The sequence below is a fragment of the Streptomyces sp. NPDC018029 genome (assembly GCF_044327655.1).
Classification (GTDB): domain Bacteria; phylum Actinomycetota; class Actinomycetes; order Streptomycetales; family Streptomycetaceae; genus Streptomyces.
In genome coordinates, this window is the sequence record NZ_JBIRFV010000011.1 from 282,720 (window position 1) to 340,390 (window position 57,671).

The window sequence follows — 57,671 nt, forward strand, 5'->3', positions numbered from 1 at the left end:
CCCTCCCTCCCGTGGCCACTACTTCGAGGGCTTCTCCGAGGGCTTCTCCGGTGCCTTCTCCGAAGCCTTCTCGGCCGCCGCCGTCTCCTCCGCCTTGGTCGCCACCGAGACCACCTCGATCGCCTCCTTGGCCGCCGAGAGGAGCACGGTGTCCTGCGGCGCCTGGTCCGCCGCGTTCTCCGGGTGGTGGCACGCCACCTGGTGCCCGGTGGCGAGCGCGGTCAGCGGCGGCTCCTTGGTCTTGCAGATCTCCGTCGCCTTCCAGCACCGCGTGTGGAAGCGGCAGCCGCTCGGCGGGTCGATCGGCGAGGGGACGTCGCCGCGGAGCAGGATCCGCTCGCTCTTGACGCCGCGCCGCTTGGGGTCGGGCACCGGCACCGCGGAGAGCAGCGCCTTCGTGTACGGGTGCATCGGCGTGGAGTAGAGGTCGTTGCGGTCGGCCAGCTCCACGATCTTGCCGAGGTACATCACCGCGATGCGGTCCGAGACGTGCCGGATGACCGACAGGTCGTGCGCGATGATCACGTACGTGAGGCCGAGCTCTTCCTGGAGGTCGTCCAGGAGGTTGACCACCTGGGCCTGGATGGAGACGTCCAGGGCGGAGACCGGCTCGTCCGCCACGACCAGCTTGGGCCGCAGGGCGAGGGCCCGCGCGATGCCGATGCGCTGGCGCTGGCCGCCGGAGAATTCGTGCGGGTAGCGGTTGTAGTGCTCCGGGCTGAGCCCGACCCGCTCCAGCATCTCCTGCACGGTCTTCTTCACGCCGCCCTCGGGCTTGACGCCCTGGAGCTTGAAGGGCGCGCCGACGATCGTGCCGATGGTGTGCCGCGGGTTCAGCGACGAGTACGGGTCCTGGAAGATCATCTGGACGTCGCGGCGGAGCGGGCGCATCCGCGCGGTGTTCAGATGCGTGATGTCCGTGCCCTCGAACTCGACGCGGCCGCCGGTCGGTTCGAGGAGCCGAGTGATCAGCCGGCCCATCGTCGACTTGCCGCAGCCGGACTCGCCGACCACGCCGAGCGTTTCACCGGGGCGTACGTCGAAGGAGAGGCCGTCGACCGCCTGCACCGCCGCCACCTGGCGCTGGAGCAGCCCCTTCTTGATCGGGAAGTGCTTCACCAGGCCGTCGACCTTGAGCAGCGGCTCGGACGAGCCCTTCGCCTGCGCCGGGATCGTCATCTCCTGGCCCTTCACGTCCTGGCCCTTCGCGGCCTGGCTCTTCGCGTCATCGTTCACAGCTTCGGCGCAATCTCTTCGGTCCAGATCCGGGTGCGCTCGTCCTGCGACATGTGGCAGGCGGAGTAGTGCCCGGCGGCCACCTCGCGCAGTTCGGGACGCTCGCGGCGGGTGATCTGATCCTTGGGGATGTCCGCGTAGGGGCAGCGCGGGTTGAAGGCGCAGCCGCCCGGCAGGTTGATCAGGCTGGGCGGGGAGCCCTTGACCGGGATGAGCCGCTCGGTCTGCTCGCGGTCGATGCGGGGCATCGAGCCCAACAGGCCCCAGGTGTAGGGGTGCTGGGGTTCGTAGAAGACCTTCTCCGCGGTGCCGCGCTCGACGCACCGGCCGCCGTACATGACCAGGAGCTCGTCCGCCATCTCGGCGACCACGCCCAGGTCGTGCGTGATCATGATGACGGCGGAGCCGAACTCCTTCTGCAGATCCCTGATGAGGTCGAGGATCTGCGCCTGGACGGTCACGTCGAGGGCGGTGGTCGGCTCGTCGGCGATGAGCAGCTCGGGGTTGTTGACCAGCGCCATCGCGATCATCGCGCGCTGGCGCATGCCGCCGGAGAACTCGTGCGGATAGGAGTCGACGCGCTTGTCCGGCTGCGGGATCCCGACCCGGTCGAGCATCTCGATCGCCCGCTTGCGGGCGGTCTTCTTGTCGACGTCGTTGTGGACCCGGTACGCCTCGGTGATCTGCTTGCCGATGGAGTAGTACGGGTGCAGCGCGGAGAGCGGGTCCTGGAAGATCATCGCCATCTCGCGGCCGCGCAGCTTGCGCACCTCGTCCGGCGGGGCGGACAGCAGCTCCTTGCCGTCCAGCCAGATCTCGCCGGAGATCTGCGCCCGGCGGGCGCCGTACTGGCCCGCGGTGTGCAGGCCGAGGATGCCGAGCGAGGTGACCGACTTGCCGGAGCCGGACTCGCCCACGATGCCGAGGGTCTTGCCCTTCTCCAGCTGGAAGCTGAGCCCGTCGACGGACCTGACCAGGCCGTCGTCGGTCGGGAAGTGCACCTTGAGGTCGCGCACCTCGAGGAAGGCGGAGGGAGCGGGCGAGCCGGTGACGGGCTCACCCACCGCGGCTCCGCTCTTGGACAGTTCGGTCATCCCAGCCTCACTCGCGGGTCGATGACGGCGTACAGAAGGTCGACGACGAGGTTGGCCACGGCGATCGCGAGCGCCGCGCACAGGGTGACGCCCAGGATGACGGGCAGGTCCTTGCTGCTGATGGCCTTGACCGCTTCGAGGCCGAGCCCCGGCAGGTTGAACGTGGACTCGGTGAGCACCGCGCCGCCCATCAGGACGCCGAGGTCGAGTCCGAAGACGGTGAGGATCGGGGTCATCGCGGAGCGCAGCGCGTGCTTGCGGATGACGGTGGGTTCGCCGAGGCCCTTGGCGCGGGCGGTGCGGATGTAGTCCTCGCCGAGCACTTCGAGCATCGTGGCGCGGGTGAGGCGGGCGTACATCGCGGCGTTGAGGAAGGCGAGCACGATCCACGGCAGGATCATCGTCTGGAGCCAGACGTCGATCGAGTCGTCGGTGCTGAGACTGTCCGCGATCTTCACCCAGCCGAGTTCGTGGACGAAGATGCCCATCGCGATCATGCCGGTGAAGAAGACGGGGAGCGAGACGCCGCCGAGGGCGGTGGTCATCGCGGCGCGGTCCCAGATGGTGCCCCGGCGCAGCGCGGAGATCACGCCGGTGATGACGCCGCCGGCCAGCCACAGCACACAGGCGCCCGCGGCGAGCGCACCGGTGACGGGCAGGGCGTCCTTGAGGGTCTCCCACACCGGCGCCTCGGTGCGGAAGGAGTAGCCGAAGCAGGGGGCCGGGCAGTGTGTGACGTCACTGCCGTTGACGTAGTCGCGGCCCATCGGGATGCCCTTGATGAAGTCCCAGAACTGGACCAGCAAGGGATCGTTGAGGCCCAGTTTGACGCGGATGCCTTCGAGCTGCTCGGCACCCGACGCCTTGCCGGCGAAGAGGACGGCGATGTCCTGTCCCGCCCACTTGGGCAGCATGAAGAAGATGGTGAAGGTCGCGAGCAGTACGACCAGCACCATGATGATGACGGCGATCAGGCGCCGGATGAGATAAGCAAGCACTGTGCGCGGCCCGGCGGTGGCCGGGACCCCCTCGTGAGGGGTCCCGGCCACCGCCCGGGGCCATCACCTGCCCTTCGGACTGGCGGGATTCGGCGGCGGTGGAACGGTCAACTGCGGTTCGTGCGGCGCCTGTTACTTGACGACGCCGAGCGAGACGTAGTCGTACCGGCCGTTGTAGGCGTCGGACATGTAGGCGTTGGTCAGCCGCGATCCGCGCCAGGTGATGTTCTTCTCGTAGAGGAAGGGCATCCAGTCGGCCTGGTCGAGGATCCGCTTGTCGAGCTGCTTGTAGATCTCGCCGGCCTTGGCCGGGTCGGTCTCCGCGATCGCCTTGTCGAAGAGCGCGTCGATCTTCTTGTCCTTGATCTGCGACTCGTTGTAGTTGCCGTTCTCGATCAGGAAGCGGCTGTCGAACAGCGGCTGCGCGTAGCCCTGGCCGGACGGGAAGTCCGGGCCCCAGCCGCTCATCTGCATGCTGTAGCCGCGCTTCTTCACGACGGACGGCGAGCCGGTGATGCTGGCGGAGTCGGCGCCGTCGAGGGACTCGACGCTGACGTCGATGCCGACCTTCTTCAGCTGGGCCTGGAGCGCCTCGGCGGCGTCGACCTCACCCGGGTTGTTGTTGCGGGCGGTGAGCTTGGCCTTGAAGCCGTTCGGCTCGCCGCACTTCTTCAGCTCTTCCTTGGCCTTGGCCGCGTCCGGCTTGCCCTTGCGCGCGAGGACGCCGTACGGGTCGTAGTCGCTGTGACCGGGGATCGCCTTGGGGAACGTGCTGTTGGCGATGTCACCGGCCGCGACCTTGCCGCCGCGGGTCTGCTGCAGGCTCGCGAAGTCCGTGCCGTAGAAGACGGCCTTGCGGCAGTGGACGTTGTCGAAGGGCTCGGCCGTGTGGATCAGCGCGACGTAGCGCACGAAGGACGTGTGCATGTTGTCGACGTTGTCGCGGTGGTCCGAGACGGCGGTGACGCGGCCGGACTGGGTCATGCCCGTGCCGTTGAGGTCGACGTCGTAGTCGCCCTCCATCAGCTTCTTGTCGTTCTCCTCCAGGTTGGCGGAGATCGTCACGTCGATCTTGTCGGGCAGCGCGGCGCGGATCGGGTCCGAGGACTTCTTCCAGGCCGTGTTGCGGACCAGCACGATCTTCTTGCCGGACTTGTACGTCTCGAACTTGTACGGGCCCGAGGAGAACGGGCGCGCGGTGTACTTCGCCTTGGTGTCCTTGGACTCCTTCACCGGCGAACCGGTGGGCATGGCGAGGAACTGCTCGAAGTCACCGTTGCGCTTGGGGAGCTTGAAGACGATGGTCTGGTCGTCGGGCGTCTCGATCGCCTTCAGACCGCCCTTGTCCTTGTAGGGGCCCTTGTACTTCTTGTCGGGGTCCAGCGCGTGCCGGATGTACCCCGGGCCACCGGTGATGGTGTCCGTCGCCCAGGAGCGCTCGATGCCGTACTTGACGTCCTTGGAGGTCAGCTTGGAGCCGTCCTCCCAGGTGACACCGTCACGCAGCTTGTACGTGTAGGTCTTGCCGTCGTCCGAGATCTTCGCGGTGGAGGTGGCGAGGTCCGGGACCAGCTTCGTGCCCGCCTTGCCCGGCTTGGTGTCGTAGGACACCAGCTGCCGGGTGTAGAAGCGCATGAAGTCCCACGACATGCCGTAGTAGGCGCGCTGGGGGTCGGCCGAGTCGAGGTCCTGCTTGCCGACCATCTTCAGCGTCCCCCCCTTCTTCTTGGACGGGTTGGCGACCTTGTCGAGCGCGGCGTTGTAGCCGGCACCCTTCGAGTCGCCGTCGCCACCGTCACCGCCGCCGCACGCCGTGGTGGTCACCAGCGCCGCGACGACGAGGGCCGCACCGCTGGTGAGCCGTCGTTTCGAGGAAACTGTGGGCATTTTCTCGTAACCTCCGAGATTCGCGGTCCCTGGCCATGTGCTGCCGGAGAACCATGGTTAGAGCCACCTGACATGCGGCAGGGGCAAGCCGGTTGGGCGCTGCTAGCGCGTCCCCTTCGGGTCGAGCGCGTCCCGCAGCCCGTCGCCGAAGAGGTTGAAGGCCAGCACGGTGATGAAGATCGTGACGCCCGGGAAGACCATGAACATCGGGTCGTGCTCGTACGTCTCGAGCGCGTCCCGCAGCATGCCGCCCCAGGAGGCCGTCGGCGGCTTCACACCGGCGCCGAGGAAGCTCAGGGCCGCCTCCGTGAGGATGTTGGTCGGGATCATCAGCGTCGCGTAGACGGTGATGGGGGCGACCAGGTTGGGCAGCAGTTCGCGGAACAGGATGTGGCGCCGTCCGCCGCCGAGGCTGCGGGCCGCCTCCACGTACTCGCGCTCACGGAGCGAGAGCGTCTGACCGCGCACGATCCGGCCGACGTAGGGCCAGCCGAAGAAGCCGATGACCAGCACGAGGATGCCGACGCGCACCCCGCTGCCGGTGAGACCGAGCAGGTCGTCCGGCAGGACCGAGACCAGCGAGATGATGAAGAGCAGCTGCGGGAACGAGAGCAGTACGTCCATCACGCGGCTGATCAGGGCGTCGACCCAGCCGCCGAAGTAGCCGGCGATGATGCCGAAGAGGGTGCCGAGGGCGACGGCGACCACGGCCGCCAGGAAGGCCACGAGCAGCGAGATGCGTGCTCCGTAGACGATCCGGCTGAAGATGTCGCGGCCCTTGTTGGGCTCGACGCCGAAGAGGAAGTCGCCGCTGACACCGCCGAGCGCGCCCTTGGGGAGGTTGGTCAGCTCGTCGAGCTCCTCCTGGTGGAAGTCGTTGGGCGGATGGCCCAGCAGGCTCACGATCAGGGGCGCGAAGATGGCGACGAGCACCAGGAACAGCACCGTGATGCCGCCGGCCAGGGCGACCTTGTCCCGCTTCAGGCGGTTCCAGGCGATCTGCTTGAGGGACCGACCCTCGACCTTTTTCACCCCTGCATCAACTGCGGGGGCGACGTCCTCGGTCGGGTCCGCGTCCGCAGGTGTGTCATGCAATGGTGCCGTCATCGTGGCAGGGACCCCTCTCAACCGGTGGTGACCGGCCCGCACTTGCCGCTGTAGCGACGTGATCAGTCCGTCGTACACAGGGGGCGAAGGCCCCTGGAGCGGGAGTCTTCATCCACGTCGCGATCTGTTACCAGACTTGACGGGGAAAGGATGCGCAACCGTGATGCTGATCGGGGTGTTCCGTTATCCGGACGCGGGTGAACGAGGGGCGAACACGGGGCAGTTGGGGTGCAAGGCACCACGGGAGCCCATAGGCTCCCACCGGCACCAGAACGGACATCGCGCCGGTCGTGGCTGCTCGGTGGCCGCGCCGGGACTGCTCAGGGGCCGCCCGGTGGCCGGTTCGCGCCGCTCAGTACTGCGCGGGGTAGCCGTAACCGCCGGCCTGGGCCGGGGCGGCCTGCGCCTCGCGGTCGTAGAACGGGCGGGCGTTGGCGCGCAGCCACATCGCGACCGGGTCGTAGTCGTCGGACATCGCGACGGTCGAGACGGGCAGTCCCTCGGGGACGGCGGGGATGGACTGCTGCATCATCGCCCGCACCGCGTCGACCGACGGCGGCGACGTGTCGTACACGTCCAGGCCGATGGCCAGATAAGGCGCCCCCAGCGCGGGCTGCACCCAGGCGCGGCGCAGCGAGCGCACCGCCGGGGTGCGGTGCGCGTTCTGCGTCAACAAAGCGTAGAACTGGGGGATCTCGATGCTCGGCTCGGTGAGCCGGAGCGGGCCCGCGGGCAGCAGGTCGAGCCCGGTGGCGATGCGGCGCAGGTCGAGCCAGGGGACGCCGACGCCGCCACCGGGCGCGTGCGGGTTGAGCCAGAGGCCGTAGTGGTCGGGATAGAGGGTGCGGGCGATGTCGGTGCCGCGCACCACTTCATAGCTGCGGTTCCAGCCACTGGCGGAGAGCTCCTGGGCGGAGGTCACACAGGGGGCGTAGCCGATCCCCTCGACCTCCATGTTCCCGTACTGGGCGTCGGGGGAGCCGGCCTGGCCGTGCCAGAGCAGCATCCACACCTGGTCGGCGGCGAGGGCGCGCAGCAGTGCCTCGTACGCGTCGTAACGCCCCGGCGTCACCTGGCGCAGCAACTGCTCCAACTGCCCGGCCGTGCCCGACGCACTCACCCGTAACCGCTCCTTCGTGACGAACTCGGTGGCCCCAAGGAAGAGCCGGGAAGACCCAGAGAATGCAACCAGCTTAAGCGGCGATGCGGTGGTAGAACGGCCGCACCTGCGCACGCAGCCAGTCGCCCACCGGGTCCTGCGCCACGTCGAGCAGCACGAGGTTCACCGGCCACGGGGCCGGCACCTGGCCGAGGGCGCGGCCGAGGGCCTCCATGGGGAGCTCGCGGGCGTTGCCGTCCCAGGTGGACAGCTCGACGCCGACGAAGAGGACCGGGGCGTCCGTCTCGATGTCGGCCAGGCAGCGGCGCGCGGTGAGCACCACGCCGGTCGCCTCGAACTCGCGGCCCGCCGCGGCGAGGAAGTCCACCGGGTCGTGCTGCCAGTCCGGTTCGTAGAGACGCACCCGGCCGCCGGTCGTGGGCCCGTCCAGCGGGGTGCGGCCGGCCCGGCAGAGCTCGGCCACGGCGGGCGGCGGCAGCGGGACGCCGACGGTGCCGTCCGGGTTCAGCGCGATGCCCAGCTGCGGCGGGAGGCCGCGGGCGAACTCCACGGCGGGTGCCACGGTGCGGCCCATCCGGTCGGCCGCGTCGCCGAGGGCCTGCCGGAACTGCTGTTCGGAGCTGAAGACGGGGACGTACGCCTGGCCGTCGATCTCCAGGGTCGGCAGGTCCAGGGTGCCGCTGTCGGGGCCCCCGCCGTTCGGCAGCGGGATCCAGATGTGGCTGCGGCCGAGCACCTCGACGATCCGGCCGCCCGCCGACGCGTCGGCGCCGAGGGAGGCGGCGAGGACCTCCTCCAGTTCGTTGCCCGGCCATCCGCCGTACGGATGGGCATGTGCCTGCGCCGGAAAGTCCATCTGTCCAACCCCTGCTCGCGACCGCTCTGCCTGCGGCTCGAACCCTAGCGCCGGTGGGCTCACCGGTCGAAGGCGATCGCCCGCAGCGCCTGCGCCGCATCCCGGTCGAGCAGCACCGCGGAGTGGCAGCCGCGCGGCAGGTCACCGCGCTCGGTGGCGCCGACGAGGCGGCCGACCGTCCTGCGGTGCCGCGTGAACGCGTACCGCGAGACGCCTCTGCCGCGCTCGCGCTGGCCCTGGAGCGCCGTGTCCACCGGGACGTCGAGCAGCAGCAGGTGCAGGGCGGAGCCGCGGCGGGCGGCCTCGCGGGCGAGCCAGCGGCGCACCCAGGCCTGGGTCCCGCAGTCGTGCACGACGACGCCGGCGCCGGTGCGCAGGGTGCGGCGCAGGCCCGCGTAGTGCGCGAGGCGGACCAGGGGGCGGTAGACCGCGTACGGCAGCAGGCGGGGCATGCGGCGGGCCCAGCGGTCGCGGGTGTCCTGGGAGTCGATGCGCGGGCCCGTGACGGCCTGCCGCATCAGCGTCGACTTTCCGCCACCGGGCAGGCCGGAGACGACGACGAGGTCGCCCTCGCCGAAGGTGAGGCGGCGGGGGCTGTGGCCGGCCCGCTGCCGCAGGTCCCGGACGACGGCCACGGGGAGCGGGCCGCAGCTCTCCGCGGCGGGGGTGGCGGCCTGCTTCGGCAGCGCCACTCCCGTGGTAGTGGCAAAGACACTGGTCCTGCTGCGCACCGTGATCGGCCTCCCCGTAGCGGTCACGTACTGCTTTCCCCAGCAAGTGTAAAGAGAAGGTAATGCGGCACAAGAGCATTCCGGGCAGTGCGATCCGTGTCCTGCCACGGCTCCCCGTGGCCGGGGTCGCGTGCAATGATGTGCCCGCCAACTCCATACCGGCCGTTTGAATCCGCGCGGGAGAGTTCCCGGAGCCAGCACGCACGCGTGCCCGGGGCGCCGAAGGAGCAAGTCCCTCCCTTGAATCTCTCAGGCCCCGTACCGCGCGGGCGAGGCACATCTGAAAAGCGGGCCGCCCCGGTGGCCCCACCCAAGGTGCAAGCCGGGCGTCTCACATATCGGGACACGCTCGGCGAACCTCTCAGGTTCCGATGACAGATGGGGAGGATCGACCTCGCCCGTCATGCCCTGGGAGTTCCCTTCATGAGCACTGCCCCCCGTCTCACCGCCCTCGATGCCGTGCATCGTGCGCTCGGCGCGACCATGACCGACTTCGCGGGCTGGGACATGCCGCTGCGGTACGCCAGCGAGCGCGACGAGCACAACGCCGTGCGCACCAAGGCCGGTCTCTTCGACCTCTCCCACATGGGTGAGATCACGGTCACAGGACCGGCGGCCGTGGACTTCCTGAACTTCGCGCTGGTCGGCAACATCGGCTCCGTCGGTGTCGGCCGTGCCCGCTACACGATGATCGTCGCCGAGGACGGCGGCATCCTGGACGACCTGATCGTCTACCGCCTCGGCGAGACCGAGTACATGGTCGTCGCCAACGCCTCCAACGCGCAGACCGTGCTCGACGCGCTGACCGCCCGCGCCGACGGCTTCGACGCCGAGGTACGCGACGACCGCGAGGCGTACGCGCTCCTCGCCGTCCAGGGTCCCGAGTCCCCCGGCATCCTGAAGTCACTCACGGATGCCGACCTGGACAACCTGAAGTACTACGCGGGTCTGCCGGGCACCGTCGCGGGCGTCTCCGCGCTGATCGCCCGCACGGGCTACACCGGTGAGGACGGCTTCGAGCTCTTCGTCTCCCCCGGTGACGCCGAGAAGCTGTGGAACGCGCTCATGGAGGCGGGCACGCCCGTCGGCATGGTCCCCGCCGGCCTCTCCTGCCGCGACACGCTGCGCCTGGAGGCGGGCATGCCGCTGTACGGGCACGAGCTGACGGCCGAGCTGACGCCGTTCGACGCCGGGCTCGGCCGGGTGGTCAAGTTCGAGAAGACGTCGCAGTCGGACTCCTTCGTGGGCCGCGCGGCCCTGGCCGCCGCCGCCGAGCGCGCCGAGACCGCCCCGCCGCGCAAGCTGGTCGGTCTGGTCGCCGAGGGCCGCCGGGTCCCGCGCGCCGGCTTCTCCGTCGTCGCCGACGGCAAGGTCATCGGCGAGGTCACCTCCGGCGCCCCGTCCCCGACGCTGGGCAAGCCGATCGCGATGGCGTACGTCGACGCCGAGCACGCGGCCCCGGGCACGCAGGGTGTCGGCGTCGACATCCGCGGTACGCATGAGCCGTACGAGGTCGTGGCCCTGCCGTTCTACAAGCGCCAGAAGTGACCCCCCGCACATCGTCCCCGTTCCGCAGCACCCACCCGCGTACAGGAGAATTCGACTCATGAGCAACCCCCAGCAGCTGCGTTACAGCAAGGAGCACGAGTGGCTGTCGGCCGCCGAGGACGGCGTGGCGACGGTCGGCATCACGGAGCACGCGGCGAACGCGCTCGGTGACGTCGTCTTCGCCCAGCTCCCCGCGGTCGGCGACACGGTGGTCGCGGGCGAGTCCTGCGGCGAGCTGGAGTCGACCAAGTCGGTCAGCGACCTCTACTCCCCGGTGAACGGCGAGGTCGTCGCCGCCAACCAGGACGTCGTCGACGACCCGTCGCTGGTCAACTCCGCCCCGTTCGAGGGCGGTTGGCTGTTCAAGGTGCGCATCACGGACGAGCCGGACGACCTGCTCTCCGCCGATGAGTACACCGCCTTCACCGCCGGCTGACCCATACCGATAGGGATCGTGTGATGTCGCTTCTGAACACCCCTCTCCACGAGCTGGACCCGGACGTCGCCGCCGCCGTCGACGCCGAGCTCCACCGCCAGCAGTCCACCCTGGAAATGATCGCCTCGGAGAACTTCGCTCCGGTCGCCGTCATGGAGGCCCAGGGCACCGTCCTCACCAACAAGTACGCCGAGGGCTACCCCGGCCGCCGCTACTACGGCGGCTGTGAGCACGTCGACGTCGCCGAGCAGATCGCGATCGACCGGCTCAAGGAGCTGTTCGGCGCCGAGTACGCCAACGTCCAGCCGCACTCCGGCGCCTCCGCGAACCAGGCCGCCCTCTTCGCGATCGCCCAGCCCGGCGACACGATCCTCGGCCTCGACCTGGCGCACGGCGGCCACCTCACCCACGGCATGCGCCTGAACTTCTCCGGCAAGCAGTTCAACGTGGTCCCCTACCACGTCGACGAGGCCGGCCTGATCGACATGGCCGAGGTCGAGCGCCTGGCCAAGGAGAACAACCCGAAGGTGATCATCGCGGGCTGGTCGGCCTACCCGCGCCACCTGGACTTCGCCGAGTTCCGCCGGATCGCCGACGAGGTCGGCGCGAAGCTGTGGGTCGACATGGCGCACTTCGCCGGGCTCGTCGCCGCCGGTCTGCACCCGAACCCGGTGCCGTACGCGGACGTGGTGACCTCCACCACGCACAAGACGCTCGGCGGCCCGCGCGGCGGCATCATCCTGGCCCGCAACAAGGACTTCGCGAAGAAGCTGAACTCCGCGGTCTTCCCCGGCTTCCAGGGCGGCCCGCTGGAGCACGTGATCGCGGCCAAGGCCGTCTCCTTCAAGGTCGCCGCCTCGGAGGAGTTCAAGGAGCGCCAGCAGCGCACCCTGGACGGCGCCCGCATCCTGGCCGAGCGCCTGGTCCAGGACGACGCGAAGGCCGTCGGCGTCGACGTCCTGTCCGGCGGCACGGACGTGCACCTGGTCCTCGTCGACCTGCGCAACAGCGAGCTGGACGGCCAGCAGGCCGAGGACCGCCTCCACGAGGTCGGCATCACGGTCAACCGCAACGCGGTCCCGAACGACCCGCGGCCCCCGATGGTCACCTCGGGCCTCAGGATCGGCACCCCGGCGCTCGCCACGCGCGGCTTCCAGGAGGAGGACTTCCGCGAGGTCGCCGACATCATCGCCGAGGCCCTCAAGCCCGGCTTCGACGCGGACGGCCTCAAGGCCCGGGTGACCGCTCTGGCCGACAAGCACCCGCTGTACCCCAACCTGTAGCATTTTCGTACGCTTTCCTTCGTACGAAACGACGGGGCACCGCGCACACTGGAAGTGAACACAGTGAGTGCGGTGCCCCGGCTCATGTCCGGCGCACGCCCCGCTCTCTGCACCACCCCGGCAGACAACGGCGTCTACCAACCACCCTTTGGAGTTCTCGTGGCCATCTCGGTCTTCGACCTGTTCTCGATCGGCATCGGCCCGTCCAGCTCCCACACGGTCGGTCCGATGCGCGCCGCCCGCATGTTCGCGAGCCGCCTCAAGAACGAGGGCCTGATGGCCCACACCGCCGCGATACGGGCGGAGCTGTACGGCTCGCTCGGCGCCACCGGCCACGGGCACGGCACCCCGAAGGCCGTCCTGCTCGGTCTGGAGGGCGAGTCGCCCCGCACGGTGGACGTGGAGACGGCCGACGACCGCGTGGAGAAGATCAAGAGCAGCGGCCGCCTCAACCTGCTCGGCATGCACGAGATCGACTTCACCTTCGACGACGACCTGATCCTGCACCGCCGCAAGGCGCTGCCGTACCACGCCAACGGCATGACGGTCTTCGCGTACGACCGTGAGGGCGCCCTCGTCCTGGAGAAGACGTACTACTCGGTGGGCGGCGGCTTCGTCGTCGACGAGACCGTGCTCAATCAAGAGGGCGCCGAGGGCGAGAACCCGATCGTGCCGGACGACACCGTCCTGAAATACCCCTTCCGCACCGGTGACGAGCTGCTCCGGCTCGCCGAGGAGACCGGCCTGTCCATCTCCGCGATGATGTTGGAGAACGAGAAGGCCTGGCGCACGGAGGAGGAGATCCGCGAGGGGCTCCTCGACATCTGGCGGGTCATGCAGGCCTGCGTCTCCCGCGGCATGTCCCGCGAGGGCATCCTGCCGGGCGGTCTCAAGGTCCGCCGCCGGGCCGCGAACTCCGCCCGTCAGCTGCGCGCCGAGGGCGACCCGCAGGCCCGCGCCATGGAGTGGATCACGCTCTACGCGATGGCGGTGAACGAGGAGAACGCGGCGGGCGGCCGCGTGGTCACCGCCCCCACCAACGGCGCCGCGGGCATCATCCCGGCCGTCCTGCACTACTACATGAACTTCATCCCCGGAGCCGACGAGGACGGCGTGGTCCGCTTCCTGCTCGCCGCGGGCGCCATCGGCATGCTCTTCAAGGAGAACGCCTCGATCTCCGGCGCCGAGGTCGGCTGCCAGGGCGAGGTCGGCTCCGCCTGCTCGATGGCGGCGGGCGCGCTCGCCGAGGTCCTCGGCGGCTCCCCGGAGAAGGTCGAGAACGCCGCCGAGATCGGCATGGAGCACAACCTCGGCCTGACCTGCGACCCGGTCGGCGGCCTCGTCCAGATCCCGTGCATCGAGCGCAACGGCATGGCGGCGGTCAAGGCCGTCACCGCCGCGAAGATGGCGATGCGCGGCGACGGCTCCCACAAGGTCTCCCTCGACAAGGTCATCAAGACCATGAAGGAGACGGGCGCCGACATGTCCGTCAAGTACAAGGAGACGGCCCGCGGCGGCCTGGCGGTCAACATCATCGAGTGCTGACGCGCTGCGCGGTCGAGCCGCGCACGACGAGTTCCGGCTCGAAGAGGAGCTCGCCGGGGTGCGTCTGGGTCCCGCGGATCTGGGCGCACAGCAGGTCGACCGCCGCGCGGCCCATCGCCTCGATGGGCTGGCGCACGGTCGACAGGGGCGGCTCCGTGCAGGTCATGAAGGCCGAGTCGTCGTAGCCGACGACGGAGACGTCGGCGGGGACGGCGAGGCCCCGTCGGCGGGCGGCCCTGATGGCGCCGAGGGCGAGCGGGTCACTGCCGCACACGATGCCGGTGACGCCCCGCTCCAGGAGGCGCGCGGTCGCGGCCTGGCCGCCCTCCAGCGAGAAGATCGACCGCTCGACGAACTCCTCGACGAACTCCGTGCCCGCGGCCGCCGCCACGCCCCGGGCGGCTTCGAGCTTGCGGCGCGAGGGCATGTGGTCGGCGGGGCCGAGCACCAGGCCGATCCGCTCGTGCCCGAGCGAGGCGAGGTGGCGCCACGCCTGTTCGACGGCGATGGCGTCGTCGCACGCGACGCAGGGGAAGTCGAGGCCGTCGATCGACGCGTTGATGAGCACGACCGGGATGTTCCGCTCCGCAAGCCGGTGGTAGTGGTCGTGCGGCGCGTCGGCCTCGGAGAAAAGACCCCCGGCGAAGACCACGCCGGAGACGTGCTGCTGGAGCAGGAGTTCCACGTAGTCGGCCTCGGAGACGCCGCCCCTGGTCTGCGTGCACAGCACGGGCGTGAGCCCCTGCTGTGCGAGGGCGCCGCCGATGACCTCGGCGAACGCGGGGAAGATCGGGTTCTGCAGCTCGGGCAGGACGAGGCCGACGAGCCGGGCGCGCTCGCCGCGCAGCTGCGTGGGCCGCTCGTAGCCGAGGACGTCCAGCGCTGTCAGCACGGACTGCCGTGTCGCGGCGGAGACGCCGGGCTTGCCGTTGAGGACGCGGCTGACCGTCGCCTCGCTGACCCCCACCTTCTTCGCAACTTGAGCAAGTCGTCGCGTCATGGCCGCAAGAATAGCGCAAGGCCTGCAAGCCAGTTACGTATTCAGAACGGGTAACGTGCACGGCCGCCCGGAATCCGGACGGCCGTGCAACGCGTGTGCCTCCTCGGGAACGTCAGGGTTGCAGCGTGAGTGTGAACGTCGACGTCTCGTTCTTGACGTTCTGTCCGTTGCCGCTGAACTCGGGCCGGACGAAAGTGGCTTCACCGACGGCGGGCCCCTGGCCGGGCTCCGGCATCTCGTTGACGTAGATGCCGATCGGTGCGTCCTTGATGGACACGTCCGTGAAGACGGTGTCCTTCACCGGGAATTCGGGCTTCCCTCCAGAGTACTTCGTCTGGAACATCACTCCGTGGTACGTCGGATCGACGATGTCGACGTTGTTCACGCGGATTCCCTGGAAGACCTTGGACGCGGAGAACGCCCAGATGGCGGGGAAGTCCTGTCCCTTCCAGAAGGTGCCGCCCGCCCGCTCGACGGTGATGTTCTCGAAGGTGGTCGGATCGGTGCCGAAGCCGTTCATCGGGTAGCCGAAGTCCAGGGAGCTGATGGTGATTCCGGAGTAGACCAGGGTGTCGGCGATCCGGATGTTCCGGAAGGTGTTGTGGTAGCCGCCGTAGACGGCGACGCCCGCCGCGCGCCAGGTCAGGAGCGAGGTGAGGTTCTCGTAGACGTTGTTCTTCATGTCCGCTCCCCCGGCGTCGATCGCCGAGAAGAGGGCGAAGCTGTCGTCACCGGTGGCCCGTGCCTCGTTGTTCGCGACCAGGTTGTCCGTGCTGCCGTTGGTCATGTTGATCCCGTCGGCGAACATATTGCGGATCCGTGAGTTCTTGATGGTCATGCGGTCCGTGTTGGCGCCCCAGTAGAGGCACACCATGTGTTCGTTCCAGATGTCGTCGATGGTGATGTCGGATACGTTCTGGAAGTCGAAGACCTTTCCGGGGCCGTCGATACGGGACGTGTAGTTGCCGAAGTAGGCGAAGCCCGCGAAGGAGGAGCCCTTGGCGCTCGCCTCGGCACGGAATCCGATGTCGGTGTTCTCCTGGTTCCTCGGTGCGTGGAAACGGGTGTACCAGGGCCCGGCGCCGACCACCTTCACGGCCTTTCCGTAGACCTGGAACTTGCTGCCGGTCTCGTAGTCGCCGGGCGGCAGATAGACGCCCGTCAGCTTTCCGCCGGTGTCCATGCGGACCTTGTCCAGGGCGTTCTGTACGTCCTGGTGGGTGAATCCGGCGGGTACGGCGTAGGCGGCCGGGTCGGGGTTGGCCTTCGGCGCCACCTGTTCCAGGTCGACGAAGTCGATGGCGTAGCGGGAGGTGTTGGCGTTGTCCTTCTGCAGCTTGATCCTGCTGCCCGCCTTGACCGTCCCGCCGAGCATGACGTGTGCCTCGTCGTAGATGTGCCGGGCCGGGCCGACGCCGGGCGAGTTGCCGGGTGCGGCTTCGTCGCCGTACAGCCAGGCGTATTGGGAGGTGAGGTCGATCGCCTTGCGGAAGACGCCGTCGACGTAGAGGTTCAGGGTCGCCTCGGTGCCTCCGCCGCCCGGTGCGTCCGGGATGGAGAAGCGGGTGACCAGGGTGTTGGTGTCCTGCTTGGCGGTGAACTCCACGGATTCGCCGGTCGAGTTCAGGGTGACGGCCCTGCGGCCGGAGGCCTCGCCCGCGAGGTCGCCGACGGTGCGGTTCGGTCCGACGGTCTTCGCGCCGCCGGCGAGCACGCCGTCCTCGGCCTCGTAGGTGTCGTAGGGCATGTCGGCGCCGCGGCCGACGAACAGCGGACGGGTACTGGTGTTGTTCTCGCGCTTGACCGGCAGTTCGTTGGCGTCGTCGGCGATGACCGTCCTGACGGTGTGACGGCCGTCGGCGGCCGTCCAGGTGCCGAGCTCGACCGGTGCCGTGGTGTCGCCCGCGCCGATCGTGCCGTTGTGCTCGCCGGTCAGGGTCTTCACCGTGGTGCCCTTGTCGTCCTGCACGAGCAGCTTGATGCCGTGTGCGCCGGGCGCGGACGCCTTGCTGCCCTGGTTCTTGATCGCGACGCTGAACGTGACCTCCTTGCCCTTGGCGGGCGCGGACGGCGTCCAGCTCACGGGTGACGCCACCAGGTCCGAGGAGTCGACGGGCTTGACCACCAGCGGATTCGGGCCCGTGGAGGTGTTGTTGCCCTCGTCCTGCTCGATCACCTCGTTCTTCGTGTCGACCTCCGCGGTGAACGGGTAGGAGCCCGCCGACCGGACTCCGGCGTCGGCGCTCACCGTCACCGACTCGCCCGCGCCGAGCGCGCCCACAGCGGCGGTGCCCGCCTTGTCGCCGCCGAGGCGGAACGTGGCGTCGGTGGCCGTCGAGGCCTCGCTGCCCCGGTTGCGCACGGTCGCGGTCAGCCGCAGCTCGTCGGTCTCGGTCGGCGCCTCGGGCGCGTACGACAGCTTGGTGATCTCCAGGTCCGGGTTGGCCGCGGGCGCGCCCATGACCTGGAACTCGGCGACCTGCCCGGCCGTGGCGCCGCTGTTCGCGGTGAACCGCAGCCGCACGTCGGCGACCTTGGCGGAGACCGGCACGGTGACGGTGTTCTGGTTGCCGGACGGGCTGAAGGAGTACTCCTTCTCCGCCACCAGCGAGGTGAAGTCGGCGGCCTTCTGCTCGCGGCCGAGCACCTGCATCTTCTGGGTGCGCGGGCTCCACGCGGCGTCCGGGTTCAGCTTGACGACCACCGCGTCGACGTCGGCATTGGCGCCGAGCTTCACCGTCAGCGTGTTGGGGTAGCTGCCCGCGGCGCCCTCCCAGTAGGTGGAGGTCTGCCCGTCGTTGGCGTTCTCGGCGACGTACGTGTGGATCACTGAGGACGCCGCGATCGGCTTGCCCCGCGCCAGGTCGGTGTTGCCGCCGCCCGGCCGGGTGACGGTGTCGCTGTGCGCCGAGACGTTGCCCGCCGCGTCGCGGGCCCGCACCGAGTAGGTGACCGTGGCGCTCGCGGACCGGGAGTCGGTGTACGTGGTCACGTCGCCGGCCACGGACTTCAGGAGCTTGCCGTCGGCGTACACGTCGTACGCCGTCACCTTCACGTTGTCGGTCGAGGCGCCCCAGGTCAGCTTGATCTCGCCGCTGGAGGGCTGGGTGAGGGTGAGGTTCGTGGGCGCGGTCGGGGCCTGTGTGTCCCCCGAATCACCTTTCCGGGTGACGGAGTTGCTGTTGGCGGAGGTGTTGCCCGCCGCGTCGCGGGCGCGCACGTGGTAGGTGACGGTGGCGCTCGCCGGCTGCGTGTCCGTGTACGTCCGCACGTCACCGGAGACGCTGGTGCGGAGCTCTCCGTTCGCGTAGACGTCGTACGCGGTGACGCTCTTGTCGTCGTCGGCCGCGTCCCAGGTCAGCTTGATCCGGCCCGGCTCCGGTTCGGTGAGGGCGAGGTTCGTGGGCGCGGTGGGCGGCTTCGTGTCGCCGCCCGCCGGGCCGTAGATCTCCAGTTCGGCCAGCTGGCCCGCGGGCTGCGCGGTGTTGGCGGTGATCAGGACGCGGACGTGGCGGGTGGTGACGGTGTCGAGGGTGAGCGTCGCGGAGTGCTCCGAGGCCGCGGTGAAGGCGTACTCCTTCGACGCGGTGAGGTCGGTGAAGTCCGTGCCGTCCGTGCTGCCCTGGATCTTCAGGGTCTGACTGCGGCCGCCCCAGCCGTCGGGCAGCCGCAGCACGACCTCGTCGACCTTCACGGACGCGCCGAGGTCGGCCTGGATCCACTGGGGCAGTCTGCCGTTGTCGCTCTCCCAGTAGGTGGACCGGTTACCGTCGTTGGCGTTGGCCGCGGTGTAGGTCTGGGTGTGGGACGCGGCCTTCAGGGTCTTGCCCAGGGCGAGGTTCACGGAGGCGTCGGCGGCCGCGTGCACCCGCAGTTCGGCGAGCTGGGCGGCGGGCCAGCCGGTGTTGGCGGTGATGTGCACCCGTATGTGGCGGGCCTGCGCGGCCGGGAAGCGGACGGTCACCGTGTTGCCCGCGCCGGGTGCGAAGGTGTGCGGGGCCGACGCGGCGAGGGTGCTGAAGCCGTCGCCGTCCGGGCTGCCCTGCACGGACAGGGTCTGCTCGCGGGCCTCCCAGGCCGACGGCAGCCTGAGGACCACCTCGTCGACCCGGGTGGCGCGGCCGAGGTCGACCTGCACCCACTGCGGCAGGTCGGACGACGCACTCTCCCAGTACGAACCCGGGTCGCCGTCGGTGACCTGTGCGGCGGAGTGGGCCGACTTGGCGCTGCTCGCTCTGGCCGGCTTACCCGCGGCCAGATCGGGGCCGCCGGCCGCGGAGGCGGGCAGGCCGAGCAGGAGCAGGGTCGCCGTGAGGGCGGCGGCGCAGGGCCGCCACCACCAGCGGGATCTCCGGGACGCGCCGTGGGCGTCTCTGATGCGTCTCATGGCTCGTGCGACTCCCTCACAGTCGTGACGTCACTCTCGCGACGCGCAGGATTTCGCGTTCAGAAGTTGGAGAGTTGCAGAGAAGTGTCGAGTTGACTACAGGAAGGGCGGAAGTCGTCACGGCCACGCGGCGACTCTTCGCAGTCTGTGGTCAGCTTCTTGCAATCTCTGCGCGAGTTATTGCGCGCCGGTTGCACCGGTGGTTATGTGTGCGCCGCACCCGGCGGCCCACAGGGCGCCGCAGCACGACCCGGAGGGGGTCTCCCGATGTCCGTCACGAGCCGACGACCACTCACGCTCGCCGCCGCGACCGTTCTCGCGCTGGTCCCGCTGGCCGCTTGCGGCACGAGCAGCGACGGAGCCGACCCGGATTCCGGCGGCACGGTGAAGCTCGACGTCAACGGGCAGCCGCCCAGGACGCAGGCCTTCGAGCGCAAGCTCTTCGACAAGCACGTGCGGCAGTTCGAGAAGGCCAACCCGGACATCGACATCGTGCCCCACGAGGGCTTCATGGACCCGAAGACCTTCAACGCGAAGCTGGCCGGCGGCAAGCTGGAGGACGTCTTCTACGTCTACTTCACCGACACCCGGTCCCTGATCGAGAAGAAGCAGGCCGCGGACATCACGGACGCCGTCCAGGACATGCCGCACCGCGGCGACATCCAGGACCCGCTGATGAAGATCTTCCAGGACGAGCGGGGCCGCCAGTACGGCCTGCCGACGTCCAACTATTCGATGGGCCTGCTCTACAACCGCGCCCTGTTCGAGAAGGCCGGACTCGACCCCGACCGGCCGCCGAAGACCTGGGCGGACGTCCGCGAGGCCGCCAAGAAGATCGCCGCGCTCGGAGACAACACGGTGGGCTACGCCGACTTCTCCAAGAACAACCAGGGCGGCTGGCACTACACCGCGGAGCTGTACTCCCGCGGCGGCCGGATCGCGGTGGAGAGCGACGGCGAGTGGAAGGCGGCCTTCAACACCGCCGAGGGCAGGGCCACCTTCCAGGACCTGTACGACATGCGCTGGAAGGACGGCTCCATGGGGAGCAAGCAGCTGCTCCAGGTCGAGGACGTGCAGCGGATGATGGGCTCGGGCAAGCTCGGCATGTACATCGCGGCGGCCGACAACATCACCGTCATCGCCAAGCAGTTCGGCGGGAAGTACGAGGACTACGCCCTCGCCCCGATGCCGGACGCCAAGTCCACGCTGCTCGGCGGCGAGGGTTACATGATCAACCCCAAGGCGTCCCCCGCGACGGTCGGGGCCGGCGTCAAATGGATCCAGTGGCGCCACCTCAACCCCGGCCTCATCGAGAAGAACGTCGCCGACTACGCCGCGGCCGAGCTCCCCGTCGGCATCCCCATGCCGACCGTCCCCGACGTCTTCGAGGGCCCGGTCCGCGACCGGATCGAGAAGGTCAAGCAGGAGAACGCCAACCTGCCCACCCGCAACTACCAGGCGTTCATGGACTCCGCGCCGAAGATCCCCGGCGTGATCGAGCCGCCCAGGGCCCAGGAGGTCTACTCGGTCCTCGACTCGGCGATGCAGGCCGTCCTCACCAAGAAGGACACCGACATCGACGCCCTTCTCGACGACGCCGAGAAGAAGGTCAACGCGATCTACCGCGCCTCCTGATGAGCGTGTCCCCGAAGATGAGCGTGTCCCTGAAGACGACGCCGCCCCGGCGCACGGCCGCGCCGCCGCTCCCGCCCGCCCCCCGGCGGCGGGCGGCCCGCCGCCGCGCACTGCGCGAGCACCTGACGGCGTACGGGTTCCTCTGCGCCGCGGTCGTGATCTTCGCGCTGTTCTCGTGGTGGCCGATCGTCCGCACTGTGATCCTCGGCTTCCAGCAGGTCAACTTCGCCACCGGCAACACCTGGGTCGGCCTCGACAACTTCGAGAGGCTCTTCGCCGACCCGCTGTTCCTCACCGCCTGGCGGAACACCGGCCTGTTCACCCTGTACGCGCTGCTGCTCGGCTTCGCGGTGCCGTTCCTGACCGCGGTCCTCCTCAACGAGTTCCGGCACGCGCGGGCGTACTTCCGCATCCTGGTCTACCTGCCGGTGATGCTGCCGCCCGTGGTCGTGGCGCTGATGTGGAAGTGGTTCTACGACCCGGGCCCCGGCCTGTTCAACGAGGTCCTTCGCACGCTGCACCTGCCGACCTCCGCCTGGCTCGACTCCTCCGCCACCTCACTGGTCTCCCTGGTCATCGTGTCCACCTGGGCCAACATGGGCACCACGACCCTGATCTACCTGGCCGCGCTCCAGACGATCCCCGGCGAGCTCTACGAGGCCGCGGAGCTGGACGGCGCGGGCGTGTGGCAGCGGCTGCGCCACGTCACCGTCCCCCAGACCCGGTTCGTGCTGCTCGTCCTGCTGCTCCTCCAGATCGTCGCCACCATGCAGGTGTTCACGGAGCCGTACGTGATGACCGGCGGCGGCCCCGAGGACTCCACGGTCACCGTCATGTTCCTCGTCTACCGCTATGCCTTCGTCTACAACGACTTCGGCACCGCCGGCGCGCTGAGCCTGCTGCTCCTCATCGTCCTGGGCGCCTTCTCCGCCCTCTACCTGCGGGTCACCCGCGCCGGCAAGGAGTGAGAAGGATTGTCCGCCTCGACGCGCACCCTCGTGCGCCCCGCCGCCCTCAGGACCCGCAAGGGAAGGGCGATCTACTGGTCGGCGCTCGCCGTCGCACTGGCGCTGTTCACGGTGGCCTTCGTCGTGCCGCTGTACTGGGCGGCGACCGGCGCCATGAAGTCCTCCGCGGAGCTGGCGCAGAGCCCGCCCACGTACGTACCGGAGACCTGGCACCCCGAGAACTACGCGAAGGCGTGGCGGGAGATGGACCTGGCCCGGTACTTCCTGAACACGGTCGTCCTGGCCGGCGGTGCCTGGCTGGTGCAGCTCGCCGTGCAGGTGCCCGCCGCGTACGCCTTGTCGAAACTGCGCCCGCGGTTCGGGAACGTGGTGCTCGCCCTGATGCTCGTGACCTTGATGATGCCCGCCACCGCCCTGCTCGTGCCGGTCTACCTCACCGTCGTCGACGTCCCCCTCGTCAACCGCAATCTGATCAACAGCCCCAGCGCGGTCTGGCTGCCGGCCGCCGCCAACGCCTTCAACATCTACATCCTGAAGAACTTCTTCGACCGGATCCCCGACGAACTCCTCGACGCGGCGAAGATGGACGGCGCCGGGCCGCTGACGACCCTGTGGCGTGTGGTGCTGCCGCTGGCCCGGCCGATCCTCGCCGTGGTCTCCATCCTCTCCGTCGTCACGGCCTGGAAGGACTTCCTCTGGCCGCTGCTCGTCCTGCCCGACCCGGCGCGGCAGCCGCTGAGCGTGTTCCTCCAGCGCGTCGCCCAGGACACCCCGCTCAACAGCCTGGTCGCCGGGCTCGTCATGGCCTCCCTCCCGCTCATCGCCCTGTTCCTGGTCTTCCAGCGCCACATCGTCGCCGGGCTCGGCGCGGGCGGTCTCAAGGGCTGAGCCCGCAGAGCCCGCCTCTTGAACGAAAGGACCCCCTCTTGCCCAGCACGGAGTGGTGGCGCAGCGCTGCCATCTATCAGGTGTACGTCCGGTCCTTCGCGGACGGGAACGGCGACGGCACCGGTGATCTGGCCGGTGTCCGGGCCCGGCTGCCCTACTTGGCCGACCTCGGCGTGGACGCCCTCTGGTTCACCCCGTGGTACCTCTCGCCGCTCGCCGACGGCGGCTACGACGTCGCCGACTACCGCACCATCGACCCGGCGTTCGGCAGCCTCCGGGAGGCCGAGCGGCTGATCGCCGAGGCCGGTGACCTCGGGCTGCGCTGCATCGTGGACATCGTGCCGAACCACGTCTCCGACCAGCACGAGTGGTTCAAGGCGGCGCTGGCGGCGGGGCCCGGCTCACCCGAGCGGGAACGGTTCCACTTCCGCCCCCACTCGCCGGAGCCGCCCAACGACTGGGTGGGCGAGTTCGGCGGGGTGCCGTGGTCCCGGACGGAGGACGGCGAGTGGTACCTCCACCTCTTCGCCCCCGAACAGCCCGACCTCAACTGGGCCCACCCGGAGGTCCGCGGGGAACACGAGGACGTGCTGCGCTTCTGGTTCGAGCGCGGCGCGGCGGGCGTGCGCATCGACTCGGCGGCGCTGCTCGCCAAGGCCGACGGGCTGCCCCCGATGGACCCCGCCCGCCCGCACCCCTTCCACGACCAGCCGGAACTGCACGACATCTACCGCTCCTGGCGGCGCATCGCCGACGAGTACGGCGCGGCGCTGATCGGCGAGCTCTGGCTGCCGGACGCGGAGCGGTTCGCCCGCTACCTGCGCCCGGACGAGCTGCACACCGCGTTCAACTTCGACTTCTTGTCCCGGCCCTGGGACCCGGCGCAGCTGTGGGAGTCGATCGACCTGACCCTGTCCACCCACGCCCCGGTCGGCGCGCCCGCCACCTGGGTCCTCGCCAACCACGACGTGACCCGCACGGTCACCCGATACGGCCGGTCCGGCGACACCGGCTTCGCCTTCGCCCGCAAACGCTTCGGCGTCCCCACCGACCTGGCACTCGGCACCCGCCGGGCCCGCGCCGCCGCCCTGCTCACCCTGGCCCTGCCCGGCTCGGTCTACCTCTACCAGGGCGAGGAGCTGGGGCTGCCGGAGGCGGACATCCCCCGGGACCGCATCCAGGATCCGATGCACGCCCGCTCGGGCGGCCTCGATCCGGGCAGGGACGGCTGCCGGGTCCCGCTCCCCTGGGAGGACGCCCCGCGCCGGAGCTGGCTGCCGGTGCCGCCGGACTGGGCCGGGTACGCGGCCGAGCGGCAGGCCGCCGACCCGGACTCGATGCTCTCCCTCTACCGCACGGCCCTGCGCCTGCGCCGTTCCTTCGGCGACGCGGGCCCGCTGCGCCGGCTGCGCGCCGACGAACCCGGGGTGCTGTCCTTCGCGCGCACCTGCGAGCGGGACGGCACGGCCTGGATCTGTCTGGTCAACTTCGGCCCGGACGACGTGGAGCTGCCCGCGGACTCCGAACTGGTGCTGGCCAGCGGCCCCTTGTCCCCGAGGGGGCGGTTGCCGCGGGACACGGCGGTCTGGTCGCGGGCGTGAGGCCGGGTCGCGGGCCGACGGTCAGCAGGTGGTGCCCGAGCGGACCGGTTCGAGGCCGATGAGGTAGTCGTCGACGGCGTCCGTGACGCAGGAGTTGCTGCGGCCGTACGCGGTGTGGCCCACGCCCTCGTACGTCAGGAGCATGCCGCCGGGGAACTGTCCGGCGAGGCTCTCGGCCTCCTCGTACGGAGTGGCGGGGTCGCCCGTCGTGCCGACCACCAAGACCGGGGGCACGCCGTCGGCCTCGACGCGGTGGGGGCGCTGGGTGCCGGCGGGCCAGTCCTTGCAGGTGAGTTCGTCGACGACGCTGGACGTGCCGTAGACGCCCGCGGCCTTCTCGGCGGCGTCGAGGGCGCTCCAGTAGGGACCCGGGGTGTGCGGGTGCGGCACGTCGAGGCAGCTGACGGCGACGATGGCATCGTCGTCGTTCTCCGCGCCGCGGGCACGGCGGCTCCCCGCGGCCGGCTCCTCGGCATCGGCCAGTTCGGCGAGCGCGGTCGCGTCCCCCTCATCCGCCGCGCTCAGCGCGTCCGACAGGCCTTCCCAGTCGTCCTCCGGGCTGTACATCGCGGCCGTGACCACGTCGAGCAGCGTCCTCGCGTCGACGTCGTACGCGTCCTCGTCGGTGACCGGCAGCGGCTCGCGCGCCGCCCGCTCGTACAACCCGTCGATCAGCTCCCCTATCTCCTCCGGGGTCGAGCCGGGGCAGCTGTCGCCCACGATGTCGGCGCAGTACTCGGCGTAGTCGTCGACGGCCCTGCGGAACCCCTTCCCCTGGCTGAGCGCACGCTGCCGCCAGTCCAGCGCCGGGTCCACGGCGCCGTCGAGCGCCAGGGCGCGCACGCGCTCCGGGAACTGTTCGGCGTACGACGTGCCGAGGCTCGTGCCGTACGACCAGCCGAGGTAGGTCAGCTTCCGGTCGCCGAGGGCGGCCCGCAGGACGTCCAGGTCGCGGGCCGCGTCCGCGGTGCCGACGCGGGGCAGGATGCCGCGGCTGCCCTTCGCGCACGCGGCGGCCTGTTCGTCGGCGCCCGCGAGGGCCCGGGCCCGGTCGGCGCCGCTGCGCGGAGCGACCGGTTCCGGAAGGTCGTCCTCCGCCTCGTCCGTCGCCGCGCACTTCACCGCCGGATCGCTGCCCCCGACGCCCCTCGGGTCGAAGGAGACGATGTCGAAACGCGCCCGCACCCGGGCGCTGAACGAGTCGCTGCCGTCCGCCTTCATGTCGCTCACGCCGGAGGCGCCGGGACCGCCGGGGTTGTAGACGAGCGAGCCGAGGCGCCGGTCCGGATCGGCGGTCGCCGCCTTGGCCACCGGCAGGACGAACGTCTTGCCGTTCCCCGGCCGCGCGTAGTCCATCGGGACGGTGAGCCGCGCGCAGCTGAGCTCACCGCACGCCTTCCACTTCAGCTCCTGCGCGTAGAACCGCGCGAGCCCGGCCCGGCCGCCGGGCTCGTCCCCGCCGGGCTTGTCGCCGCCCGCCTCGCCCACCGCCGTACACCCGGCGAGCGAGAACGCGGCGAGGGCGGCGATGGCCAGGCGGACGGACCGGCGTCGGTGCGGGTCGGCGCGGTGCAACGGAATACTCCCCAGATCGGCTCCCACCAGCTTGCCCGGTCGGCGCGGCGGCTCACGCACGGGGTTCGGGTGTGGGGATCGGGGCGCGGACGTAGGGCGGCGGTTTGCGTAGCGGATTGCGTAGTTCTACGGATGCCGGGGGCCGGGGTGTTTTGACAGGCTCGGTCACGATGTACGCGCATCCATGAAGCACCGGCCCCCGAGCCGCCACGCCGCTTCCGCCCTCGCGCCGACCGCACCTCGACCGCACCCCGACCTAGGAACACACATGGGCCCGCTGGACGCGACCAGGAACCGCTCCGTCTCCCGGGGAGCCCCGGCACCCGCCCGCCCCCGCCGCGAGATCCTGGCCGACATCCGCCGGCTCGACGCCGAGCCGTACGGCAGGGCGCGCGACACCCGCGCCGAGGCGCTCGCAGAGGAAGCCGAAGCAACCGGCGACCGGCCGCTGCTCGTGGCGGCCCTGTCCCTCCTCGTCCACTCGTACAGCTTCGGCGGCGCGTGCGACCGGACGGCCGCGCCGTTCACGCGGCTGCTGCGGATGTACGACGAGGACCCGGCGGACTTCGGCGAGGACGACGTCCGCCGGCTGCACTGGATGTTCAAGTGGGTGGTGACCGACGCGCGGCAGCGGCCCGACGTGCCGCTCGCCGGGGTCGAGGGATGGCTGGACCGGATGCGGCACCGCTACCGCGCCGCCGGGTACTCCGAACGGCCGGTGCACGGCGCCGAGTTCAGGCTCGCCCGGCACCTGGGCGACACGGCGCGCGCCACCCGCGCGTACGCGGCGTGGACCGCGGCCGCACGCGACGCCATGGCCGACTGCCTCGCCTGCGAGTACGCCACGGAGGGCCTCCGGCAGCTGGACCGCGGCGACGACCGGGCGGCTCTGGAGTGCTGGGAGCCCGTCCTGGGCGGCACGCACAGCTGCCACCGCGAGCCGCACGAGACCCTCGCCCGGTCGCTGCTCCCCCTGGTGCGCGTCGGCCGCACGGACCAGGCGCGCACCCACCATCTGCGCGGCTATCGGATGGTGCGCTCCGATGAGGCGTGCGGTCCCGTCGTCGGCCTGCACGTGGAGTTCTGCGCTCTCACCGGCAACGAGCCGCGCGGCCTGCGCATCCTCGCCGAGCAGAGCCGGCGCTGGGCGGAGACGGGCGATCCGTCGGCCCACGTGGAGTGGCTGGTGGGCGCCGCCCTGCTGCTGCGCCGCGTGGTGGAGCTCGGCCAGGGCGACCGGCCGGTGCCGGGGCCGCTCGGCGGCACGTGGACCGCGGCGTCCCTCCTCGACCACGCCCGGGACACGGCCCTGGACCTCGCGGACCGCTTCGACCGGCGCAACGGCACCACGGCGGTCTCCGAACGCGCACGGTCCCGCATGGCCGCCCGCCCCCTGCTCGACGCCGCTCTGCCGCTCGGACTGCGGCCGAAGGACCCCCCGAGCGGACTCCCGCCCGCGGCTTCTGAGAGCGCTCTTCCCGGGTCCCCGCACTCCGGACGCCTCGCCCCGCGCGACCGGGCCCGTCTCTGTCTCACCCTCGCGCAGAACCTGCCGCACCCCGATGACGGAGCCGGAGCCGGGCTCGGCGCGCAGGCGGAACGGCTCCTGATCGACGCCGCGCACTTCGCCGACCTGGCCGGGGAGAGCGCCCGCATCGGTGCGCAGGCCCGGCTGCGGCTCGGCGGGCTCTACTGCGAGGCGGGCCGCCACGAGGAGGCGGCGGCCGTTCTGGAAGCGGTGCTGCCCGACCTCGGCGACGGTCACGACGGCCACGCCCCGCACGACCGTACGCAGGCCCACACCTGGCTCGCCCGCAGCTATCTCGGCACCGGCGAACACCGCCTGGCCGGCGAGCAGTTCACACTCGCGGCCGACTCCGCGCGGGACGGGTCCGACGGACACCACGAGGCGTCCCTGGCCCAGCAGGCCGCACAGGCGCTGGGCCGGGCCGGTCTGCCCGCGGAGGCCGGGCGGGCCTACCGGCGCGCCGAGGAGCTGTGGCGTTCCCTCGGGGAGCACGGCGCCCTGGTGCGCGCGATGCGGGCCCGCGCCTGGGAGACGCTGGCCGCACAGGGCCCCGCCGAGGCCGAGGCCGTCATGACCGAGGCCCTGGAGACCAACCGGCACTGCGCGGAGCAGGCGGACCAGGACCCGGAGCGCACCGAACTGCTCGTCGAACTCGGCCGCACCCACGCACAGTTGGGCCGCCTCGCCCTGGAGCACGCCGACGGACCGCCGCTCGCAGGCCAGGGAACTCCCGAGCGGTACGCCGCCAACGTACGCGCCTTCGAAACGGCCCTCGGCCATGCGGAACTGGCGATCGAGGCGCTGCGCGCCTGCGGCGGACCGGGACTCGCCGACCTGCACCCCACCGAACTCCTCGCCGCCCGCCTGGAGTTCGTGCTCGGCAGGCAGGAGGCGGCGGACCGCGCCCGGCGCGTGGGCGCCGCCGTACGCGAACGCCCCGACCCCGACGGCACGCTGGCTGCCCTCGCGCAGGAGTGCGACCTGCTGGCCGGTGCGGGCGGCGGCCCGGTCCCCTACCCGCGCGAGAACTGAGCGCGGCCGCCGGAGCCACGGGCCACCAGGGAGGCCAGGGCCGCGCGTGAGGCCACGCCCGTCTTGCGGTAGATGCGGCCGACGTGGCTCTCGACGGTGCGCGTGCTGAGGCAGAGCCTGGCGGCGACGGCCTGGTTGGTGAGCCCCTCGGCGACCAGCGCGGAGATCTCCCGCTCGCGCGGGGTCAGGGCGGCGAACGGTTCGGACGGCGCGGGGTGTGGCGCGGGGGCCGCCGGGGGCTGGGGCGCCTTCGGTGACTGCGAGGTCCTCAGCTCCTGGGGGGCCTCCGGAGAGGGTGAGTTCCTCGGTGGCCGGGGGGCGTCAGGCACCCCCGAGGCCCGCCCGCAGACCGGCCGTACGCAAGCGGGCCGCTGCCCCGCGAGCCCCGCCCCGTCGAGGAGCAGCAGCGCGCCGCCCTCCTCCGCGAGGCGCCGCCCCCGGCGTGCCATCGCCGCGGCCCGGGACCCTTCGCCCGCCGCCGCCACGAAGGGCGCGCCGAGCAGCAGGCTCCGCGCCTCGGCGAGCGCCGCCCCGGCCCGCGCGCTCTCCCGCGCCGCCTCGGTGAACGCCCGTGCCGCGGCGTCCTGTTCACCGCGCCGGGCCGCGACGAGCCCGGCGCTCCGCAGCGCGGCGCCCCGCTGGACGGGCAGGCCGAGGCGGTCCGCCTCCTGGAGCGCGCGTGCCGCCCATCGCTCCGCGTCGGCGGCGTCCCCCGTGTCCAGCGCCGAAATGACGAGCAGTTCGAGGAAGGCGGGGCGGATGGAGGGCTGGACGAGGGGCAGGTCGCGGCCGCCGCCGGCGTCCAGCAGGACGTCCCGCACGCGGTACGGGTCGCCCGCGCCCAGCGCGGCGTACGCGAGCAGGCACCGGGACACCGTCGCCGACCAGCCGTCCACCGTGCCCACGGTGGCGGCCGCCTCCTCGGCCGCGGCCAGCACCTCCGGGTCGCCCGCCGGGCGCGTCTGCATGAGGATCAGGGCGCGCAGGGCGCGGCCGAAGCCGAGGAGTTCGGTGCCGCCGAGGGCCCGGGCGACCGCCACGGACTCGTCGGCCCACTCCAGCGCCTCGGTCACCCGGCCCGCCGTGCAGCGGACGTACGCCCCGCAGAGCAGCAGCTGCGCCAGCGCGAAGGGGAGTCCGGTGCGCCGGGCGATGTCGACGCCGCGTTCCGCGTGGCGCAGGGCGGCGGCGCAGTCGTCGAGGAACACCTCGCTCCAGGCGAGCCGCACCAGCGACTCGCACCGCCCGGCGAGGTCGGCGTCGGTGGTCACGTCGGCGATGGCGGCGGCCTCGGCGGCGTGGTGGCGGGCCGTCGCGGTGTTCCCCTCGTACACCTCCCCGAGCGCGGCCACCGTGAGGGCCTCCACGGCGCCGAGTTCGTCGCCGCGCGCCCGGGCGTCGGCGAGGGTCCTCGTGAGCTCGTCGCGCACTTCGGGGTAGCGGGTGGCGAACAGGGCGCTGATGCCCCACTCGACGACGAGGCCGGTGCGCTGGGCCGGCGGGGGCCCTGGGCGCCGGTCCAGTTCGCGCCGGAGGAGCGCGCCCGCCGCCGCGTACCGCCCCAGGTGGCGCTCCATGAAGGCGCACTGCACGACGGCGGCCGCGCGCAGTGCGTCCGTGGCCTCGGACGTACGCCGCGCGTCCTGTGCCGCGGCCGTACGCAGCGGGTCCCCGCCCGAGGGGTCCGGGCCGCACATGCCGACCAGCCGGTGCAGCAGGTCCCTGCTCTCCTTCACCGCGCCGGTCATGCCGAGCGCGGTCGCGCGCCGGAGGGTCAACTCGCGGCGTGCGTCGAGGTGTTCGGTGTCGTCGGGCAGGACGCGCAGGACGGCTCCCAGGAGCCGGGCGCAGACCGCGGGGGCGGTGGCGGCCGCCTTCTCCGCGGCCTCCGTCAGGACCGCGGCCGCCTCGGGGTCCCAGCCGGTGAGGGACTGTTCGATGTGGTGGGCGCGGTCGGCGAGGGGCGCGCCGGCCCGGGTGAGTTCGGCGGCGGCCGCGCGGTGCAGCTCGTGGCGCCGCCAGGGGTCGACGGTCTCCTGCGTCCGGGCCCGCAGGAGCGGGTGGCGGAACACGAGGCGGCATCCGTCGGGGTGCGGTCTGAGCAGGTCGCGTCGTAACAGCCGGCTCAGGGCCGCGACGAGTTCGGGGCGGTCGGCGCCGGTGACGGCGCCGACGAGGTCCGTGGTCGCGTGGTCGCCGAGCACCGCGACGGCCTCGGTCGCGGCACGTTCCAGCGGGGCCAGCGCGGCCAGTTCGTCGAGCGGCAGCGGGGCGGGGCGCCCTCGGAGGAGGGCGAGGAAGTACAGGGGGTTGCCTTCGCTCGCCGCGTACATCTCCTGGACCCGCTCGCGCGGCAGGCCGGCGGCAGCGGTGAGCCCCTCGGTCAGCTCCCGCATGCCGAGCGGGCCGAGGGCGATCCGCAGCACGGCGCCGGTGTCGAGCCCACGGGTGAGCGCGGCGCCGAGCGCGGCGGGCGACTGCCGCTCGCGCCGGGCGACGGCGAGCAGGAAGGGGGCGCGGACGGGGTGGCGTACGAGATGGTCGAGGAGTTCGAGGGACGCCTCGTCCGCCCAGTGCATGTCGTCGAGGACGACGACGAGCCCGGGCCCGGTCAGTCCGCCGAGGGCCTCGGCCGTGGCCCGGCACAGGCCGAAGAGGTCCCCGCCGTCCGCGGCCAGGGGCTCGTCGCCCCGCACGGCCGCGGGCAGCCCCGCCAGCGAGGGGAACGCCCGCAGGGCCCGCGGGTCGAGTTCGGCGAAGGCATCGGTGAAGGGCCGCAGGGGGCGTGTCCGCGCCCGCTCCGACGCCCGCCCCCGCAGCACGGTCACGCCCCGGGCGCGGGCCCGCGCCGCGAACTCGATCAGCAGCCTGCTCTTGCCGATCCCCGGCTCCCCCACCACATCGACGACCGCGCCCTTGCTCTCCAGAAGCGCTTCGAGGCGGCCCAGGTCAGGGGCCCTGCCCACGAACTTCTCCACCACGTCCCCCTCACGGGGACACACGGCCCCCTCGGTGACGTTCTACCTCACCCGTCCCGCGCAGGACGCGGACACGGATCTCAGTTCGTGAACAAGAAACGAGCAAAGGTCTCATTTCGAGAACGACGGCGGCTCACCCCGCGAAGAACAGCGCCTCCGATCCCACCGGCCGGTACCCGGCCGCCTGGAAGGCCCGCACGCTCCGGGCGTTGCCCGGCGTCTGCTGCGCCCACACCACGTCCCCTTCCGGTACGAGATGCCGGGCCGCACCCGCGAGGGCGCGGCCGAGCCCCCGGTGGCGTGCGCCCTCCTCGACCTCGACCGCCGTCTCCCACCGCCCCGCGACGCCCCGCCCGATGACCAGCACACCGCCGGCCGCGGCCGACCACACCCGCACGTCGTCGCGGTGCTTGCGGGCCCGGGCGACACGGGGGTGGTCCCGGTCGTCGAGCTCGCGCAGCCCCAGGCGCGGGTCGGGCGCGCCGGGCAGGACGGCGGCGACGGTCAGCAGGTCGATGGTGTCCGTCAGCCGTCCCGTGCGGTCGAGGAAGGCGCTGTGGAACCGGGCGCTCATGGTGACGGCCAGCGGGTCGCAGTCGAGCGAGGCGAGCGTGTCCCGCACCCACCGCGGGTCCTCGTCCGTGAAGACGACGGAGTGCGCCGTGAAGGCGATCACGCCCGCGTCGCGGTGGCCCGGCTGCGGCACGACGGTGACGGTGCCGTCCGGCGGCGGGAAGCTGCCGCGGGCCGCCGCGTCGAGGATGTCCCCGAGGGCGTCGGAAGCGCTGGCCATGAAGGTACTCCTTGTCATCCGGTCCTGGGGGCGGCCGTTACCCTGACCCCCGTCAGTAGTGCACCAAGAAGGGGTGGATCCGGTGGCGGACATCGAGGAAGCGCGCAAGACGTTCGAGCAGTTCGACGCGGACGGCGACGGCTTCATAACGGCGGCCGAGTGGAAGAGCGCCATGGCCAAGATGGGCGACTTCTACGTGACCGAGACGGTGGCCGAGGCCGTGATCGGCACGAAGGACACCAACGCGGACAAGCGTCTCTCGTTCGACGAGTTCTGGGCGAGCCTGAACAAGTAGTCCGGCCGGTATAGGCAGGACAGCGGAGGGGGCCCGGCGCATCTGATGCGCCGGGCCCCCTCACGTCCTCCCGACCTCAGCGGCGCGTGCGCACGCTCCAGCGGCCGTCCGTGCGCTCCAGCCGCACCGGATGGTCGAAGCACTTGCCGACCTGGTCGCTCGTGAGTACGTCGTCGACTGTGCCGGAGGCGAGCGCGCGGCCGTCGCGCAGGAGCAGCGCGTGCGTCGTCCCTGCGGGCAGCTCCTCCAGGTGGTGCGTGACCAGCACGGTCGCCAGTTCCGGGTGGGCCTCGCGCAGGGTGTCCAGGCTGTCGAGGAGACGCTCGCGCCCGGCGAGGTCGAGGCCCGTGGCCGGCTCGTCGAGCAGGACGAGGCGGGGCCTCGGCATCAGGGAGCGCGCGATCAGCGTGCGGCCGCGCTCCCCCTGGGACAGCGTGGGCCAGCGCGCGTCCGCACGGTGGGCGAGACCCAGCAGCTCGATCAGGTGGTCGGCCTGTTCCTCCTGCTCCGGCGTGGGGCGCCGGCGGGGCACGGGCTCGATGCTGTTGGTGAGCCCGGTCAGGACGACGTCGCGCACCGGCAGCGGTGAGCGCAGCGGGTGGCGCGGGTTCACATGACCGACGTACGCCCGCAGCTCGCGCAGGTCGACGCTGCCGAGGCGGCGGCCGAGCACCTCGACCGTGCCGTGCGTGGGGTGGGTGACGGCGCCGCAGAGGCTGAGCAGGGTCGACTTGCCCGCGCCGTTGGGGCCGAGCAGCGCCCAGTGCTCGCCGGGGCGGACGGTGAGGCCGACCTCGTCGAGGATGGGCCGCCCTTCACGGACCACGGTGACGCCGTCCGCGCGCAGGACAGGAACCGGTGCGGTCACCGCGCCGCCCCCGCCCGGTTCACGGCGGCGAGCACGGCCTGCACGGAAGCGGTCAGGACCGACGTGTCCAGGCCCGCGCCCCAGCACTCGACGCCCCCGATCCGGCACCGCACATACGCGACGGCCTCGCTGCCCCCGCCCTCCGTGACGGCGTGCTCGGCGTAGTCGAGGATGCCGACGGTGATTCCGGCGGCGGCCAGCGCGTCGACGAAGGCGGACAGCGGACCGTTGCCCGCGCCCTCGAAGTCACCGGCGCGCTCCCCCACTTGGAGGGTGCAGACGAACCGGTGCGCGCCGTCCGGTGCCCGGTCGGTGGTCCACGAGCTCAGCGCCACCTCGCCGTCGAGGCCCGGCGCGACATAGGTCGCGCGGAACAGCTCGTACAGCTCCTTCGCCGTCGCCTCCTGCCCGCTGTCGTCGGTGGCCTCCTGCACGACGCGCGAGAAGTCGGGCCGCATGGCCTGCGGCAGGTCGAGGCCGTGCCGGGTCTGCAGCAGGTACGCCATGCCGCCCTTGCCCGACTGGGAGTTGACGCGGATGACGGCCTCGTAGGTGCGGCCGATGTCGGCGGGGTCGATGGGCAGATACGGGACGTCCCACGGCGCCTCGCGCTCCGGCACGCCCAACTCGGCGGCCCGCCGGGCGTGTTCGGCGAACCCCTTGCTGATGGCGTCCTGGTGGGTGCCGGAGAACGCGGTGTGCACGAGGTCGCCCGCGTAGGGGTGGCGGGGGTGCACGGGCAGCCGGTTGCAGTGCTCGACGACGTCGCGGACGGCGTCGATGTCGGAGAAGTCGACCATGGGGTCGACGCCCTGGGCGTAGAGGTTCAGGGCGAGGGTGACCAGGTCGACGTTGCCGGTCCGCTCCCCGTTGCCGAAGAGGCAGCCCTCGACGCGCTGCGCCCCGGCGAGGATGGCGAGCTCGGCGCAGGCGACGCCGGTGCCGCGGTCGTTGTGCGGGTGGACGGAGAGGATGACGGAGTCGCGGCGCGCCAGGTGCCGGTGCATGTACTCGATCTGGTCGGCGTACACGTTCGGGGTCGCGATCTCCACGGTCGCCGGCAGGTTGTGCGTGACGGGCCGGTCGGGGCTCGCGTCCCACAGCTCGGTGAGGCCGTCGCAGACCTCGAGGACGAAATCGGGCTCGGTGAGGTTGAAGGTCTCCGGCGCGAACTGGAAGCGGATGTCGGCGTGCGGCCGCGCGTCGGCGAGCCGCGCCATGTGCGCGGCGGCCTCCTTCACGACGCCGTACACCTCGTCGCGCGACCGCCCGAGGACGACGTCGCGCCAGACGGGCGAGGTGGGGATGTACAGGTGCACGACGGCCCGCGGCAGCCCCTCGATCGACTCGAAGGTGCGGTCGATCAGCTCGGGCCTGGCGGGCGTGAACACGACGACGGTCACGTCGTCGGGCAGCTCGCCACCGCCGCGCGCGCTCAGCTCCGCGAGGTGCCGGACGAACTCGAAGTCCGTCCTGCTGGCCGACGGATAGCCGACCTCGATCTCCTTGAACCCCATCGACACCAGCAGGTCGAAGAAGCGCCGCTTGCGGTCGGTGTCCATGGGCTCGGCGAGCGCCTGGTTCCCGTCCCGCAGGTCGACGGGCACCCACAGCGGCGCCCGCTCGATCCGGGCACTCGGCCAGCTCCGCTCCAGGGCGGGGACGTCGACGCGCCGCTGGTGGGGCCGGTAGCGGTGGTGCGGCATGGGACTGGGGCGCTGCGGATTCCAGTCGTACGTGGGACGGGTGCCGTACGCGGAGTGGGTGCCGTACGTGGGCGTGGTCACGGAGTCTGCTCCTGGGCTCGGTCGTGGGAAGACCGGCAGCACGGCACCCCGCGGCGGGGTGCCGGTCACTTCAGGCCCCGCCGCGGCAGCCGAGAAGAAGGAGCCCGCGGAAGATCACGGCGCTACACTAGCCACACGTCAGCTCCTCAGACAAGTACCTGTCCCGGTCTCCCGGCCCGCAGAAAGGCACCCGGCCCCCCATGCCGCTCGGCTCCGTACGCCCCAGCCCCCTCGTAGAGCAGGCCGCCGCCCGGCTGCGCGCACAGATCACCGGCGGCGCCTGGCCCGTCGGCACCAGGCTCCCCGGCGAGACGACCCTCGCGAAGGAGCTGGGCGTGGGCCGCTCCACCCTCCGCGAGGCCCTGCGCGCCCTCGCCGGCGCCGGTCTCGTGCAGCCGCGCCAGGGCGCCGGGGTCTTCGTGATCGCGACGGAACCGGTCGCGGACTGGCCCACCCGGCTGCGGCGGGCGGCGGTCACGGACGTGTACGAGGTGCGGATGCTGATGGAGGTGCAGGCGGCCAGGATCGCGGCGCTGCGCCGCACCGACGAGGACATCGCGGCGATGTCGGCCGCGCTCGCCGGCCGCAAGGCGGCGGCCGCCGCGGCCGACCCGGAGTTCGTGGACGCCGACATCGCCCTGCACGCGGCGGTCGTGGCGGCGGCGCACAACCCCGTCCTGACGGACCTCTTCGCGGAGTTCACCCCCGCACTCCGCCAGGGCCTGATCGACCTGCTCGAACTCACCGACGTACGAGCCGAGGAGCAGAACCACGGCGAAGCCGCGCACGCGGCGCTCGTCCGCGCGGTCGAGTCGGGGGACGCCGATGGGGCGGCCCTGGTGGCCGAGCAGGAACTCCAGTCGACACTCGACCTGCTGCGCGCCGGCTAGAGGCCGTCCGCCGCTCACGGAAACCGATCCGGCCGGCCGCCGTGGATCGCCCCGCGTGACCCGCGACCACGGAGATCGTTGGCAGGCCATGACCCACACCAAGCGCGTACTAGCCGCGGTCGCCCTCACCGGTGCCGCCCTGTCCTTCTCCGGCGCCGCCCAGGCGCAGGAGTCCAACCCTTCCTCTCCCGTACCGGTCGGCGACGTGACCAATGACGGGGCCGACGTCGTCGCCGGCCTCGTCCCTGTCGTCGAGAAGCAGACGCAGGACGTGCTCCGCGCTCTCGGCAGGTAGCAGCGGGGGGCGAAGCGGTCGGGAAGTCGTGGCCGCGGGCGGAATACCCCGGCCTATCCGGAGGTTACCTCCGTTACGACAGTGGATCTCCGGAAGGCGCAGTCATGAAGATCGGCATCATCGGCGCGGGCAACATCGGCGGCAACCTCACCCGCCGCCTCACCGCCCTCGGCCACGACGTCTCCGTCGCGAACTCCCGCGGCCCGCACACCCTGACCGCTCTCGCCGACGAGACCGGGGCGAAGCCCGTCACCGTCGAGGAGGCCGCGCTCGGCGCGGAGGTCGTCGTCGTGACGGTCCCGCTCAAGGCCGTGCCCGATCTGCCCGCCGGCTTCCTCGACGGCGCGGCCGAGCACGTGGCCGTCATCGACACCGGCAACTACTACCCGCAGCAGCGCGACGGGAAGATCGCCGAGATCGAGGACGGCCTCACCGAGAGCCGCTGGACGGAGCGGCAGATCGGCCACCCCGTCATCAAGGCGTTCAACGGCACGTACGCCCAGGACATCCTCGACAAGCCCCTGCCGAAGGGCGCGCCCGGCCGGGTCGCGCTGCCGGTGTCCGGCGACGACGAGGCCGCCAAGAAGGTCGTACGCGACCTCATCGACGAGCTCGGCTTCGACACCGTCGACAACGGCGGCCAGGACGAGTCGTGGCGCCAGCAGCCCGGAACTCCCGTGTACGGCAACACCGGTGGCGTGGACGAGATCCGCAAGGCCCTGGACGCGGCGTCGCCGGAGCGCGGGGCGGACTGGCGCGCCTAGGGCCTGCCTTTACCTGGAGTCGTGGCCTGCCCCTACTGGGGCATGGCCCACTCGCGCAGCTCGTCCTCGGTGTCGAAGGCGGCCACGTTCTTGTCTATCGGCGACGACGTGTACTGGTGGATCTTCCACTTCGCCTGGATGCGGGGCTTGCCCGCCCTCACGTAGTCGGCTATCCACAGGCCGTCGCCCGCGTAGGACGTCGTGTCGTGGTTCAGCCAGAAGTCGCGGTTGCAGTAGAGAAGCACCCGGTGGTCGGGGCGGAGCCGCTTCACCTCGCGGATGAAGCGGTCCTTCTCCCCGTTGGTCGCCCGCGTGCGGTCGCCCGTCCACTCCCAGTCCGCCGCCAGCAAGTCCCCTGCTTTCTCAGGGGCCTTGCTCACGAAATACTCCGCCTGGGCCTTGATGTTCCCCGGCCACAGGAAGTGGTAGTAACCCACCACGCAGCCGGCGTCGCGGGCGCGCTTCGTCTGGGCGGAGAGCTTCGGGTTGACGTACGAACGGCCCTCTGTCGCCTTTATGATGACGAAGGAGAGGCCGTCCGTACTGAAGGTCGTCTGGTGCGAGCTGACATCGATGCCACGGATCACGGGCGCCTCCAGGGGGTGGGGGGAAGGCAGATTTCCGAACTGCCCGTTTGGTGCCCGTTGTCGGCTACGGCCAACCGTCAACCATCAATCGTTCAACGGAAGATCCCCGTGTGGCCGAGCGAGTAGCGGCCGGGCTGTGGATAGACCGCGAGCCCGTGCGGGCCGTCGCCGACCGGGATGCGGGCCACCTGGACTCCGGTGCGGGTGTCGATGGCGTACACCTCGGAGTCGTAACGCCCGGACAGCCAGAGGGTGTTGCCGTCCGCTGAGACGCCGCCCATGTCGGGGCTGCCGCCGTCCGGGAGCTTCCACTTCTTGGTGAGCCTGTTCTTCGGGAAGTCGAAGACGGAGACCGTGCCCTCGCCCCGGTTGGAGATGTACATCTCCTTGGAGTCGCGGCTGACGTACAGGCCGTGGCAGCCCTTGCCGGTGCGCAGCAGCTTCGGTGTCGTGAACTTCTTGCCGTCGAGGACCCACATGCCGTGCGCCATCATGTCGGCGATGTAGAAGGTCTTGCCGTCGGGGGACATCTTCACGTCCTGCGGCATGGCTCCCTTGAAGGGGATCTTCTGCTGGCCGACGATCTTCATCTTCTCCGTGTCGACCTTGAGGAGTTCGCCGGAGAACTCGCAGGACACGATGAAGTAGCGGCCGTCCATGGAGAAGTCGGCGTGGTTGACGCCGGCGCAGGTGACGGGGACGGTCTTGACGCGTTTCATGGTCTCGGGGTCGCGGAAGACGAGTTCGCGGTCCATGGAGGCCATGACGACGGCGTACTTGCCGTTCGGCGTGAAGTAGAGGTTGTAGGGGTCCGAGACCTCGACCGTGCGGCCCGTCCTGCCCGTCACCGGGTCGATGGCGGTGAGGGTGTCGCCGAGGTCGTTGTTGACCCAGAGCGTCTTCATGTCCCAGGAGGGGACGACGTGCTGCGGCTGGTTGCCGACCTCGATGGTCTCGATGACCTCGTACTTCTTGGGGTCGATGACCGACACCGTGTTGGACTCGGTGTTCGGCACATAGACGCGGTCCAGGAACTTCTTGGCGACGGGCTGGAGGGCGTTCGGCCGGTCCGCGGCGTAGGCGTCCTTGGGGTCGAGGACCGGCGGCATGCCGGGGAGCCCGGGGGCGGTCTTGGGCTTCGCGGGCTTGCGGACGCCGTCGGTACCGATGGCTTCGTCCGACCGCTTGTCGCTGCCGCAGCCCGCGAGGGCGGCGAACACGGCGCCGGCGGCGAGCACGGCCGCGGTGCGCTTGGTCAGGTTCAGTTTCTTGTGGGGCGTCGCGTGCCTCTGGGGCGTCGCGTTCTTGTGGGGCATCAGGTCAGCAGCTCCGTGGTCGTGACCGCGCGCAGGCCGCGGCGTTCCAGTTCTTTCAGGACGGCGGGCAGCGCGGCGACCGTGTCCGCGTACCCGAAGTGCAGGCTCACGACGGATCCCGCGCGGACCTCCCCGGCGATCGCGCGGGTGAGGGCCGGGGCGCCCGGCGACGTGAAGTCGAGGGAGTCGACGTCGTACGACAGGACGTGCGGGTAGCCCGCGCGGCGGGCGAGACGCTCCACGAGGGGGGTCGCCGTGCGGGTGCGCGAGGGGCGGAACCAGGTGCCGATGGAGCCGGTGAGGCGGCGCAGCCGGTCCGCGCAGCCGGTGATCTCGGCATAGGCGTCGGCCTCGGACATGGTGTTGATGTCCAGGTGGCGGAGGGTGTGGTTGCCCAGGTCGTGGCCGCCGTCGAGGATGCGGCGGGCCAGGCTCGGGTGCTCGTCGAGCCAGCTGCCGACGGCCAGAACGGTGACCTTGGCGCCGGCCTCCTCCGCCTGGCCGAGCAGCGTCTTCGCGATGGCGGGGTCGCCCTGACCGTGGAAGGTGAGGGCGACCCGGGGACGGGTGCGGGGGCCGTGGGTGATCTGGGCGGGCAGGCCGGGGAGGCGGCGGGGTGCGGGGGCGGCGGCCGGGGCGGGGCGGGCCGGGCGGGGGGTGTCGGCTGCGGGCGGGCGGTCGGGCGCGGCGCACCCGGCGGTGAGCGCGCCCACGGCGGCAAGGCGGGTGCCCGCGCGCAGGACGCTGCGGCGGTCGGTCTCGATCACGCGACCATTTAATGGGGAAAGCGGGGAAAAGATGCTGATTGGCCGCTTTGGGGCTGTTACGGGTCGGGGGTCCGCCGCCCGGCCGCACTCCCCCGGGCCTTGCGTATCGCCTGTCGCAGCGTCCGCTTAACCAGCGTTTACCAGGCAGGTGTCCCATCTCACCAAGGATTCACCTCTAAACTGTCATGGTTTGCCCCGATAAATGACGGTAAGGGCTTTTGGCTCGCTGGCGCCCATCTGCCATAGTCGGAGACACGACCCCCATTGACCCGGGCTCAGGTCGTCATCAGCGGTCGTGGATCACACCCCATACATCCACGGCCCTTCACGAAGGCCCCCAGCACGCCGACCACGGCCACCGGGGGCTTTCGCGTATCAGCGGTCGGCGGCCCGCATCTCGAACCATGTCGTCTTGCCGCGCGGCAGCAGATCCACGCCCCACCGGTCGGAGAGCTTGTCGACGAGGAAGAGGCCGCGGCCGCTGAGGTCCATCTCGTGCACGGGCAGCAGACAGGGCAGCCCGCGCGAGGGGTCGCGGACCTCGACGCGGATCCAGCCGCGCCGCCGCTGCATACGGAGGCCGAAGACGCGGGCGCCGGTGTGCCGCACGGCGTTCCCGACGAGTTCCGAGACGAGGAGGACGACGTCCTCGGTGAGCTTCGGGGAGAGCCCCCAGTGGCGCAGGACGACGACCTGGGCGAGGCGGCGCGCGATGGCGGCGGACTCCGGGCGCGACGGCAGCGGGACCTCCGCATCCGTCGGATTACCGAACAACTCGAGCGCCTTCAGCGCGTGTTCGTCCTCTACCGCCGGCGACCAGCGTGCCGCGGTCGCACTGCCCTGCCGCCGCGGCCGTTCGTCACCCTCCAGCCCCGCCATGCCCCCCATCATGGCCGCCCAGAGCGGTTCGCGGGGCCGTTCCGGCGGAATAAGCCCCCCGGAACCATCCATTCCGGGGGGACCGATTGTCATATGCCAGTGGCAGTTAAGTGGCTGCGAATCCGCTGTGACCTGCGATGACTTCCCGCTTACGCATGATCACTTACCGCTTCGGGGTGTTCGCGGTTAAGGCTCCGTTAAGCCGTCCATAATCCGCTCCTTCGAGGGACCCCGCCGCTGACGTACGTTCAACTGAACGACGACGAGGCCGAGTTCAGACGAACTTGGCCTTGCCCGGGCCCTCCTCGACGAAGCTCCGCATGCCCCGCTCGCGGTCCTCGGTGGCGAACAGGGCCGCGAACCATGTGCGTTCGATGGCCAGGCCGGTGTCGATGTCGGTCTGCAGGCCCGCGTCGATGGACTCCTTGGCGGCGCGCAGCGCGATGGCCGGGCCCTGCGCGAGGCGCGCGGCCCAGGCGTGCGCCTGCTCGTACACCTCGGCGGCGGGTACGACGCGGTCCACCAGGCCGATGGTGAGCGCCTCCTCCGCCTTCACGTGGCGGCCGGTGAAGATGAGGTCCTTGGCCTTGGACGGGCCGACCAGGCGGGACAGGCGCTGGGTGCCGCCCGCACCGGGGATGAGGCCGAGGAGGATCTCCGGCTGGCCGAGCTTGGCGTTGTCGGCGGCGATGCGGAAGTCGGCGCAGAGTGCCAGCTCGCAGCCGCCGCCCAGCGCGTAGCCGGTGACGGCGGCGACGACGGGCTTGGGGATGCGGGCCACGGCGGTGAAGGAGTCCTGGAGGGCGCCGGAGCGCACGACCATGGCCGCGTGGTCCATGGCCTGCATCTCCTTGATGTCCGCGCCCGCCGCGAAGACCTTCTCGCCGCCGTAGATCACCACGGCGCGTACGTCGTCGCGCCGCGCGGCCTCCTCGGCGAGCTCCTTGAGGCGGTCCTGGGTGGCGATGTCCAGGGCGTTCATCGGGGGACGGTCGAGCCGGATCGTGCCGACGCCTTCGGCGACTTCGAGGTGTGCAGTCATGACAGGCACGTTAGCGGGGGTTAACGCCGAGGGGCCCGGTGCACTTGGTCACAGTGCGCCGGGCCCTCGTGTTCAGCGGGAGCGGGGGGCCTAGGCCTTCCACTTCTCCCAGGACATGTTCCAGCCGTTGTAGCCGTTCTCCGGCTGGATCTTCTTGTCGGCGGAGTTCTTCACGACGACGACGTCGCCGATCATCGAGTTCTCGAAGAACCAGCCGGCGGGCGTCTTCTTGCTGTAGCCGCCGCGCACGTCGCTCAGGCCTATGCAGCCGTGGCTGGCGTTGGTGTTGCCGAAGACGCCGCCCGCCCAGTAGTTGCCGTGGATGAACGTGCCGGAGGTCGACAGGCGCATGGCGTGCGGGACGTCCTTGATGTCGTACTCGCCGCCGAAGCCGACGGTCTCGCCGTTCATCCGGGTCACCTTCAGCTTCTCGCTGATGACCATTTCGCCGTTGTACGTGGTGGTGCCGGGGGCGCCCGCGGTGATCGGGATCTTCTTGATCTGCTTGCCGTCGCGGACGACCTTCATCTGGTGCGTCTTGGCGTCGACGGTGGAGACCTGGCTGCGGCCGATGGTGAAGCTCAGCGTCTTGGCCTGCTTGCCGTAGACGCCCGGGCGGCCCTCGACGCCGTCGAGATTGAGCTTGACGGTGACCTTCGTGCCGGGCTTCCAGTATTTCTCCGGGCGGAAGTCGAGACGGTCGTTGCCGAACCAGTGGCCCTCGACCGGCACGGACGGCTCGGTCTTGATCTCGATGGCCTTCTCGACGGCCTCCGGGTCGGTGATGCCCCGCGTGAAGTTGACCGAGAACGGCATTCCGACGCCGACCTTCGAGCCGTCCTCCGGAGTGAACTGGCCGATGAAGGTGTTCTTCGGGGTCAGCGTCGTGAAGGAGGTGTCCTTGGCGGAGGCGCGGCCCTCGGAGTCCTTCGCCACGGCGTGGACCTTGTACTTCGTGGCGGCCGCGAGGTGGTGCGCGGGCGTCCAGCTGGTGCCGCCCCCGGTTATCTTGCCCGGCACCGGATTGCCCTTGCTGTCCTCGACCTCGACCTCGGAGAGCTTGCCCTTTTCGGCGCCTATCTTCAGGGCGCCGCTGGTGGCGACCGCCTTCGCACCGTTCTTCGGGGCTATCGTCACGACGGCCGCCGAGGGGGCGTTCTTGTCCGCCTCGTCCTTGCCGTCGCCGCCCGAGTCCGAGCCGCCCCCGCCGCATGCCGCGACGAACAGCAGTGCCGCCCCCGACACCACCGCCGTCAGTCCCCTGGCGCCCCGCCGCCGCGCGCGCAGCCGCGCGCCAACCGACGTCCCCGATATCGGTCGCCCGTTCAAGATGTCGTCTCCCCTCGCACGGCCTGGATCCAGGCCCGCACCCCAGTGCACCTGCGCGTTTCAGACACGCGCCAGCGATAGATAACCACACGGTTCCGGGCGATGACTCCCCGCCAATGTCACCGTTCCGTTCCAACTGCCCGTGGGGTGCGGGCGGTCCATGATCACCTGGTGGTCGTCCGCCGGTCACCCGGCGGTCACCTGGGCGACCGGCCGGGGGATCAGCTGTTCTTCACCCAGTCCTTCCACTCCATGTTCCAGCCACCGAGGCCGTTGTCGGGAGCGACTTTCTTGTCATCGCTGTTGACCACCTCGACGACGTCACCGATGAGGGTCCGGTCGAAGAACCAGCCGGCGGGGGTGCTGGAGCTGCCGCCCTTCACGTCGCGCAGGCCGACGCAGCCGTGGCTCACATTCGTGTTGCCGGGGGCGTCCGGCGCCCAGTAGTTGCCGTGCAGGAAGGTGCCGGAGGTCGTCAGGCGGATGGCGTGCGGCACGTCGGGGATGTCGTACTCGCCGCCGAAGCCGACGGTGCGGCTGTTCATGCGGGTCACCTCCAGCATCTCCGTCACCACCATCTTTCCGTTGTACGTGGTGGTCTTGGGGGCGCCCGCGGTGATCGGCACGGTGGAGAGCAGCTCGCCGTCGCGGCGTACCTCCATGGTGTGTTCGCGGGCGTCGACGAGGGACACCTGGTGGCGGCCGACCGTGAAGGTGAAGGTCTTGTCCTGGAGGCCGTAGACACCGGGGGCGGCCTCGACGTCCCGCAGGTGCAGGCCGACGGTGACCTTGGTGCCGGGCTTCCAGTACTTCTCGGGGCGGAAGTCCACGCGGGTCTTGCCGAACCAGTGCGGGCGGATCTCGACGGCCGGCCGCGCGGTGACCTGGATGGCGCGCTGGACGGCCGCGCGGTTCTCGATCTCCCGGTTGAACTCCAGGGAGACGATCATTCCGGTGCCGACGGTGGAGCGGTTCTCCGGCGCGACGTAGCCGGTGAAGCGCTCGTCGGGGACGTACGTCCTGAAGGTGGTGTGCCGGGCGGAGCGGCGGCCGTGGCCGTCCAGGGCGACGGCGTCGATCTGGTACGTGGCGGCGAGCGCGAGCGGGCCGTCGTCGAGGGGGCGCCAGGTCATGCCGTCCTCGTCGATGCGGCCCGGCACGTCGAACTTCTGCGCGTCCTGCGTCCGGACCACCTTCACCGACTCCAGGCGGCCGCTGGGCACCGTGACCTCGATGCGTTCGTCCGGCTTGATCCCCTTGCTGTTGTCGCCCGGTGACACCCGGATCGCGTCCGCGGGCGAGCGCGGCTTCCCCATGAATCCGTCGGCTCCCCCGGTGGCGCAGCCCGTCGCCCCGGCCAGCAGGCCCGCCCATGTCAGTACCGCGGCCAGCACGGCCCCTGCGCGCCGTGCGCGCCTCGCATCCTGTCTCACGTGGGTCCCAACGACCGTCCCCCTGCCGGGGAAACGTGAGTGCGACGCGCACGGTGGGCAGAACCATGGAAGGGACGACGCGGGGGGAGCCGCGGCCGGGACGCCGCACGCCCTTCTTCGCGCGTCGACCGACGGAGCCGCCGGGAGGCCGACAGGTGTCGAGCGCAGCCGAGCAAGAGGCAGTGCAGGAGGCAGTGCGGGCGGGGCGGGCGACGGGGCGCGGCACGACCGGGCGGCCCGCCCCCTCGGTGAACGGGAGCAGCCGGGCGACGCCGCGTGCCGCACCCACTCGGCCGGTGTGGCCGGGGGCGCCGACGCCGCTCGGGGCCCGCTTCCGGGTCGGCCCCGACGGGGTCGCGGGCACCAACTTCGCGCTGTGGGCGGGCGGGGCGGAGGCGGTGGAGCTGTGTCTGTTCGACTCGGAGGGCGGCAGGTCCGTCGAGACGCGCTGCCCGCTGACCGAGCTGACGCACGAGATCTGGCACGGTTTCGTGCCGGGTGTACGCCCCGGTCAGCGGTACGGGTACCGCGTGCACGGCCGCTGGGACCCCTGGACAGGTGCCCGCTGGAACCCGGCGAAGCTGCTTCTCGATCCGTACGCGCGTGCGGTGGACGGCGGCCCGGGCAACGACTACGGCCGGCTGCCCGCCGAGGTGTACGGGCATGTGCGGGACTGGCCCCAGCAGCATGTGGCGGACACGGTCCGCGACGACAGGGACTCGGCGCCGTACGTCCCGAAGGGCGTGGTCGTGCACGACGACGCGCCGGACGACGAGTGGGCGGACGACCGGCGCCCGAAGACTCCGTGGGCGGACTCGGTCATCTATGAACTGCACGTGCGCGGCTTCACGAAGCTGCACCCTGGGGTTCCGCAGGAGCTGCGGGGTACGTACGCGGGCCTCGCGCACCCCGCCGCGCTCGACCATCTCGTACGTCTCGGGGTGACGGCCGTCGAGCTGCTTCCGGTGCACCAGTTCGCGCACGAGGACCATCTGCTGCGGCGGGGGCTTCGCAACTACTGGGGCTACAACTCGATCGGCTACTTCGCCCCGCACGCGGCGTACGCGGCGTCGGGGACGACGGGTCAGCAGGTCGGCGAGTTCAAGCGGATGGTGCGGGCGCTGCACGAGGCCGGGATCGAGGTGATCCTGGACGTGGTCTACAACCACACGGCGGAGGCGGGCGAGCTCGGTCCGATGCTGTCCCTGAAGGGCATCGACAACCGCGGCTACTACCGGCTGCAGCCGGGCGACGCGCGGCGGTACGCGGACTACACGGGCTGCGGGAACACGCTGCAGGTCGTCCAGCCGCACGTGCTGCGCCTCATCACGGACTCGCTGCGGTACTGGGTGACGGAGATGGGCGTGGACGGCTTCCGCTTCGATCTGGCGGCGGCGCTCGCGCGCTCGTTCCACGACGTCGACATGCTGTCGCCGTTCCTCGCGGTGATCGCGCAGGACCCGGTGCTCCGGCGCGTGAAGCTGATCGCCGAGCCGTGGGACGTGGGCTCGGGCGGCTATCAGGTGGGGGCGTTCCCCCCGCTGTGGACGGAGTGGAACGACCGCTACCGGGGCGCGGTGCGGGACTTCTGGCGGGGCGCGCTGCCGGACGTACGCGATCTGGGGTACCGGCTCTCGGGGTCGAGCGATCTGTACGCGTGGGGCGGGCGCAGGCCGTACGCGTCGGTGAACTTCGTGACGGCGCACGACGGTTTCACGCTGCGGGACCTCGTGACGTACGAGAGGAAGCACAACGAGGCCAACGGCGAGGGGAACCGGGACGGCTCCGATGACAACCGGTCCTGGAACTGCGGCGCCGAGGGCGAGACGGACGACGCGGACATCACGGCGCTGCGGCGGCGCCAGCTGCGCAACCTGATGACGACGCTGCTCCTTTCGACCGGGGTGCCGATGCTGGTCGCGGGCGACGAGATGGGGCGTACGCAGCGCGGCTCGAACAACGCGTACTGCCAGGACAACGAGGTCAGCTGGGTCGACTGGGGGCTCAGGGAGGAGCCGGGGTGGCGGGAGCTGTGCGCGCTGACGGCGCGGCTGATCGAGCTGCGGCTGCGCCATCCGGTGCTGCGGCGCAGGTCGTTCTTCTCGGGGCGCGCCCACTCTGCGGACGGGCTGCGGGACCTGGCGTGGTTCACGGCGGGCGGCACGGAGATGACGGAGGCCGACTGGTACGCGCCGACGGCGACGCTCGGCATGTATCTGTCGGGGCGCGACATCCCCGGCCGCGACGCCCGGGGCGCGCCGGTCGTCGACGACAGTTTCCTCGCGGTCCTGCACGCGGCGCAGGAGCCGGCGCCCTTCGTGCTGCCGGGGCCGCCGTGGGCCGAGGCGTACGAGGTCGTGGTGGACACGTCCCTGGAGGACCAGGCCGCCGCGCCCGGGACCGTGCACCGGGCGGGGGACGCGATGACGGTGGCGGAGCGGTCGGTGGTGCTCCTGAGGGTGTCCGACAGCTGACGGGCACATGGTCAGTTCTGGTCCGTACCTGAGTATTGCCCCGGCCCACGGGGGACCCCAAGCTCGGCTTATGGACCTGGAGTTGCGGCACCTGAAGACGATCCGGGCGATCGCCGACGCGGGCAGCCTGACCAAGGCCGCCACCGCGCTCGGGCTCGCGCAGCCCGCTCTGAGCGCGCAGCTGAAGCGGATCGAGCGCGCCCTCGGCGGTGAGCTCTTCGAGAGGGGGCGGCACGGGGTGCGGGCCACCGCGCTCGGCGAGTTCGTGCTGGCGCGGGCCCGGGTGGTGCTGCCCGCGGTGACCGGGCTGCGGGAGGAGGCGCAGCGGTTCGCGCGGGACTGGGAGGGCGGGGCGGGGTTCCGGCTCGGCGGCATCCACGGGCCGCTGCTCGGCGCGCTGGTGGACCGGCTCGCCGCCGCGTATCCGGGGGTGCGGGTGACCACCCACACCTCCTGGTCGGAGCGGGAGATCGCGTCGCGCACGGCGGCAGGACGCCTCGACTTCGCGCTGGTCGGCACGTGCGGGGCGAGCGCCCCGCCGCAGAGCGACCTCCTGGTGTGGCGCGAGGTGGCCCGCGACCCGGTCTTCGTCATGCTGCCGACCGGCCACCCGCTGGCCGGCCACCAGGAGATCGACCTGGCGCAGCTCGCGGACGAGGCGTGGACGGACGTGCCGGGCGACGGCTGTTTCGCGGACTGCTTCTCGGCGGCGTGCGCGCGGGCGGGGTTCACGCCGTCGCGGGTGTACGAGACGGATGTCGCGTCCTGCGTCCATCTGGTGCAGGTGGGGCGGGCGGTGGGGCTGTGCCGGGCGACGTTCCCGCCCACTCCGGGGCTGGTGACGAGGCCGCTGTCGGGGGCGCCGCTGTACTGGCGCCATCTGCTCGGCTGGCACCCCGCGGCCCCGGCCCACGACACGGCGGCGGCGGTGTTCGCCCTGGCCCGGGCGGCCCACGCGGAGGCCGCGGCCCGCAGCGACAGCTACACGGCGTGGCTCGCGGCCCCTTCGCCGCCGCAGCCGTGACGCGCCGAGCCGCCGCTGCCGAGGCCAGGGGCCGTCCGTGCCGCTTCCATAACGTCGGACACGGGGGTCGAGTGACAGCTATTGGCGGGCTGTTGAGGCTTCTACGGTGTGGGCGATCCCCGCTCATCCCTCGCACACCGAGGAGTCCCCCGCATGCTCCCCACCCCTCACAGACGTCTCGCCGCCGCCTGTGCCGCGGTCACCGCGGCCGGTGCGCTCGTCTTCGCCGGCCTGCCCGGCGCCGCGGCCGCCTCCCCCGCCGCCCCCACGCTCTCCCCCGCCGAGAGCGCCGCCGTCGACAAGACCTCTCCCGGAGTCTTGAAGGCCATGCAGCGCGACCTCGGCCTCACGTCGGCGCAGGCCGAAGCCCGTCTGGTCAACGAGGCCGAGGCCGGCGCCGACGCGGGACGTCTGCGGAACGCGCTCGGCCGTGACTTCGCGGGCGCCTGGGTGCACGGCGCCACCTCCGCGAAGCTCACCGTGGCCACCACGGACGCCGCCGACGTCCCCGTGATCGAGGCCCGGGGCGCGCAGGCCCGCGTCGTCGAGCACTCACTGGCCCAACTGGACGCGGCGAAGGCCAGGTTGGACCGCGCGGCGAAGAAGGTCGCGACGCGCGACGCCCCCGTCTGGTACGTCGACGTGCGGTCCAACGCCGTCGTGGTGGGTGCCGTGAAGACCGGCGCCGCGAAGGCCCTCGTCTCCGCCGCGGACGTGGACCCCTCCCTCGTACGCACGACGAGGACGGCGGAGCGGCCGCGGCCGCTGTACGACCTCGTGGGCGGCGACCCGTACTACATGGGCGGCCGCTGCTCCATCGGCTTCTCCATCACCAAGGGCACCCAGCAGGGCTTCGCCACGGCGGGCCACTGCGGGCGCGCGGGCACGGCGACCACCGGCTACAACCAGGTGGCCCAGGGCACGTTCCAGGCGTCCATCTTCCCCGGCAGGGACATGGCCTGGGTCGCCACGAACGCCCAGTGGACCGCCACCCCGTACGTGAAGGGCCAAGGCGGCCAGCGGGTCGGCGTCGGGGGCTCCACACAGTCCCCGGTGGGTGCGTCGATCTGCCGGTCCGGCTCCACTACGGGGTGGCACTGCGGCACGATCTCGCAGCACAACACCAGTGTCACCTACCCCGAGGGCACCATCAGCGGTGTGACCAGGACGACGGTCTGCGCGGAGCCCGGCGACTCGGGCGGCTCCTACATATCGGGAAGCCAGGCGCAGGGGGTCACTTCGGGCGGCTCGGGCAACTGCCGCAGCGGCGGCACGACGTACCACCAGCCGATCAACCCGCTGCTGCAGCAGTTCGGCCTGACGCTGAAGACCACCGGCGGCGGCGACCCGGGCCCGGGCGACCCCGAGCCGGGCGGCACGTGGGCCGCGGGCAAGGTGTACGCGGCGGGTGACACGGTCACCTACGGCGGGTCGACGTACCGCTGCCTCCAGCCGCACCAGGCCCAGCCCGGCTGGGAGCCGCCGAACACCCCGGCGCTCTGGCAGCAGGCGTAGGCCCCTGCCCCACAGAGGATGCCGCCGGGCCCTGAGGGGTTCGGCGGCATCGCTGCGTCCGGGGCCATGGCCTCGGTGTGTCCACCTTCGCGGTCCGAAACTCGGTGGGCTGTGTCAGTGGCGATCCGTAGGCTCGCTCCTGATGCCGAAATCAGCTGCCCCTGCCAAGGATCGGTCCACCGTACGGACGCTGTTGCGCCTCTGGCCGTATGTGCGACCGGTGCGAACTCGCCTCGCCGTCGCGGCGGTTGTCGCGATCGTCGCCTCCTGTACGGGGCTCGTGTTCCCCCTCGTACTGAAGTGGATGGTGGACGGTCCGGTGGCCGACCGGGACTCGGCGGGGGTGTGGCTCGGGGCGCTGCTGCTCCTGCTGCTCGGTGTCACGGAGGCGCTGCTGTTCGGCCTGCGGAGGTGGCTGGTGGCCCGGCCCCTCGCGGGCGTCGAGGCGGCGATGCGGGCCGACCTCTACCGCCATCTGCAGCGGCTGCCGGTGGCCTTCCACGACCGGTGGGCGTCCGGCCAGCTCCTGTCGCGCGGGACGACGGATCTGATGCTGCTGCGCATGTTCCTCGCCTTCCCGCTGACGTTCCTGCTGGTCAACGGCGCGACCATTGTGGTCGGCGTGATCATCCTGCTCGGCCAGGACTTCACGCTCGGGCTTGTGCTGCTCGCGCCCGTGGCCCCTATGGTGATCGCCCTCGCGTACTACGAGGGGCGGTACACCGCCGTGGCGCGGCGCGCGCAGGACCAGGTCGGTGACCTGACGACGGTCGTCGAGGAGAGCGTGCTCGGCATCCGCATCATCAAGGGCTTCGGCCGCCACCGCAGCCAGGCGCGCGCGTTCCGCGAGCTCTCGCACACGCTGCGCGGCACGGAGCTGGCCAAGGCGCGGATCCTCGCCGCGATCTACGCGGTGATCATGACGCTGCCGGAGGTCGCGATCGGGGCGGCGCTGGTGATCGGCACGGTGCGGGTCGCGGACGGCGGCCTGTCGGCGGGCACGCTGGTCGCGTTCCTGTCGACGGCGCTGGCGCTGCGGTGGCCGGTGGAGTCGATCGGTTTCCTGCTCGCGATGAGCCAGGAGTCGGCGACGGCCACGGAGCGGTACTTCGAGGTGCTGGACGCGGAGCCGGAGGGGGCGGGGGCCCCTCAGAAGGCGTTGGGGCCGGGCGACAGTGGTCACGACGTGCTTGCCGCGGACGGAGACGGTCTGCGGTTCCACGGTGTGGAGTTCCGTTATCCCGACGCCGCGCCGGACGCGCCCCCCGTCCTCGCACGCGTCGACCTGCACATCCGCTCCGGCGAGACGATGGCGCTCGTCGGCGCGACCGGCAGCGGCAAGACGACGCTGACCGCGCTGGTGCCCCGGCTGCACGAGGTGACCGGCGGCCGCATCACCCTGGACGGCGAGGACATCACGGCGATGGACCGCGAACGCCTCCGTACGCTCGTCGCCGTCGCCTTCGAGGAGCCCACACTGTTCTCCGCGACGGTCGGCGAGAACGTCCTCATGGGCGCCGAAAAGACTGCCGGTGAGGCCGAGTTGGCTCGCGCGCTCGACGTGGCGCAGGCCGACTTCGCGTACGCGCTGCCGCACGGCACCGACACGCAGGTCGGCGAGCAGGGCCTGAGCCTCTCCGGCGGCCAGCGCCAACGTCTCGCCCTGGCCCGCGCGGTGGTGGGCCGCCCCCGCTTCCTGGTCCTCGACGACCCGCTCTCCGCCCTCGACGTCCATACGGAGGCGCTGGTGGAGGCGGCGCTGCGGCGGGTCCTCGCGGACACGACCGCGCTGATCGTCGCCCACCGCCCTTCCACGGTGCTGCTCGCCGACCGGGTCGCCCTGCTGTCGGGCGGCCGCGTCGCCGCCGTCGGCACGCACCAGGAGCTGCTGCGGGAGAGCGCGGAGTACGCGTGGCTGATGTCGGGAGCCGAAGCCCCCGACCCCGTCGCCGAAGCCCCCGACTCCACCGCCGGGCAGCCCCACTCCACCCCCACCGCTCCCCACCCCTCCCAGGAGGCTTCCCGATGACCTCGTCGACGCCCGTCCGGGAGAAGCCCGCAGGTCCCGACCCCGAGGAGCCGGACCTCGCGGCGGGCCGGGCCGGGGTGGACGACCCCTTCGACAAGGACGAGCTGCCCGCACCACCGGGCGCCACCCGCACCCTGCTGCTCTCCCTGCTTTCACCGCTGCGCGGCCGCGTCACGCTGGCCGCCGTGCTGCTCCTCGTCCAGCAGGCCGTGGTGCAGGCGGGGCCGCTGCTCGTCGCGTACGCCATCGACCGGGGCGTGCCCGCCGTGCGTGCCGACGACTACGGCCCGCTGATCGCGGTCGGCGTCGGCTATCTGTGCTGCGCGGCCGCCTCCGGTGCCCTCCAGTACGCGTTCATCGTCGCCTCCGCGCGCGTGAACCAGGACGTACTGCTCGACCTGCGCGGCCGCATCTTCCGGCACGCGCAGGCGCTCAGCGTCGACTTCCACGAGCGGTACACCTCGGGCAGGCTCATCTCCCGCTCCACCACCGACGTCGAGTCACTGCGCGAGCTGCTCAGCGAGGGCCTCCAGGAGCTGCTCACGGTCCTGCCGTCCTTCGTCTACATCTCGGCGATGCTGCTCTGGCTGGATCTCGGTCTCGGCGCGGTGGCCGTGGCGTCGTTCGTGCCGCTGTACCTCCTCATACGCCTGTACCAGCGGCGTGCAGCGGTCCTTTTCCGCGACCGTTCGACGGCCATCGCCGCCGTCATCGTGAAGTTCGCGGAGACGATGAACGGCATCCGGCCGGTGCGGGCCTTCCGCAGGGAGCGGGCCAACGACGCGGAGTTCGCCGTGCTCAACCAGCGGCACGAGCGGACCAACGGCGCCGCGATCCTGGAGATGGCCCGCTATGTGGTCGGCTCCCGGCTGGTCGCGAACACGGCTGTGGCCGGCATCGTCCTGTGGGGCGCCCAACGCGTCGCGGACGGCGGGCTCGCGCTCGGCGTGCTGGCCGCCGCCGTGCTGTACCTGCGGCGCCTGTACGACCCGATCGACCGGCTCGGCATGTTCCTCAACTCCTACCAGTCGGCGGCCGCCTCCCTGGAGAAGATCGCGGGGCTGCTCGCCCAGACGCCGACGGTGCCCGAACCGGAGGCCTCGGCGACCCGCCCCCTGCCCGTCCTGGAGTCGGACCAGCCGGGCCGCGAAGTCCGGTTCGACGGCGTGCGGTTCGCGTACCGCACGGGCGGCGAGGTGCTGCCGCGCTTCGACCTGACGCTGCCCGCCGGGCAGACCGTCGCCGTGGTCGGCACCACCGGCGCGGGCAAGTCCACGCTGGCGAAGCTGCTCGCCCGCTTCTACGACCCGACGGAGGGCCGCGTCCTCCTCGACGGCGTCGACCTGCGGGAGCTGTCGGGCGCCGAGCTGCGGCGCGGGGTGGTGATGGTGACCCAGGAGGCGTTCCTGTTCTCCGGGACGGTCGCGGAGAACATCGCGATCGGCCGCCCCGACGCCACCCGCGCGGACATCGAACGCGCCGCGAAGGCCATCGGCGCCCATGACTTCATCACCTCGCTCCCCGACGGCTACGACACGGACGTACGCAAGCGGGGCGGCCGCATCTCGGCGGGCCAGCGCCAACTGGTCGCCTTCGCGCGAGCGCTCCTCGCCGACCCCGCGGTGCTGATCCTCGACGAGGCGACCAGCTCGCTTGACATCCCGGGCGAGCGGGCCGTGCAGCACGCCATGCACACGGTGCTGCGCGGCCGCACCGCCGTGGTGATCGCCCACCGCCTCTCCACGGTGGAGATCGCGGACCGGGTGCTGGTCATGGAACACGGCCGGGTGGTGGAGGACGGCAGCCCCGACGACCTCATCGCGGGCACGGGCTCGTTCGCGGAACTCCATCGCGCGTGGCGGGAGAGCGTGGTGAGCCCGTGACCCCCGCCCTGAGTCGCCTCACCCAACTGCTGCCGATGCCCACCACCACGAGTCCCGCCCCCACCTGGGACACGGCCGAGACCGCTCTGGGGGCCGCCCTGCCCGCGGATTACCGGGAGCTCGTCGAGGCGTACGGCGGTGGTTTCGTCGACGGCTATCTGCTGCTCCTGGAGCCGGGGTGTGCCAACGACGTGTACGACCTGCTCAAGGTCTCGGCGGAGCGCGAGGAGGCCAATGCCTCGCTGTGGCAGTTCGAGGACAGGCCGAGCGAGATGGAGGCCGACGGCAACCGGCTGGTCTGCTGGGGGACCACGGACAACGGGGAGTACCTGTACTGGCTGGTGGAGCCGGGTGATGATCCCGACTCCCGGGCCGTGATGGTCAACAGCGCGTCCGGGGAGGAATGGGAGCGGTACGACATGACGGTGACCCGGTTCCTCGTTGCCGTCCTCGGCGGCGAGGTGCGGTCGCACATCTTGTGGGACGAGTTTCCGCGGGCCACGCACGAGTTCCGCGCCGCGACCGAGATGGGCGCGTAGGCGAGCCGGTCGCCGGCGTCGGAGGTCAAGGCGCCGCACCGCATACCGAACCCCTCCAACCGGCCAACGGACTATTTCCGGCCAACTATTGACGCGGTCCTGACAGGGATGGCGCTCCGGTGTCACTCTTCCCTCGACCGTCGCACGCCTTTCAACAAGGCGACGGTTTCTCTTCACGCAACACCCGTTGTGCACCGCCCAGTTCTGCGTTCCGCCTTGTTCTGCCCGGACGGCGACCCAGCCGTCCGGTAGCTCTGGCCGCGCACCCGCCGCGGCCGCGCAGAAGGAGTCCGTGTTGAGAAGCACCTCCCACAGACACACCCCCCGCACCCGTTCCGTCCGCACGCGTGCGACCGCCGCCGGCGCGCTCTCCGCCGTCGCCGCGCTCCTTGCCGTCGCCGTTCAGGCAGGCCCCGCCTCGGCCGATGACCCGGCCGCCAAGGCGAGCCCCGCGGCGGCCCAGAAGCTCGGCAAGGTCGACCCGGGCGCGCTCGCCGTCAAGCTCTCGCCCGCCCAGCGCGCCGAGCTCATACGTGACGCCAACGCCACCAAGGCGGACACCGCCAAGGACCTGGGCCTCGGCGCCAAGGAGAAGCTCGTCGTCCGCGACGTCACGAAGGACCGCGACGGCACCGTCCACACCCGCTACGAGCGCACCTACGACGGCCTGCCCGTCCTCGGCGGCGACATGGTGGTCGACACCGCGAAGTCCGGGAAGACCGAGGGCGTCACCAAGGCCGTGAAGGCGCAGCTCAAGGGCGTCGACATGAGCGCCGAGGTGAAGGCGTCGGCCGCGGAGAAGCAGGCGCTCGGCGCCGCGAAGGCCGAGGGCTCGAAGAAGACCGACGCGGACCGTGCGCCGCGCAAGGTCGTGTGGCTGGCCAAGGGCGAGCCGGTCCTCGCGTACGAGACCGTGGTCGGCGGCCTGCAGCACGACGGCACGCCGAACGAGCTGCACGTCATCACGGACGCCGCCACCGGCAAGAAGCTCTTCCAGTGGCAGGGCATCGAGAACGGCACCGGCAACACGCAGTACAGCGGGCAGGTGACGCTGGGGACGGCGCAGTCCGGGTCCAACTACACCCTGACCGACACCGCCCGCGGCAGCCACAAGACGTACAACCTGAACCGCGGCACCTCCGGCACCGGCACCCTCTTCTCGGGCCCCGACGACGTGTGGGGCAACGGACTGCCCTCCAACCTGGAGACCGCGGGCGCCGACGCGCACTACGGCGCGGCACTCACCTGGGACTACTACAAGAACGTGCACGGCCGCAGCGGCATCCGCGGCGACGGCGTCGGCGCGTACTCGCGCGTCCACTACGGCAACAACTACGTCAACGCCTTCTGGTCGGACGCCTGCTTCTGCATGACGTACGGCGACGGCGCGGGCAACGCCAAGCCGCTCACCTCGATCGACGTCGCGGCGCACGAGATGACGCACGGCGTGACGGCCGCCACCGGCAACATGACCTACAGCGGCGAGTCCGGCGGCCTGAACGAGGCCACCTCCGACATCTTCGCGGCCGCCGTCGAGTTCAACGCCAACAACGCCCAGGACAAGGGCGACTACTACGTCGGCGAGAAGATCGACATCAACGGCGACGGCACCCCGCTGCGCTACATGGACAAGCCGAGCAAGGACGGCTCGTCCAAGGACTCGTGGTACTCGGGCATCGGCAACATCGACGTGCACTACTCGTCGGGTGTCGCCAACCACTTCTACTACCTGCTGAGCGAGGGCAGCGGCAAGAAGGAGATCAACGGCGTCCAGTACGACTCGCCGACCTCCGACGGCCTGCCGGTCACGGGCATCGGCCGGGACAAGGCGTCGCTGATCTGGTTCAAGGCGCTCACCACGAAGTTCACCACGACCACCAACTACGCGGCGGCCCGCACCGGGACGCTCGCGGTGGCCGGTGAGCTGTACGGCACCAGCAGCGCCGAGTACGCGGCCGTCGCCCACGCCTGGGCCGCCGTGAACGTCGGCGCCCGCCCCGGCGGCGAGACGCCCGGCACCGACTTCGAGAACACCACGGACGTCGCCATTCCGGACAACGGCGCCGCGGTCACCTCCTCGGTCAACGTCACCGGCCGCACCGGCAACGCGCCCAGCGCCCTGAAGGTCGGCGTCGACATCGTGCACACCTGGCGCGGTGACCTGAAGGTCGACCTGCTCGCCCCCGACGGGACGGTCTACCCCCTGAAGCCCGCCAGCTCCTCGGACTCGGCGGACAACGTCAAGGAGACCTACACGGTCAACGCCTCCTCCGAGGTGGCCAACGGCACCTGGAAGCTGCGCGTCCAGGACGTGGCCCGGCAGGACACCGGCTACATCAACAGCTGGAAGGTCACCTTCCCGTAAGCCGGGCAGTTCCGTAGTCCTACAGCTCCACAGTTCCGCGGTACCGCACAGACACGCCGCCGCTCCGGGTGATCAACTCCCCGGGGCGGCGCGCGCGTTGTGGGCCTCCGCCTTCACCGCCCGTTCGCATTGCGTATGTTGACCATCGCTCAACGGACGAATTCCGGCCAACATCCAGCCGGGGTCCTGACATGTACCTGCTGCCGGTGACACGCTTCCCCACGCGTCCGGGTAGCCCCCCACGCCACCCGGTTCTCTCCCCCCACAGAAGGAGCCTGCGTGACCCCCCACATATCCCGTAAGCGTTCGACGCTCGCCATCGCCACCGCCGTCGCCGCCGGGGCGCTGCTCACCGCCGGGCTGACCACCGGCGCCTCCGCCGAGCCGGCCAAGGACGCCACGTCGTCCGGCTCCCCCGTCAGCCTGTCGGCCACGGCCCGCGCGGGCCTCCTCCAGGACGCGAACGCCGACAAGGCCGCCACCGCCGACAAGATCGGCCTGGGCGCCAAGGAGAAGCTGGTCGTCCGCGACGTCGTCAAGGACGCCGACGGCACCACCCACACCCGCTACGAGCGCACCTACGACGGCCTGCCCGTCCTCGGCGGCGACCTCGTCGTGCACACCGCCAAGAGCGGCAAGGTGGAGGGTGTCACGAAGGCCACGAAGGCCACCGTGAAGGTCGCCTCCACCGACGCGAAGCTCCCCAAGTCCTCGGTCGCCGAGTCCGCCGAGTCGACCGCCGCCAAGGCGAAGACCGCCAAGGCCGACGCACAGGCGCCGCGCAAGGTCATCTGGGCCGCCTCCGGCAAGCCCGTCCTCGCGTACGAGACCGTCGTCACCGGCGTGCAGAAGGACGGCACCCCCAGCAGACTGCACGTCATCACGGACGCCGCGACCGGCAAGAAGCTGTACCAGCACCAGGCCATCGAGAACGGCACCGGCAACAGCCAGTACAGCGGCAAGGTCGAGCTCGGCACGAAGAAGGGCGGCAGCGGGTTCGAGCTGACCGACGACTCGCGCGGCGGCCACGGCACGTACGACCTGAACCACGCCCAGGGCGGCAACGGCAAGCTCGTCACGGACGACGACGACACATGGGGCACGGGCAAGCCGGACGACGTCCAGACCGCCGCCGTCGACGCCGCCTACGGCGCCCAGCTCACCTGGGACTACTACAAGTCCGTGCACGGCCGCAGCGGCATCAACGGCGACGGCAAGGGCGCGACCTCGCGGGTCCACTACGGCAACAACTACGTCAACGCCTTCTGGGACGACAGCTGCTTCTGCATGACCTACGGCGACGGCGAGGGCAACAAGAAGCCCCTCACCTCGATCGACGTCGCGGCCCACGAGATGACCCACGG

General features: G+C 71.3%; 43 protein-coding genes and 1 riboswitch (1 of these 44 only partly in view). Of the genes, 21 read left to right on the top strand and 22 right to left on the bottom strand.

Features of this window, described 5'->3' with window-relative positions:
• Positions 1–18 precede the first annotated feature (18 nt).
• The 8 genes from ACH4D5_RS31355 to ACH4D5_RS31390 form a co-directional block, all read right to left on the bottom strand.
• Positions 19–1,179 carry an ABC transporter ATP-binding protein gene (locus tag ACH4D5_RS31355; RefSeq protein ID WP_398309036.1) on the bottom strand — a complete coding sequence of 387 codons (1,161 nt, stop codon included), beginning with the start codon at positions 1,177–1,179 and terminating at the stop codon, positions 19–21.
• A gap of 53 nt (positions 1,180–1,232) precedes the next feature.
• On the bottom strand, positions 1,233–2,330 hold the full coding sequence (locus ACH4D5_RS31360; RefSeq protein WP_398308892.1) for an ABC transporter ATP-binding protein: 1,098 nt from the start codon (positions 2,328–2,330) through the stop codon (positions 1,233–1,235).
• Entirely contained in the window at positions 2,327–3,328 is a 1,002-nt protein-coding gene (locus ACH4D5_RS31365) for an ABC transporter permease (protein WP_398309039.1), read from the bottom strand. Before ACH4D5_RS31365 ends, ACH4D5_RS31360 begins: the two co-directional genes overlap by 4 nt.
• A 132-nt stretch (positions 3,329–3,460) precedes the next feature.
• Complete coding sequence (locus tag ACH4D5_RS31370) at positions 3,461–5,215, bottom strand: ABC transporter substrate-binding protein (RefSeq protein WP_398308894.1); 1,755 nt, start codon at positions 5,213–5,215, stop codon at positions 3,461–3,463.
• A 102-nt stretch (positions 5,216–5,317) separates the two neighbouring features.
• Positions 5,318–6,322: an ABC transporter permease gene (locus tag ACH4D5_RS31375; protein ID WP_365362329.1), complete on the bottom strand. Its 1,005-nt coding sequence runs from the start codon at positions 6,320–6,322 to the stop codon at positions 5,318–5,320.
• Positions 6,323–6,674: 352 nt separating this feature from the next.
• Positions 6,675–7,442: an enhanced serine sensitivity protein SseB C-terminal domain-containing protein gene (locus ACH4D5_RS31380; protein ID WP_398308896.1), complete on the bottom strand. Its 768-nt coding sequence runs from the start codon at positions 7,440–7,442 to the stop codon at positions 6,675–6,677.
• A 73-nt stretch (positions 7,443–7,515) separates the two neighbouring features.
• Complete coding sequence (locus ACH4D5_RS31385; protein ID WP_398308898.1) at positions 7,516–8,298, bottom strand: enhanced serine sensitivity protein SseB; 783 nt, start codon at positions 8,296–8,298, stop codon at positions 7,516–7,518.
• Positions 8,299–8,357: 59 nt separating this feature from the next.
• Positions 8,358–9,056, bottom strand: coding sequence for an AAA family ATPase (locus ACH4D5_RS31390; RefSeq protein WP_398308900.1), 699 nt, complete (start codon positions 9,054–9,056; stop codon positions 8,358–8,360).
• Between the two features lie 140 nt (positions 9,057–9,196).
• Positions 9,197–9,303, top strand: a riboswitch (glycine riboswitch).
• A gap of 149 nt (positions 9,304–9,452) precedes the next feature.
• Between ACH4D5_RS31390 and gcvT the strand changes: the two genes are divergently transcribed.
• The 4 genes from gcvT to ACH4D5_RS31410 all read left to right on the top strand — a co-directional run bounded on the left by gcvT (position 9,453) and on the right by ACH4D5_RS31410 (position 13,841).
• Entirely contained in the window at positions 9,453–10,577 is a 1,125-nt protein-coding gene (gene gcvT / locus ACH4D5_RS31395; RefSeq protein ID WP_398308902.1) for a glycine cleavage system aminomethyltransferase GcvT, read from the top strand.
• 58 nt (positions 10,578–10,635) lie between these two features.
• Entirely contained in the window at positions 10,636–11,013 is a 378-nt protein-coding gene (gcvH, locus tag ACH4D5_RS31400) for a glycine cleavage system protein GcvH (RefSeq protein ID WP_398308904.1), read from the top strand.
• A 23-nt stretch (positions 11,014–11,036) separates the two neighbouring features.
• Positions 11,037–12,296: a serine hydroxymethyltransferase gene (gene glyA, locus ACH4D5_RS31405; RefSeq protein ID WP_398308906.1), complete on the top strand. Its 1,260-nt coding sequence runs from the start codon at positions 11,037–11,039 to the stop codon at positions 12,294–12,296.
• A gap of 159 nt (positions 12,297–12,455) precedes the next feature.
• On the top strand, positions 12,456–13,841 hold the full coding sequence (locus tag ACH4D5_RS31410) for an L-serine ammonia-lyase (protein WP_398308908.1): 1,386 nt from the start codon (positions 12,456–12,458) through the stop codon (positions 13,839–13,841).
• Here ACH4D5_RS31410 and ACH4D5_RS31415 read toward each other — a convergent pair.
• Both ACH4D5_RS31415 and ACH4D5_RS31420 read right to left on the bottom strand, forming a co-directional pair.
• A complete protein-coding gene (locus ACH4D5_RS31415) occupies positions 13,828–14,841 on the bottom strand; it encodes a LacI family DNA-binding transcriptional regulator (protein ID WP_398308911.1) in 1,014 nt (337 codons plus the stop codon). The two genes, ACH4D5_RS31410 and ACH4D5_RS31415, sit on opposite strands and share 14 nt — an antisense overlap.
• A gap of 112 nt (positions 14,842–14,953) precedes the next feature.
• Complete coding sequence (locus ACH4D5_RS31420; protein WP_398308914.1) at positions 14,954–19,228, bottom strand: discoidin domain-containing protein; 4,275 nt, start codon at positions 19,226–19,228, stop codon at positions 14,954–14,956.
• A gap of 267 nt (positions 19,229–19,495) precedes the next feature.
• Between ACH4D5_RS31420 and ACH4D5_RS31425 the strand changes: the two genes are divergently transcribed.
• The 4 genes from ACH4D5_RS31425 to ACH4D5_RS31440 are packed head-to-tail and all read left to right on the top strand — an operon-like array spanning position 19,496 to position 24,320.
• Positions 19,496–20,863 (top strand): ABC transporter substrate-binding protein, encoded by a 1,368-nt coding sequence (locus ACH4D5_RS31425; RefSeq protein ID WP_398308917.1) that lies wholly within the window; start codon positions 19,496–19,498, stop codon positions 20,861–20,863.
• Entirely contained in the window at positions 20,863–21,831 is a 969-nt protein-coding gene (locus ACH4D5_RS31430; protein ID WP_398308920.1) for a carbohydrate ABC transporter permease, read from the top strand. Before ACH4D5_RS31425 ends, ACH4D5_RS31430 begins: the two co-directional genes overlap by 1 nt.
• Positions 21,832–21,837: 6 nt before the next feature.
• The gene (locus ACH4D5_RS31435) at positions 21,838–22,719 is read left to right on the top strand and encodes a carbohydrate ABC transporter permease (protein ID WP_398308923.1); all 882 of its coding nucleotides are present in this window, start codon (positions 21,838–21,840) and stop codon (positions 22,717–22,719) included.
• Between the two features lie 38 nt (positions 22,720–22,757).
• Positions 22,758–24,320, top strand: a complete 1,563-nt coding sequence (locus ACH4D5_RS31440) for an alpha-amylase family glycosyl hydrolase (RefSeq protein WP_398308925.1) — start codon at positions 22,758–22,760, stop codon at positions 24,318–24,320.
• Positions 24,321–24,341: 21 nt separating this feature from the next.
• On the opposite strand, the gene ACH4D5_RS31445 is transcribed toward ACH4D5_RS31440, so the two are convergent.
• The gene (locus tag ACH4D5_RS31445; RefSeq protein WP_398308928.1) at positions 24,342–25,955 is read right to left on the bottom strand and encodes an alpha/beta hydrolase; all 1,614 of its coding nucleotides are present in this window, start codon (positions 25,953–25,955) and stop codon (positions 24,342–24,344) included.
• A 208-nt stretch (positions 25,956–26,163) separates the two neighbouring features.
• Here ACH4D5_RS31445 and ACH4D5_RS31450 point away from each other — a divergent pair, with 208 nt between their 5' ends.
• Positions 26,164–28,455 carry a tetratricopeptide repeat protein gene (locus ACH4D5_RS31450; protein WP_398308931.1) on the top strand — a complete coding sequence of 764 codons (2,292 nt, stop codon included), beginning with the start codon at positions 26,164–26,166 and terminating at the stop codon, positions 28,453–28,455.
• Here the strand turns inward: ACH4D5_RS31450 and ACH4D5_RS31455 are convergent.
• Together ACH4D5_RS31455 and ACH4D5_RS31460 are read right to left on the bottom strand one after the other, a co-directional pair.
• A complete protein-coding gene (locus ACH4D5_RS31455) occupies positions 28,437–31,433 on the bottom strand; it encodes an AAA family ATPase (RefSeq protein ID WP_398308934.1) in 2,997 nt (998 codons plus the stop codon). The genes ACH4D5_RS31450 and ACH4D5_RS31455 overlap by 19 nt on opposite strands.
• Before the next feature lie 133 nt (positions 31,434–31,566).
• Complete coding sequence (locus ACH4D5_RS31460; RefSeq protein WP_398308937.1) at positions 31,567–32,226, bottom strand: GNAT family N-acetyltransferase; 660 nt, start codon at positions 32,224–32,226, stop codon at positions 31,567–31,569.
• An 82-nt stretch (positions 32,227–32,308) separates the two neighbouring features.
• Between ACH4D5_RS31460 and ACH4D5_RS31465 the strand changes: the two genes are divergently transcribed.
• Positions 32,309–32,521, top strand: a complete 213-nt coding sequence (locus ACH4D5_RS31465) for an EF-hand domain-containing protein (protein ID WP_398308940.1) — start codon at positions 32,309–32,311, stop codon at positions 32,519–32,521.
• A gap of 76 nt (positions 32,522–32,597) precedes the next feature.
• Here ACH4D5_RS31465 and ACH4D5_RS31470 read toward each other — a convergent pair whose 3' ends face one another.
• Together ACH4D5_RS31470 and leuA are read right to left on the bottom strand one after the other, a co-directional pair.
• Positions 32,598–33,389 carry an ABC transporter ATP-binding protein gene (locus tag ACH4D5_RS31470; protein ID WP_398308943.1) on the bottom strand — a complete coding sequence of 264 codons (792 nt, stop codon included), beginning with the start codon at positions 33,387–33,389 and terminating at the stop codon, positions 32,598–32,600.
• Entirely contained in the window at positions 33,386–35,095 is a 1,710-nt protein-coding gene (leuA, locus tag ACH4D5_RS31475; RefSeq protein ID WP_398309042.1) for a 2-isopropylmalate synthase, read from the bottom strand. The genes ACH4D5_RS31470 and leuA overlap by 4 nt, the downstream gene beginning before the upstream one ends.
• 281 nt (positions 35,096–35,376) lie before the next feature.
• Here leuA and ACH4D5_RS31480 point away from each other — a divergent pair, with 281 nt between their 5' ends.
• From ACH4D5_RS31480 to ACH4D5_RS31490, 3 genes are all read left to right on the top strand, one after another.
• Positions 35,377–36,066 (top strand): FadR/GntR family transcriptional regulator, encoded by a 690-nt coding sequence (locus tag ACH4D5_RS31480; RefSeq protein WP_398308946.1) that lies wholly within the window; start codon positions 35,377–35,379, stop codon positions 36,064–36,066.
• Positions 36,067–36,154: 88 nt separating this feature from the next.
• Complete coding sequence (locus tag ACH4D5_RS31485) at positions 36,155–36,361, top strand: hypothetical protein (RefSeq protein WP_398308949.1); 207 nt, start codon at positions 36,155–36,157, stop codon at positions 36,359–36,361.
• 104 nt (positions 36,362–36,465) lie between these two features.
• A complete protein-coding gene (locus ACH4D5_RS31490; protein WP_398308952.1) occupies positions 36,466–37,125 on the top strand; it encodes an NADPH-dependent F420 reductase in 660 nt (219 codons plus the stop codon).
• Positions 37,126–37,157: 32 nt separating this feature from the next.
• On the opposite strand, the gene ACH4D5_RS31495 is transcribed toward ACH4D5_RS31490, so the two are convergent.
• The 7 genes from ACH4D5_RS31495 to ACH4D5_RS31525 all read right to left on the bottom strand — a co-directional run bounded on the left by ACH4D5_RS31495 (position 37,158) and on the right by ACH4D5_RS31525 (position 44,436).
• Positions 37,158–37,712, bottom strand: coding sequence for a glycoside hydrolase family 25 protein (locus ACH4D5_RS31495; RefSeq protein WP_398308955.1), 555 nt, complete (start codon positions 37,710–37,712; stop codon positions 37,158–37,160).
• Positions 37,713–37,804: 92 nt separating this feature from the next.
• A complete protein-coding gene (locus ACH4D5_RS31500; protein WP_398308958.1) occupies positions 37,805–39,028 on the bottom strand; it encodes a YncE family protein in 1,224 nt (407 codons plus the stop codon).
• A complete protein-coding gene (locus tag ACH4D5_RS31505; protein WP_398308961.1) occupies positions 39,028–39,795 on the bottom strand; it encodes a polysaccharide deacetylase family protein in 768 nt (255 codons plus the stop codon). The genes ACH4D5_RS31500 and ACH4D5_RS31505 overlap by 1 nt, the downstream gene beginning before the upstream one ends.
• A 375-nt stretch (positions 39,796–40,170) precedes the next feature.
• Positions 40,171–40,674: an ATP-binding protein gene (locus ACH4D5_RS31510; protein WP_398308964.1), complete on the bottom strand. Its 504-nt coding sequence runs from the start codon at positions 40,672–40,674 to the stop codon at positions 40,171–40,173.
• Positions 40,675–40,948: 274 nt separating this feature from the next.
• Complete coding sequence (locus ACH4D5_RS31515) at positions 40,949–41,716, bottom strand: enoyl-CoA hydratase/isomerase family protein (protein ID WP_398308967.1); 768 nt, start codon at positions 41,714–41,716, stop codon at positions 40,949–40,951.
• A gap of 90 nt (positions 41,717–41,806) precedes the next feature.
• Positions 41,807–43,045: an Ig-like domain-containing protein gene (locus tag ACH4D5_RS31520; RefSeq protein ID WP_398308970.1), complete on the bottom strand. Its 1,239-nt coding sequence runs from the start codon at positions 43,043–43,045 to the stop codon at positions 41,807–41,809.
• A gap of 221 nt (positions 43,046–43,266) precedes the next feature.
• Positions 43,267–44,436, bottom strand: a complete 1,170-nt coding sequence (locus ACH4D5_RS31525) for an Ig-like domain-containing protein (RefSeq protein ID WP_398309045.1) — start codon at positions 44,434–44,436, stop codon at positions 43,267–43,269.
• A gap of 197 nt (positions 44,437–44,633) precedes the next feature.
• On the opposite strand from ACH4D5_RS31525, the gene glgX reads away from it, so the two are divergent.
• From glgX to ACH4D5_RS31565, 8 genes are all read left to right on the top strand, one after another.
• On the top strand, positions 44,634–46,952 hold the full coding sequence (gene glgX, locus ACH4D5_RS31530) for a glycogen debranching protein GlgX (RefSeq protein ID WP_398308973.1): 2,319 nt from the start codon (positions 44,634–44,636) through the stop codon (positions 46,950–46,952).
• 70 nt (positions 46,953–47,022) lie between these two features.
• Positions 47,023–47,976, top strand: a complete 954-nt coding sequence (locus ACH4D5_RS31535; protein ID WP_398308976.1) for a LysR substrate-binding domain-containing protein — start codon at positions 47,023–47,025, stop codon at positions 47,974–47,976.
• 153 nt (positions 47,977–48,129) lie between these two features.
• The gene (locus ACH4D5_RS31540) at positions 48,130–49,491 is read left to right on the top strand and encodes a carbohydrate-binding protein (protein WP_398308979.1); all 1,362 of its coding nucleotides are present in this window, start codon (positions 48,130–48,132) and stop codon (positions 49,489–49,491) included.
• Between the two features lie 142 nt (positions 49,492–49,633).
• The gene (locus tag ACH4D5_RS31545) at positions 49,634–51,520 is read left to right on the top strand and encodes an ABC transporter ATP-binding protein (protein ID WP_398308982.1); all 1,887 of its coding nucleotides are present in this window, start codon (positions 49,634–49,636) and stop codon (positions 51,518–51,520) included.
• A complete protein-coding gene (locus tag ACH4D5_RS31550) occupies positions 51,517–53,403 on the top strand; it encodes an ABC transporter ATP-binding protein (protein WP_398308985.1) in 1,887 nt (628 codons plus the stop codon). Before ACH4D5_RS31545 ends, ACH4D5_RS31550 begins: the two co-directional genes overlap by 4 nt.
• Positions 53,400–53,942, top strand: coding sequence for an SMI1/KNR4 family protein (locus tag ACH4D5_RS31555; RefSeq protein WP_398308988.1), 543 nt, complete (start codon positions 53,400–53,402; stop codon positions 53,940–53,942). The genes ACH4D5_RS31550 and ACH4D5_RS31555 overlap by 4 nt, the downstream gene beginning before the upstream one ends.
• A gap of 292 nt (positions 53,943–54,234) precedes the next feature.
• A complete protein-coding gene (locus tag ACH4D5_RS31560) occupies positions 54,235–56,307 on the top strand; it encodes a M4 family metallopeptidase (protein ID WP_398308991.1) in 2,073 nt (690 codons plus the stop codon).
• A gap of 279 nt (positions 56,308–56,586) precedes the next feature.
• Positions 56,587–57,671 carry the 5' portion of a M4 family metallopeptidase gene (locus ACH4D5_RS31565; protein ID WP_398308994.1) on the top strand. It continues 547 nt past the right edge of the window, so the window shows 1,085 of its 1,632 coding nt (coding positions 1–1,085); it begins with the start codon at positions 56,587–56,589; the stop codon falls past the right edge of the window.

What these genes read in the sequence shown, in the direction of transcription:
- ACH4D5_RS31420 (WP_398308914.1), bottom strand. Translation starts at nt 19,228, where the DNA reads ATGAGACGCATCAGAGACGCCCACGGCGCGTCCCGGAGATCCCGCTGG.
- ACH4D5_RS31415 (WP_398308911.1), bottom strand. Translation starts at nt 14,841, where the DNA reads ATGACGCGACGACTTGCTCAAGTTGCGAAGAAGGTGGGGGTCAGCGAG.
- ACH4D5_RS31535 (WP_398308976.1), top strand. Translation starts at nt 47,023, where the DNA reads ATGGACCTGGAGTTGCGGCACCTGAAGACGATCCGGGCGATCGCCGAC.
- leuA (WP_398309042.1), bottom strand. Translation starts at nt 35,095, where the DNA reads ATGCCGCACCACCGCTACCGGCCCCACCAGCGGCGCGTCGACGTCCCC.
- ACH4D5_RS31500 (WP_398308958.1), bottom strand. Translation starts at nt 39,028, where the DNA reads ATGCCCCACAAGAACGCGACGCCCCAGAGGCACGCGACGCCCCACAAG.
- ACH4D5_RS31430 (WP_398308920.1), top strand. Translation starts at nt 20,863, where the DNA reads ATGAGCGTGTCCCCGAAGATGAGCGTGTCCCTGAAGACGACGCCGCCC.
- ACH4D5_RS31425 (WP_398308917.1), top strand. Translation starts at nt 19,496, where the DNA reads ATGTCCGTCACGAGCCGACGACCACTCACGCTCGCCGCCGCGACCGTT.
- ACH4D5_RS31480 (WP_398308946.1), top strand. Translation starts at nt 35,377, where the DNA reads ATGCCGCTCGGCTCCGTACGCCCCAGCCCCCTCGTAGAGCAGGCCGCC.
- gcvH (WP_398308904.1), top strand. Translation starts at nt 10,636, where the DNA reads ATGAGCAACCCCCAGCAGCTGCGTTACAGCAAGGAGCACGAGTGGCTG.
- ACH4D5_RS31545 (WP_398308982.1), top strand. Translation starts at nt 49,634, where the DNA reads ATGCCGAAATCAGCTGCCCCTGCCAAGGATCGGTCCACCGTACGGACG.
- glyA (WP_398308906.1), top strand. Translation starts at nt 11,037, where the DNA reads ATGTCGCTTCTGAACACCCCTCTCCACGAGCTGGACCCGGACGTCGCC.
- ACH4D5_RS31360 (WP_398308892.1), bottom strand. Translation starts at nt 2,330, where the DNA reads ATGACCGAACTGTCCAAGAGCGGAGCCGCGGTGGGTGAGCCCGTCACC.
- ACH4D5_RS31490 (WP_398308952.1), top strand. Translation starts at nt 36,466, where the DNA reads ATGAAGATCGGCATCATCGGCGCGGGCAACATCGGCGGCAACCTCACC.
- ACH4D5_RS31540 (WP_398308979.1), top strand. Translation starts at nt 48,130, where the DNA reads ATGCTCCCCACCCCTCACAGACGTCTCGCCGCCGCCTGTGCCGCGGTC.
- gcvT (WP_398308902.1), top strand. Translation starts at nt 9,453, where the DNA reads ATGAGCACTGCCCCCCGTCTCACCGCCCTCGATGCCGTGCATCGTGCG.
- ACH4D5_RS31550 (WP_398308985.1), top strand. Translation starts at nt 51,517, where the DNA reads ATGACCTCGTCGACGCCCGTCCGGGAGAAGCCCGCAGGTCCCGACCCC.
- ACH4D5_RS31460 (WP_398308937.1), bottom strand. Translation starts at nt 32,226, where the DNA reads ATGGCCAGCGCTTCCGACGCCCTCGGGGACATCCTCGACGCGGCGGCC.
- ACH4D5_RS31485 (WP_398308949.1), top strand. Translation starts at nt 36,155, where the DNA reads ATGACCCACACCAAGCGCGTACTAGCCGCGGTCGCCCTCACCGGTGCC.
- ACH4D5_RS31375 (WP_365362329.1), bottom strand. Translation starts at nt 6,322, where the DNA reads ATGACGGCACCATTGCATGACACACCTGCGGACGCGGACCCGACCGAG.
- ACH4D5_RS31515 (WP_398308967.1), bottom strand. Translation starts at nt 41,716, where the DNA reads ATGACTGCACACCTCGAAGTCGCCGAAGGCGTCGGCACGATCCGGCTC.
- ACH4D5_RS31510 (WP_398308964.1), bottom strand. Translation starts at nt 40,674, where the DNA reads ATGGCGGGGCTGGAGGGTGACGAACGGCCGCGGCGGCAGGGCAGTGCG.
- ACH4D5_RS31355 (WP_398309036.1), bottom strand. Translation starts at nt 1,179, where the DNA reads ATGACGATCCCGGCGCAGGCGAAGGGCTCGTCCGAGCCGCTGCTCAAG.
- ACH4D5_RS31370 (WP_398308894.1), bottom strand. Translation starts at nt 5,215, where the DNA reads ATGCCCACAGTTTCCTCGAAACGACGGCTCACCAGCGGTGCGGCCCTC.
- ACH4D5_RS31450 (WP_398308931.1), top strand. Translation starts at nt 26,164, where the DNA reads ATGGGCCCGCTGGACGCGACCAGGAACCGCTCCGTCTCCCGGGGAGCC.
- ACH4D5_RS31385 (WP_398308898.1), bottom strand. Translation starts at nt 8,298, where the DNA reads ATGGACTTTCCGGCGCAGGCACATGCCCATCCGTACGGCGGATGGCCG.